Annotated in this window: 59 protein-coding genes, 1 other RNA gene and 1 pseudogene (2 of these 61 only partly in view); 21 read left to right on the top strand and 40 right to left on the bottom strand. The window is 67.4% G+C overall.

The features are described 5' to 3' along the window. From ABD210_RS07475 to ABD210_RS07455, 5 genes are all read right to left on the bottom strand, one after another. Nucleotides 1–1,384, bottom strand: partial view of a sugar ABC transporter ATP-binding protein gene (locus ABD210_RS07475; protein ID WP_344110168.1) — the 5' portion only. It extends 173 nt beyond the left edge of the window; the window shows 1,384 of its 1,557 coding nt (coding positions 1–1,384); the start codon lies at nt 1,382–1,384; its stop codon lies beyond the left edge, outside the window. A 234-nt stretch (nt 1,385–1,618) separates the two neighbouring features. After that, on the bottom strand, nt 1,619–2,785 hold the full coding sequence (locus ABD210_RS07470) for a CaiB/BaiF CoA transferase family protein (RefSeq protein WP_344110166.1): 1,167 nt from the start codon (nt 2,783–2,785) through the stop codon (nt 1,619–1,621). A gap of 9 nt (nt 2,786–2,794) precedes the next feature. Continuing rightward, nucleotides 2,795–3,733, bottom strand: a complete 939-nt coding sequence (locus ABD210_RS07465; RefSeq protein WP_344110164.1) for an alpha/beta fold hydrolase — start codon at nt 3,731–3,733, stop codon at nt 2,795–2,797. After that, on the bottom strand, nt 3,730–4,551 hold the full coding sequence (locus ABD210_RS07460) for an SDR family NAD(P)-dependent oxidoreductase (RefSeq protein WP_344110162.1): 822 nt from the start codon (nt 4,549–4,551) through the stop codon (nt 3,730–3,732). Before ABD210_RS07460 ends, ABD210_RS07465 begins: the two co-directional genes overlap by 4 nt. Next, nucleotides 4,548–6,359, bottom strand: a complete 1,812-nt coding sequence (locus ABD210_RS07455; RefSeq protein ID WP_344110160.1) for a hypothetical protein — start codon at nt 6,357–6,359, stop codon at nt 4,548–4,550. Before ABD210_RS07455 ends, ABD210_RS07460 begins: the two co-directional genes overlap by 4 nt. 104 nt (nt 6,360–6,463) lie before the next feature. Here ABD210_RS07455 and ABD210_RS07450 point away from each other — a divergent pair, with 104 nt between their 5' ends. Then, complete coding sequence (locus tag ABD210_RS07450; protein ID WP_344110158.1) at nt 6,464–7,219, top strand: MerR family transcriptional regulator; 756 nt, start codon at nt 6,464–6,466, stop codon at nt 7,217–7,219. Here the strand turns inward: ABD210_RS07450 and ABD210_RS07445 are convergent. The 3 genes from ABD210_RS07445 to ABD210_RS07435 form a co-directional block, all read right to left on the bottom strand. Beyond that, nucleotides 7,171–7,374: a hypothetical protein gene (locus ABD210_RS07445; RefSeq protein WP_344110156.1), complete on the bottom strand. Its 204-nt coding sequence runs from the start codon at nt 7,372–7,374 to the stop codon at nt 7,171–7,173. The genes ABD210_RS07450 and ABD210_RS07445 overlap by 49 nt on opposite strands. Beyond that, nucleotides 7,371–8,684, bottom strand: coding sequence for a hypothetical protein (locus ABD210_RS07440; RefSeq protein ID WP_344110154.1), 1,314 nt, complete (start codon nt 8,682–8,684; stop codon nt 7,371–7,373). Before ABD210_RS07440 ends, ABD210_RS07445 begins: the two co-directional genes overlap by 4 nt. 86 nt (nt 8,685–8,770) lie before the next feature. Then, nucleotides 8,771–10,255 (bottom strand): flavin-containing monooxygenase, encoded by a 1,485-nt coding sequence (locus tag ABD210_RS07435; protein ID WP_344110152.1) that lies wholly within the window; start codon nt 10,253–10,255, stop codon nt 8,771–8,773. Between the two features lie 70 nt (nt 10,256–10,325). Between ABD210_RS07435 and ABD210_RS07430 the strand changes: the two genes are divergently transcribed. The 5 genes and pseudogenes from ABD210_RS07430 (at nt 10,326) to ABD210_RS07410 (ending at nt 13,905) form a co-directional block, all read left to right on the top strand. Continuing rightward, nucleotides 10,326–10,955, top strand: coding sequence for a TetR/AcrR family transcriptional regulator (locus ABD210_RS07430; RefSeq protein WP_344110150.1), 630 nt, complete (start codon nt 10,326–10,328; stop codon nt 10,953–10,955). A 265-nt stretch (nt 10,956–11,220) separates the two neighbouring features. Continuing rightward, a complete protein-coding gene (locus tag ABD210_RS07425) occupies nt 11,221–12,021 on the top strand; it encodes an EamA family transporter (protein WP_344110148.1) in 801 nt (266 codons plus the stop codon). 33 nt (nt 12,022–12,054) lie between these two features. Continuing rightward, nucleotides 12,055–12,405, top strand: a pseudogene (locus tag ABD210_RS07420) (response regulator); the annotation flags it as partial. A gap of 58 nt (nt 12,406–12,463) precedes the next feature. Then, on the top strand, nt 12,464–13,561 hold the full coding sequence (locus tag ABD210_RS07415; protein WP_344110146.1) for a sulfite oxidase: 1,098 nt from the start codon (nt 12,464–12,466) through the stop codon (nt 13,559–13,561). Between the two features lie 104 nt (nt 13,562–13,665). Next, nucleotides 13,666–13,905: a hypothetical protein gene (locus ABD210_RS07410; protein ID WP_344110144.1), complete on the top strand. Its 240-nt coding sequence runs from the start codon at nt 13,666–13,668 to the stop codon at nt 13,903–13,905. 37 nt (nt 13,906–13,942) lie between these two features. Here the strand turns inward: ABD210_RS07410 and ABD210_RS07405 are convergent, their stop codons facing one another. The 7 genes from ABD210_RS07405 to ABD210_RS07375 all read right to left on the bottom strand — a co-directional run bounded on the left by ABD210_RS07405 (nt 13,943) and on the right by ABD210_RS07375 (nt 21,256). After that, the gene (locus ABD210_RS07405; RefSeq protein WP_425552640.1) at nt 13,943–14,221 is read right to left on the bottom strand and encodes a DUF3592 domain-containing protein; all 279 of its coding nucleotides are present in this window, start codon (nt 14,219–14,221) and stop codon (nt 13,943–13,945) included. Between the two features lie 535 nt (nt 14,222–14,756). Further along, complete coding sequence (locus tag ABD210_RS07400) at nt 14,757–15,236, bottom strand: hypothetical protein (RefSeq protein WP_344110142.1); 480 nt, start codon at nt 15,234–15,236, stop codon at nt 14,757–14,759. Between the two features lie 579 nt (nt 15,237–15,815). Next, entirely contained in the window at nt 15,816–16,511 is a 696-nt protein-coding gene (locus tag ABD210_RS07395; protein ID WP_344110140.1) for a DUF3592 domain-containing protein, read from the bottom strand. Nucleotides 16,512–16,640: 129 nt separating this feature from the next. Then, a complete protein-coding gene (locus ABD210_RS07390; protein ID WP_344110138.1) occupies nt 16,641–18,089 on the bottom strand; it encodes a multicopper oxidase family protein in 1,449 nt (482 codons plus the stop codon). Beyond that, a complete protein-coding gene (locus tag ABD210_RS07385) occupies nt 18,082–18,498 on the bottom strand; it encodes a hypothetical protein (RefSeq protein WP_344110136.1) in 417 nt (138 codons plus the stop codon). The genes ABD210_RS07390 and ABD210_RS07385 overlap by 8 nt, the downstream gene beginning before the upstream one ends. After that, nucleotides 18,495–18,929, bottom strand: coding sequence for a DUF1707 SHOCT-like domain-containing protein (locus tag ABD210_RS07380; RefSeq protein WP_344110134.1), 435 nt, complete (start codon nt 18,927–18,929; stop codon nt 18,495–18,497). Before ABD210_RS07380 ends, ABD210_RS07385 begins: the two co-directional genes overlap by 4 nt. A 203-nt stretch (nt 18,930–19,132) precedes the next feature. Next, nucleotides 19,133–21,256 carry an alpha-galactosidase gene (locus ABD210_RS07375; RefSeq protein ID WP_344110132.1) on the bottom strand — a complete coding sequence of 708 codons (2,124 nt, stop codon included), beginning with the start codon at nt 21,254–21,256 and terminating at the stop codon, nt 19,133–19,135. 220 nt (nt 21,257–21,476) lie between these two features. Here ABD210_RS07375 and ABD210_RS07370 point away from each other — a divergent pair, with 220 nt between their 5' ends. The 3 genes from ABD210_RS07370 (at nt 21,477) to ABD210_RS07360 (ending at nt 24,118) form a co-directional block, all read left to right on the top strand. Next, nucleotides 21,477–22,058, top strand: coding sequence for a helix-turn-helix domain-containing protein (locus ABD210_RS07370; RefSeq protein ID WP_344110130.1), 582 nt, complete (start codon nt 21,477–21,479; stop codon nt 22,056–22,058). Next, nucleotides 22,055–22,777 carry an SRPBCC family protein gene (locus ABD210_RS07365; protein WP_344110128.1) on the top strand — a complete coding sequence of 241 codons (723 nt, stop codon included), beginning with the start codon at nt 22,055–22,057 and terminating at the stop codon, nt 22,775–22,777. Before ABD210_RS07370 ends, ABD210_RS07365 begins: the two co-directional genes overlap by 4 nt. Nucleotides 22,778–22,969: 192 nt before the next feature. Then, on the top strand, nt 22,970–24,118 hold the full coding sequence (locus ABD210_RS07360) for an SGNH/GDSL hydrolase family protein (protein ID WP_344110127.1): 1,149 nt from the start codon (nt 22,970–22,972) through the stop codon (nt 24,116–24,118). Nucleotides 24,119–24,171: 53 nt separating this feature from the next. Here the strand turns inward: ABD210_RS07360 and ABD210_RS07355 are convergent, their stop codons facing one another. The 9 genes from ABD210_RS07355 to ABD210_RS07315 all read right to left on the bottom strand — a co-directional run bounded on the left by ABD210_RS07355 (nt 24,172) and on the right by ABD210_RS07315 (nt 30,635). Further along, nucleotides 24,172–24,858, bottom strand: coding sequence for a YoaK family protein (locus ABD210_RS07355; protein ID WP_344110126.1), 687 nt, complete (start codon nt 24,856–24,858; stop codon nt 24,172–24,174). 338 nt (nt 24,859–25,196) lie between these two features. Further along, nucleotides 25,197–25,577: a transfer-messenger RNA gene (gene ssrA / locus ABD210_RS07350) on the bottom strand. A 108-nt stretch (nt 25,578–25,685) separates the two neighbouring features. Beyond that, on the bottom strand, nt 25,686–26,246 hold the full coding sequence (locus tag ABD210_RS07345; protein WP_344110125.1) for a DUF1707 and DUF4870 domain-containing protein: 561 nt from the start codon (nt 26,244–26,246) through the stop codon (nt 25,686–25,688). Nucleotides 26,247–26,315: 69 nt separating this feature from the next. Next, entirely contained in the window at nt 26,316–26,786 is a 471-nt protein-coding gene (smpB, locus tag ABD210_RS07340) for an SsrA-binding protein SmpB (RefSeq protein WP_344110124.1), read from the bottom strand. Between the two features lie 21 nt (nt 26,787–26,807). Then, nucleotides 26,808–28,088, bottom strand: a complete 1,281-nt coding sequence (locus ABD210_RS07335) for a peptidoglycan DD-metalloendopeptidase family protein (RefSeq protein ID WP_344110123.1) — start codon at nt 28,086–28,088, stop codon at nt 26,808–26,810. A 222-nt stretch (nt 28,089–28,310) separates the two neighbouring features. Continuing rightward, complete coding sequence (gene ftsX / locus ABD210_RS07330) at nt 28,311–29,222, bottom strand: permease-like cell division protein FtsX (RefSeq protein WP_344110122.1); 912 nt, start codon at nt 29,220–29,222, stop codon at nt 28,311–28,313. 18 nt (nt 29,223–29,240) lie between these two features. Continuing rightward, the gene (gene ftsE / locus ABD210_RS07325) at nt 29,241–29,930 is read right to left on the bottom strand and encodes a cell division ATP-binding protein FtsE (protein ID WP_344110121.1); all 690 of its coding nucleotides are present in this window, start codon (nt 29,928–29,930) and stop codon (nt 29,241–29,243) included. A 167-nt stretch (nt 29,931–30,097) separates the two neighbouring features. Then, complete coding sequence (locus ABD210_RS07320) at nt 30,098–30,262, bottom strand: hypothetical protein (RefSeq protein WP_344110119.1); 165 nt, start codon at nt 30,260–30,262, stop codon at nt 30,098–30,100. Beyond that, a complete protein-coding gene (locus tag ABD210_RS07315) occupies nt 30,255–30,635 on the bottom strand; it encodes a hypothetical protein (protein ID WP_344110118.1) in 381 nt (126 codons plus the stop codon). The genes ABD210_RS07320 and ABD210_RS07315 overlap by 8 nt, the downstream gene beginning before the upstream one ends. Nucleotides 30,636–30,776: 141 nt before the next feature. Between ABD210_RS07315 and ABD210_RS07310 the strand changes: the two genes are divergently transcribed. The 5 genes from ABD210_RS07310 to ABD210_RS07290 all read left to right on the top strand — a co-directional run bounded on the left by ABD210_RS07310 (nt 30,777) and on the right by ABD210_RS07290 (nt 35,580). Next, entirely contained in the window at nt 30,777–31,823 is a 1,047-nt protein-coding gene (locus tag ABD210_RS07310; RefSeq protein WP_344110116.1) for a carbohydrate kinase family protein, read from the top strand. Nucleotides 31,824–31,959: 136 nt separating this feature from the next. Further along, nucleotides 31,960–33,246 (top strand): ABC transporter substrate-binding protein, encoded by a 1,287-nt coding sequence (locus ABD210_RS07305; protein ID WP_344110114.1) that lies wholly within the window; start codon nt 31,960–31,962, stop codon nt 33,244–33,246. Then, entirely contained in the window at nt 33,246–34,169 is a 924-nt protein-coding gene (locus tag ABD210_RS07300; RefSeq protein WP_344110113.1) for a carbohydrate ABC transporter permease, read from the top strand. The genes ABD210_RS07305 and ABD210_RS07300 overlap by 1 nt, the downstream gene beginning before the upstream one ends. 1 nt (nt 34,170) lies before the next feature. Next, complete coding sequence (locus ABD210_RS07295) at nt 34,171–35,019, top strand: carbohydrate ABC transporter permease (protein WP_344110112.1); 849 nt, start codon at nt 34,171–34,173, stop codon at nt 35,017–35,019. A 78-nt stretch (nt 35,020–35,097) separates the two neighbouring features. Continuing rightward, nucleotides 35,098–35,580, top strand: coding sequence for a tannase/feruloyl esterase family alpha/beta hydrolase (locus ABD210_RS07290; protein ID WP_425552639.1), 483 nt, complete (start codon nt 35,098–35,100; stop codon nt 35,578–35,580). 55 nt (nt 35,581–35,635) lie between these two features. Here ABD210_RS07290 and ABD210_RS07285 read toward each other — a convergent pair whose 3' ends face one another. From ABD210_RS07285 to ABD210_RS07270, 4 genes are all read right to left on the bottom strand, one after another. Beyond that, nucleotides 35,636–36,628 carry a TIGR03842 family LLM class F420-dependent oxidoreductase gene (locus ABD210_RS07285; RefSeq protein WP_344110111.1) on the bottom strand — a complete coding sequence of 331 codons (993 nt, stop codon included), beginning with the start codon at nt 36,626–36,628 and terminating at the stop codon, nt 35,636–35,638. A 13-nt stretch (nt 36,629–36,641) separates the two neighbouring features. Continuing rightward, a complete protein-coding gene (hydA, locus tag ABD210_RS07280) occupies nt 36,642–38,048 on the bottom strand; it encodes a dihydropyrimidinase (RefSeq protein WP_344110110.1) in 1,407 nt (468 codons plus the stop codon). Between the two features lie 13 nt (nt 38,049–38,061). Then, the gene (locus ABD210_RS07275) at nt 38,062–38,901 is read right to left on the bottom strand and encodes a nitrilase-related carbon-nitrogen hydrolase (RefSeq protein ID WP_344110109.1); all 840 of its coding nucleotides are present in this window, start codon (nt 38,899–38,901) and stop codon (nt 38,062–38,064) included. A 267-nt stretch (nt 38,902–39,168) separates the two neighbouring features. Continuing rightward, a complete protein-coding gene (locus ABD210_RS07270; protein WP_344110107.1) occupies nt 39,169–39,354 on the bottom strand; it encodes a hypothetical protein in 186 nt (61 codons plus the stop codon). Between the two features lie 140 nt (nt 39,355–39,494). Here ABD210_RS07270 and ABD210_RS07265 point away from each other — a divergent pair, with 140 nt between their 5' ends. Then, complete coding sequence (locus ABD210_RS07265; protein ID WP_344110106.1) at nt 39,495–39,914, top strand: SRPBCC family protein; 420 nt, start codon at nt 39,495–39,497, stop codon at nt 39,912–39,914. Continuing rightward, nucleotides 39,911–40,447 (top strand): TetR/AcrR family transcriptional regulator, encoded by a 537-nt coding sequence (locus ABD210_RS07260; protein WP_344110104.1) that lies wholly within the window; start codon nt 39,911–39,913, stop codon nt 40,445–40,447. The genes ABD210_RS07265 and ABD210_RS07260 overlap by 4 nt, the downstream gene beginning before the upstream one ends. A 2-nt stretch (nt 40,448–40,449) precedes the next feature. Here the strand turns inward: ABD210_RS07260 and ABD210_RS07255 are convergent, their stop codons facing one another. After that, entirely contained in the window at nt 40,450–41,622 is a 1,173-nt protein-coding gene (locus tag ABD210_RS07255) for a serpin family protein (protein WP_344110103.1), read from the bottom strand. Nucleotides 41,623–41,775: 153 nt separating this feature from the next. On the opposite strand from ABD210_RS07255, the gene ABD210_RS07250 reads away from it, so the two are divergent. Both ABD210_RS07250 and ABD210_RS07245 read left to right on the top strand, forming a co-directional pair. Further along, a complete protein-coding gene (locus ABD210_RS07250) occupies nt 41,776–42,882 on the top strand; it encodes a permease (RefSeq protein ID WP_344110102.1) in 1,107 nt (368 codons plus the stop codon). Further along, nucleotides 42,879–43,610, top strand: a complete 732-nt coding sequence (locus ABD210_RS07245; RefSeq protein WP_344110101.1) for a TIGR03943 family putative permease subunit — start codon at nt 42,879–42,881, stop codon at nt 43,608–43,610. The genes ABD210_RS07250 and ABD210_RS07245 overlap by 4 nt, the downstream gene beginning before the upstream one ends. Here ABD210_RS07245 and ABD210_RS07240 read toward each other — a convergent pair. Further along, on the bottom strand, nt 43,594–44,502 hold the full coding sequence (locus tag ABD210_RS07240; protein WP_344110100.1) for an EamA family transporter: 909 nt from the start codon (nt 44,500–44,502) through the stop codon (nt 43,594–43,596). The two genes, ABD210_RS07245 and ABD210_RS07240, sit on opposite strands and share 17 nt — an antisense overlap. Nucleotides 44,503–44,576: 74 nt before the next feature. Between ABD210_RS07240 and ABD210_RS07235 the strand changes: the two genes are divergently transcribed. Beyond that, nucleotides 44,577–45,485: a LysR family transcriptional regulator gene (locus ABD210_RS07235; RefSeq protein ID WP_344110098.1), complete on the top strand. Its 909-nt coding sequence runs from the start codon at nt 44,577–44,579 to the stop codon at nt 45,483–45,485. A gap of 76 nt (nt 45,486–45,561) precedes the next feature. Here ABD210_RS07235 and ABD210_RS07230 read toward each other — a convergent pair whose 3' ends face one another. After that, entirely contained in the window at nt 45,562–46,461 is a 900-nt protein-coding gene (locus ABD210_RS07230) for a helix-turn-helix transcriptional regulator (protein WP_344110097.1), read from the bottom strand. Between the two features lie 113 nt (nt 46,462–46,574). Between ABD210_RS07230 and ABD210_RS07225 the strand changes: the two genes are divergently transcribed. Beyond that, nucleotides 46,575–48,029: an MFS transporter gene (locus ABD210_RS07225; RefSeq protein ID WP_344110096.1), complete on the top strand. Its 1,455-nt coding sequence runs from the start codon at nt 46,575–46,577 to the stop codon at nt 48,027–48,029. On the opposite strand, the gene ABD210_RS07220 is transcribed toward ABD210_RS07225, so the two are convergent. The 9 genes from ABD210_RS07220 to ABD210_RS07180 all read right to left on the bottom strand — a co-directional run bounded on the left by ABD210_RS07220 (nt 48,026) and on the right by ABD210_RS07180 (nt 54,773). Beyond that, on the bottom strand, nt 48,026–48,808 hold the full coding sequence (locus ABD210_RS07220; RefSeq protein ID WP_344110095.1) for a pentapeptide repeat-containing protein: 783 nt from the start codon (nt 48,806–48,808) through the stop codon (nt 48,026–48,028). The two genes, ABD210_RS07225 and ABD210_RS07220, sit on opposite strands and share 4 nt — an antisense overlap. After that, complete coding sequence (prfB, locus tag ABD210_RS07215) at nt 48,808–49,929, bottom strand: peptide chain release factor 2 (protein WP_344110094.1); 1,122 nt, start codon at nt 49,927–49,929, stop codon at nt 48,808–48,810. The genes ABD210_RS07220 and prfB overlap by 1 nt, the downstream gene beginning before the upstream one ends. A 215-nt stretch (nt 49,930–50,144) precedes the next feature. Further along, nucleotides 50,145–50,543: a Tad domain-containing protein gene (locus ABD210_RS07210; protein ID WP_344110092.1), complete on the bottom strand. Its 399-nt coding sequence runs from the start codon at nt 50,541–50,543 to the stop codon at nt 50,145–50,147. Nucleotides 50,544–50,626: 83 nt separating this feature from the next. After that, complete coding sequence (locus tag ABD210_RS07205; protein WP_344110090.1) at nt 50,627–51,040, bottom strand: hypothetical protein; 414 nt, start codon at nt 51,038–51,040, stop codon at nt 50,627–50,629. Nucleotides 51,041–51,081: 41 nt separating this feature from the next. Then, on the bottom strand, nt 51,082–51,471 hold the full coding sequence (locus tag ABD210_RS07200; protein WP_344110088.1) for a TadE family protein: 390 nt from the start codon (nt 51,469–51,471) through the stop codon (nt 51,082–51,084). Then, a complete protein-coding gene (locus tag ABD210_RS07195) occupies nt 51,468–51,686 on the bottom strand; it encodes a hypothetical protein (protein WP_344110086.1) in 219 nt (72 codons plus the stop codon). Before ABD210_RS07195 ends, ABD210_RS07200 begins: the two co-directional genes overlap by 4 nt. A 14-nt stretch (nt 51,687–51,700) precedes the next feature. Then, on the bottom strand, nt 51,701–52,639 hold the full coding sequence (locus ABD210_RS07190; protein ID WP_344110084.1) for a type II secretion system F family protein: 939 nt from the start codon (nt 52,637–52,639) through the stop codon (nt 51,701–51,703). Further along, nucleotides 52,636–53,496, bottom strand: coding sequence for a type II secretion system F family protein (locus tag ABD210_RS07185; protein ID WP_344110082.1), 861 nt, complete (start codon nt 53,494–53,496; stop codon nt 52,636–52,638). Before ABD210_RS07185 ends, ABD210_RS07190 begins: the two co-directional genes overlap by 4 nt. After that, complete coding sequence (locus ABD210_RS07180; protein WP_344110080.1) at nt 53,496–54,773, bottom strand: TadA family conjugal transfer-associated ATPase; 1,278 nt, start codon at nt 54,771–54,773, stop codon at nt 53,496–53,498. The genes ABD210_RS07185 and ABD210_RS07180 overlap by 1 nt, the downstream gene beginning before the upstream one ends. Before the next feature lie 288 nt (nt 54,774–55,061). Between ABD210_RS07180 and ABD210_RS07175 the strand changes: the two genes are divergently transcribed. After that, on the top strand, nt 55,062–55,162 hold the 5' portion of the coding sequence (locus ABD210_RS07175) for a SigE family RNA polymerase sigma factor (RefSeq protein ID WP_344110078.1). 400 nt of this gene lie beyond the right edge of the window; the window shows 101 of its 501 coding nt (coding positions 1–101); the start codon lies at nt 55,062–55,064; its stop codon lies beyond the right edge, outside the window.

Raw genomic sequence — 55,162 nt, 5'->3', positions numbered from 1 at the left:
GTACGCCGAGGCCCTGCCCGGCGAGCTCACCAAGCAGCCGGTAGATCTCCGCCTTGGCGCCGACGTCGACACCACGAGTCGGCTCGTCAAGCAAGAGCAACCGCGGCTCGGTCAGCAGCATCCGGCCGAACACGACCTTCTGCTGGTTCCCACCGGACAGCGTGCCGACCTCGTCCTGGAGCCGGCCGAACTTCAGCCTCAACCGGTCCGCCATCTTGACCGACGCAGTCCGCTCCAGCCGGCGCGCGATCACGCCCAGCCGCCCGTACGAAGGGAGGCTGGAGACGACGGTGTTCGCCAGGATCGAGTGGAAGAGAACCAACCCGGACACGCGCCGGTCTTCCGGTACGAACCCGATTCCGCGGCTCAGGGCGTGCCGCGGACTCCGCGGCTGGATCTCCTTGCCCTGCAGCAAGATCCGCCCGGATCTCGCGCCGCCGGGCGCCACGCCGTACAGGGTCTCCACCAGCTCGGTGCGGCCGGCGCCGAGGAGTCCGGCCAGGCCGACGATCTCGCCCGCGCGGACGGTCAAGGAGATCCCGTCGGGATCACGGCGTCCGGGGCGCGGTCGGCGGGCGCGCAGCGCGAGGTCCTCGACCCGGAGCAGCTCGTCGCCTGTCGCTGCGTCGGGGGTTGTGAACATGGTCTGCACGGGTCGGCCGACCATCGCCTCGACGACCTCGGCCGTGCTGAGCGCGCGCGGATCGAAGCTGGTCACGATCTCGCCGTTGCGGAGCACGGTGGCGCGATCCGCGACCTGGGCGATCTCCTCCATCCGGTGCGAGATGTAGACGATGCCGACACCGCCGCGGCGGAGTTCGCGGATCACCACGAAGAGGCGCTCGACCTCGGAAGTAGTCAAGGCGGAGGTCGGCTCGTCCATGATCAGCACCCGCGCGTCGAGTGAGATCGCCTTCGCGATGGTGACGAGCTGCTGCTCGCCGACGCGAAGCTCGCCGACCGGGCGGCGCGGGTCGAGCTTAACGCCACTGCGTTCCAGCAGGGCTCGCGCTTCGCGCTCCATCCTCCGACGGTCGACGGTTCGCCGGCGGGAGCGGAGCTCGCGGCCGAGGAAGATGTTGTCGGCGACCGAGAGACCCGGGACCAGGTCGAGCTCCTGGTGGATCATCGCGATCCCCGCGCCCTGCGCCTCCGTGGGTCCGGCGAAGCGCACAGGCGAACCATTGATCTCGATCTGCCCGTCGTAGTCCGTGATGTCGCCGGACAGGATCTTCATCAGCGTGCTCTTGCCGGCGCCGTTCTCGCCGAGCAGCGCGTGCACCTCGCCGGCGCCCAGGCTGAAGTCGATCTGCCGGCAGGCCTGGACGCCGCCGTACCGCTTGCCGATCCCGGACATCCGGACCAGGGCAGCGACCTCGGCCATGACACCTCCGCGATCGGGCGAGTAATCGATTTCCCGGACGCTAGACCTCTGCCTGGCGACGCGTCAACCCCTCGGAGGGTAGGCCAGCCAGCCGCGTGCCCGGCAGCCCTTCGATCTGGGTCGAAAGGTGCGGACCGCCAGCACTCACCAACCCGCCGAGTCGGCTGCTTCCAGCCGCTCAGCGAGCGTGCGCCGACGCCCGAGGGCCTACTTGATGAGTGTTGGCGGTCCGGACTACTCCGGGTCTTCGTCCAGCCAGGCGCGGACCGACTCGTTGTGTTCTCCGAGTCGCGGGGGCGGCAGGTTGGTCTCCCGGGCGCCGGCGTAGGCCTGGTCGTCGAAGCGGAGCGGCGGACCGGGGAGCTGGATCCGGCCGAGCGTGGGATGGTCCACGTCGATCAGCAGACCCTGCGAGAGCGTCTGCTCCCACTCGTAGACCTGCTGGAAGTCGCGGACCTTGCCGGCCGGGATCCCGGCAACAGCCAGTCGCTCCAACCACACGTCCGCCGGTTCGGCCGCGAACGCCTCCTCGATCGCCGCGGTCAGCTCATCGCGATGCGCAACCCGTTCGGCGTTGACCGCGAACCGCTCGTCGTCCGGGTCCAGCCCGACGACCGGCGCGAACACCCGCCACTGTCCCTCGCTCCCGACCGCCACCTGGATGCTGTCGTCCTGCGTCTTGTACATCCCGTACGGCGCGATCTGCGCGTGGTGGTTCCCCACCCGCTCAGGGAGCTCGCCCGCGACGGTCCACTTCGTCCCGTGGAATGCGTGCACGCCGACAACCGAGGCCAGCAGGCTCGTGCGAACCACCCGTCCCTTGCCGGTGATGCTCCGTTCGTGGAGCGCAGCGAGCGCGCCGTAAGCGCCGTACATGCCGGCCAGGAGATCGGCGATCGGGACCCCGGTCTTGGTGGGTTCGACGGCTCCGGTGATGCTCATCAGGCCGCCTTCGCCCTGCGCGATCTGGTCGTACCCCGCGCGCCCGCCGTCCGGCCCGTCGTGCCCGAAACCGGTGATCGAGAGGATCACCAGCCCCGGGTTGAGTTCGTGCAGCCTCGCTACCGAGAACCCGAGCCGGTCGAGCACACCCGGCCGGAAGTTCTCCACGAGCACGTCCGCCCGCTGGACCAGCTTGGTCAGGAACTCCTTGCCCTCGGCAGATTTGAGGTCGGCGGTGACGGACTCCTTGTTCCGGTTGGCCGACAGGAAGTAGGTCGACTCCCGCGCGTCCTCGGGTCCCACGAAGGGCGGTCCCCAGCCACGGCTGTCGTCACCCCCGGCGGGCGACTCCACCTTGATCACCCGCGCGCCGAGATCCCCCAGCATCATCGCCGCCTGCGGCCCCGCGAGCGCCCGGGTGAGATCGACAACCACCAGATCCGAAAGAAGCCTCTGCACCCCGCAACCTTAGGGAGTCACCTTCCGGACCAGGGAGGCGAGGCGGTGCGTCACGTCGCGCGGGCGCTCCTGCATGAGCATGTGGCCGGCGCCTGGATACATCCAGAGTCGGGCCGACGGCAGGAGTTGCGCCATCCGGTTGCCGTGCCGTGGTGGGAGCAGCCGGTCGCGGGTGCCGTGCATGATCTCGACCGGGATCCCGTCCAGCACCCGCAGCGCGTGCCCGAGATCGTGCCGGCTGATCGCCTCGAAGAACCCGCTGAACGACCTCCCCGGCGTCGCAGCCAGGTCAGCCATCAGGATGTCCACCTCAGCCGGATCCACCTTCTTGCCGAACACCAGCTGCCGTACCGCGGGCCGCCGCAACCATGCGGCCCGTTCCACCCGTACTGCGTTCTGGGTGGCTCGCCGAAGCTCGCGGCGTTCCATCCGCAACCCGGCCAGGTTCATCGCCCGCGGCGCGACCACCGCGGCGGCACCGTCGAACCGCGCCGGCAATCCGAACGCCCGGGACGAGATCTGCCCTGACGAGGTACTGACCAACGCAGCCGCCGCGATCCGGGAGCCGAACAGGTCCGGCCGCTCGTCAGCGAGCGCCATCAAGGTCATCCCACCCATCGAGTGCCCGGCATAAACCACCGGCCCATCCCCGACGACGTTGTCCAGCACTGCGACCAGGTCCTCGGCGAGCTGCGGGATCCGCGTGGTTCCGACCGGGGCCGCGTCGGATCGTCCGTGGCCGCGATGGTCATACGCGACGACCCGCACGGCGGACTCGCCCACCACCTGCGGCAATCCCGAGAGTTGGTGGTGCCAACTGCGCGTCGAGCAGGTCCAGCCGTGCGCGAGCAACACCGTCACCGGCGCGTCCGCGGAACCCGTGGTCTCCACATACAGTCGAACGCCGTCCGGCGTGGTCACCTCGGCTCGTTCGGCCTGAATCGTCATATCTTCCCCAGTCTGACTGTCCACTCGCCTAATCCACCCTTGCGGCGCTGCTGGTTCGTCCGCAACCTGACCAGCCGGTCGGCCACGGACGGCAGATGCCGCGCCACGGCAACGCCGAACCCGGTCGACCGGGTGGACGCCCGGTTCCGTGGCGGTCGCGCGGCTCCGGCAACGTCCATGATTGTCTCAACGACTTGTGCCACGGTCTCCGAAGGCAGGAACAGCCCGAGGTCGACCCCGCGCGACAGAGAGGCGTCGTGGATCGGCGTCGGCACGTAGCCCGGATAGATGACACTCACGTCGATCGCCCGGCCGTTCTCGATCCGCAGCGCATCCGCGTAAGTGTCGATCGCGCGCTTCGAAACCAGGTACGACGCGGCGAGCGGCAGCGTCACATACGCCAGCCCCGAGGACACGAAGATCACCCGGCCCTGCGCTGCCCGGAGTGTCGGCAAGGCTGCCGCGGTGACACCCCAGCCGGCGAAGAGGTTGACCTCGATCACCTTCCGCGCAACGGCGTCCGGCGCATCTCCTGCGAGCGCCGGGAGGCCGATGCCTGCATTGTTGATGAGCAGGTCCAGCCCACCAAGCCTGTCGATCGCCTCGCTCACCGCGGCCGGAATCTGCTCCGGCCGGGTCAGGTCGCACTCGATGATGCCGTCGCTCTTCTGCAGATCCAGCCCGATCACTTCGGCGCCCCGGGACCGCAACTTCTCGACCGTCGCAGATCCGAAGGCGCCGGCCGCACCTGTGACCAGCGCACGCTTCCCGGCCAACTCCCAAGATCGCGACTTCCGCAGCCCCGCCCTGCCCGTCATGCCGTCTCCCGTTCACGCTTGTTTTCCTCGGTCAGAAGATGCGCGGCGCGCAGGCGTCCACCGCGAGCTCCCCTTCCGACCAACCAGGCGATCCCGACGATCTCGAGCGACCCGACCACGGCGAGCAGCCCGTAGCCGCCGTTCCACATCCACCGCGGCACGTCGGTCCGCTCCTCCCGGCGCAGCACCTGCTGCTCGCTGATGAACTCGACCGTCTGCCCGTCCGACACCTGGATCGCGGGCTTCTCGATAGCGAGGTCCTCCGGCGCGTAGACCCAGCTGGCCACCATGTCCCGCTGACCCTGGTGCAGCCGGATCATCGACTTCCACCTGCCATACATCGGCAGCGGCTGAGCAGACCGATAGGTGCCATCGGCAACCTTCTGCATCCGGTGGGTCGTCAGCCCGCCACCCTGCCAGGCCATCGCCTCGAACCAACGCGCTCCCTCTGCCGCATCCGCCGGCCGCAGCTTCACCGTCACGTACGCCGTCGGCTCGGACCCCGTCGCCACCCGGTCCAACGAGACCGTCGCACTGACCCCCGGATCAGCCGACCGGGGCACACAGAAGAACAGAGCCGCCAGTACTGCGACCAGTCCGATCGCGCCGAGCTGATGGGTACGGCGTACCGGCGGGGCGTCTCGTACTTCGCCCGCGACCTCGGCGTACCGGGTGGCAAGCCAGGCCCCCGCCAATCCCGCACCGGTGCCGGCGACAACGCCGAAGCCAAGAGCCGAGGGGATCATCGACGAAGGCCAAGGGATCGGCATCCACACCTGGCTCCAGGCGTATTCGGCCAGCACGCCGACGGTGCCGATCAGCGCACCGGCCACCGCCCCCAGCCGGAAGCGGTTCTTGTTGCCGAGGGCAAGGGCAACGACCTCGACGATCACCGCCTCCACGATCAGCAGCGGGAAGTGCCCGAGGATCTCCCCGAGCGGCTTGTCCACCGCCCAGGCGATCGAACCCCTGATGATCAGGTAGACCGCCAGCGCGCCGAGGGTAGTCCCCGGGCCGCGGCGGGCCCGCAGTACGGCGAAAGCGAGCGCAGCCCCGAAGGCGATCAGGATCGGCTGCAGGATCAGCGGGAACTGCGGCACGCCGTAGTTGAACTCGGTGCTGAACAGGTCCCATGCGATCAGCAGCGCGCCGACGCACACGATCTCCTGGAACCGCCGGCGCACGTTGATCCCGACCAGTTGCTCGACCTCAGCGGACGCCAGCAGTCGCGCGAAGATCGAAAACACCACACCGCCGATCATCAGCAGATGCGTCGGTCCCCAGAGGGTGACGTCCTCGCCGAACAGCCGGTGCCACATGTCGTCCATCGGAAAGCCCACGAGCGCGAACGTGCCGCAGACCGTGACCAGCGCGGCGCTGCACGGAATCCGCCAGCCCTTGGTCAGCCTGATCGTCCGGGCCGGCAGCGGCTTCCGCGCGAGCGCGATCGGCAGCACGCCGGAGATGATCACGCCGAGGATGCCGAAGAAGATCGGGTAGTGCGCGGGAGTCCCGAACGGGCCGGTGTCGCGGCCGCGGTCGATGTGCACGGCGATGTCCCACCAGACCCCGAAGGCGCAGGCGAGCAGCGAGACGGCGTGCAGGTACGGCGTCAGTGCGGCCCATCGAGGGACTCCATCGAGTCGCCCGACGGTGTCCGCGAGCCGACCTACCAGCGTTGCCCGGCCGGTACGTTCGCGCCACAGCAGCACGGCGAGTGCGAGGTACATCAGCGAGACCAGACCGGTCACGATCGCGATCTGGTCGAAGGACGCGGTTCCGGTCGACGCCGCCAGCGGGACGGTCATTCGGCTCTCCCTCGGTTGGTGGCATCGCCCAGCATACGCCATGAACGATGTTACATAGGCTATGTAACGTGTAGTCTGGAACACTGTCAAGGGTGGGAGGACAGATGACGGCCGACGCCGCGACCGAAGAGTTCACGGTTGATCAACTCGCCGCGAAGGTGGGCATGACCGTGCGCAACGTCCGCGCGTACGCCGGCCGCGGGTTGATCCCGCCACCCCGCCTGGTCGGCCGCACCGGCTATTACGGCGCCGACCACGTGGCCCGCCTCACCCTGGTCCGCGAACTGCTCGACAAGGGCTACACGCTCGCTGCGGTCGAGCGGATGATGAGTGAACTCCCGGACGGCGCCCTCGCACTCGGCGTGTTCGAAACCCTGGTCAGCCCGTGGACGCAGACCGAGCCCGAGGTCATCACCGAGCAGCAACTGTCCGAGCGTGCCGGGATCCCGCACAACGAAGCCACGATCGCCAAGCTGGTCGAGCTGGGCATCGCCGAACGCCAGGACGACGGCAAGCTCCGCATCCCGAACCCGGACCTGCTCCGCACCGGCCTCGAGGTGATCAAGCTCGGCGTACCGCTGGACGCGATCTTCGAGATGCTGCCGAAGCTGTTCACCCAGGCCGACGCGGTCGCCAAGATCTACGTCGAACTCTTCCGCAGCACGGTGTGGCGTCAGTTCGCCGATGCCGGCCTGCCCGCGGACGGCTGGCCCGAGATCCAGCGCACCCTGGAGAACATCATCCCGCTGGCCGGCCAGGCCCTGGTCGCCGCCTTCCGCGAGGCGATGGGCCGGGAGATCGAGATCGCCGCCTACGAAGAACTAGGCCTGGACCCCGCCACCCTTCCCTCGACCGGCTGATCCGGCAGGTCTCCCAGGTCGGCGTTCCAGTCGTCCTCGTCGTCGGGGGCGGATGCGTCGTTGCGGCGGGCGATGCGGAGGAAGGCGATGATCAGCAGGATCGGTCCGAGGAACATGGCCAGCTCAGGGATCCCACCCAGATGCAGGGCGATCACGAGGCTGTCACCAACGCAATGCCGCCGGCTGTGAATGCGACCATCGCGGCGAGCAGCGGGTACTGCGCCCGCCGCAACTGCCGGCGGCGGAAGAGGTGAGCGGCGCGATCGTGAGCGGCCACCACCCCGAGAACGTGTCCGAGCACGATCGCGCCGACCTGGACGGCGGCGATCAGGCCAGTACCCAGGAACGTGTAGTCGATGCGGGTGCCACTGGTCCCGAGCAGATCCCAGCCGCGGCCGAACGGATCCGTTGCCAGTAGCAACCCTTCCTGACCCTGAAACATCGCGAACGAGAAGTAGTGCGCCACCGCATACCCGATCGCGATCGGCACCAGCGAGTGCACGAACGCCCCGGGCAGCCCGGCGCGACCGATGGCACCCGGTCTGGTCCTGGCAGAACCAGTTGTCCTTGCCGCCAGGAGGAACAACGCCGATACCACCGCGACCGCCGCCAAGAGACCAGCGGTGTGTACGACGATGTGGCCGGTGCGACCGAGATCCCCGGTCAGGCTCATCCAGACGGACCACCTGCTGATGCCGTCGAAGGCGGTCGACCCGAGCAGGAGGCAGAGCAATCCGACGATGCCCGGCTCCTGGGGGATCGTGGCCAGCCCTGCGAGCGGGTTCCGTAGTACCAGTTGGTGTTGTTCGTCTCGGCCGACAGGGCTCAGCTTGGCGAGCACCTCGGCGTACACCTCGAAGCTGTCGCCTACCGTGAACCAACGCGGCCCGTAGACGACGCCGGCGGCAACGTTCACGAGCGTATAGACCGTGACGAAGAGCGCGACCACCACGGGTTCGGAGCCCTCGGGGTAGGCCAGCTCCAGCCAAAGGAATGCAGCCAGGGCGGCGACCGCGGGCCAGCAGGCGATACTCCGCGGGAGTTCGCGGTAGGACCTGCGCGGGATTGCTGCGGCGAGGGTGCGGAGCGGGTTGGCGAGCCGCCAGATCGGGCCGAAGATCAGCGACAGCGGGATGATGCCGACCCAGATCCAGACGTACAACCAGGTGGGCGCCGGGTTCAGCGAGGGGGAACTGCTGCCGAACCACGCGGCGCCGAGCAACGACGCGAGTGCCACCAAGCCCACAGTTTTGAGCAGCCACCGGACTGGCCGTGCGTCGACGATCTTGGACAAGCCCGCGAGCGGCGTCCCGGCGGCTGCCTCGAACCGTGGTCGCGACCAGAACGCCGCGAGCGCGAAGAACGACACCGCCACGGCGGCAGCCGCCGAGTAGACCGCCAGCCACACCGGAACCGGCAGATCCCCGCGTCCCCCGATGCCATGCAGCGGAATCAAGAGCGCCACGAACCCTCCGATCGGTATATGACCAATCGAATGTAACACGCTCGATGTCACATAGCGAGCGTCAATCACAGCTCGCCAAGCCGGACTCAGCGCGTCAAGTACTGCGTGCTGTCGAAGCGCCTGGTCAGCTGACGGAAACGGAAGGTGAACGACGGCCAGAGGGTGGTGTTGCGGCCCTCGGAGTCGAGATACCAGCTGGTGCAGCCGCCGCGGGTCCAGATGGTGTTGCGCATCGAGGTACGGACGCCGTCGACGAAGGCCCGCTGCACCTCGGGGCGGACCTCAACCTCCGCTAGGCCGTCGGCGTCCATCGTCTTGATCGCGTCCAGGATGTAGGCGATCTGCGACTCGATCATGAAGACCATCGAGCTGTGACCGAGCCCGGTGTTCGGGCCGATCAGCAGGAAGAAGTTCGGGAAACCTGCGACCGCGGTACCGAGGTGCGCCTCCATCCCGTCGGCCCAGGCCTCGCGCAGGCTCTTGCCGTCGCGTCCGTGCACCAGGTCCATCACCGGCAGATCGGTGACCCGGAAACCGGTGCCGTAGATGATCGTGTCGACCTCGTGCTTGACGCCGTCCTCGGTGACGATCCCGGTCGGGGTTACCTCCAGGATCGCGTCCGTGACCACCTCGACGTTGGGCTGCGCGATCGCCGGGTAGTAGTCGTCGGAGATCAGCACCCGCTTGCAGCCAAGGGTGAAGTCCGGCGTCAGCTTGGTGCGCAGCTCGGGATTGCGGACCTGCTGCGCGAGGTGCTTCTCGGCGATCTTCTGTGCCTGCTTCATGATCGCGGGCAACTTGGCGAACCCGAGCACGAGCGACTCCCGCCCCCAGTAGATCCCGGCCCGAACCGCCTTTTGCGCCAGGGGGAAACGCCGATAGACGGCCTTCTCGACCTTGCTGATCCTGCGATCCGGCCGCGGCATCACCCACGGCGGCGTCCGCTGGAACAGGTGCAACTCCTCGACCTCCGGCTGGATCGCCGGCACGAACTGGATCGCCGAAGCCCCGGTGCCGATCACCGCGACCTTGCGGCCACTCAGGTCGAGCCCGTGGTTCCACTGCGCCGAGTGGAAGACGTCACCCTCGAAGGACTCGATCCCCTGCAGTTTCGGGTACGACGGCTCGGCCAGCGGGCCCATCCCCGAGAGCAGCAGGTCGGCAGTGAAGTCATCCTGGCTGGTGTGAATCCGCCACTGGTCGCCCTCCCAGTGCGCGGACTCGACGGAGTGCCCGAACCTGACGTGCGGCCGGACCCGGAACCCGTCGGTCACCTTCCGCAGGTACGCCTCGATCTCCGGCTGCGGCGAGAACGTGCTCGACCAGTCGGGATTCGGCGCGAACGAGAAGGAGTACAGGTGTGACGGCACGTCACACCGGCACCCCGGATACGTGTTGTCGCGCCAGGTCCCACCGACATCCTGTGCCCGCTCCAGGACTACGAAGTCGTGGTACCCGGCCTGCTTCAGCCGGACGGCCATCCCGATCCCGGCGAACCCGGTGCCGACCACGACGATCCGGTGGTGCACGGCGTCTCGCTGCGACTGAGCTTCGTCCTGCACGGCTGCCATCGGGACCTCCGGGGGCGGGTCGGGTGAACTTACTCGCAGTAAGTTACTGGGAGTCAGTTAAACTGCGCAAGTGACCTCCACCACTGAGCCCGCCGTACCGGTCAAGCGGCGGCGGGACCGGGCGGCGCGGGAGCGGGAGATCCTGGACGCGGCCGAGCGGATCTTCGGCGACCGCGGCTACCAGGGCACGTCGATGGACGACATCGCCGCCCAGGTCGGCGTCTCGAAACCGCTGATCTACCAGTACTACGGCTCCAAGGACGGCTTGTTCCTCGCCTGCCTGTCCCGCCTCCGCGCCCAACTCCTGGACGCCGTGTCCGACGCGGTGCTCACCGCGGCCGACGCCGAGCAGGCGATGTATGCCGGGTTCGTCGCGTGGTTCGAGTTCCTCGACGAGCACCCGCGGGCGTGGTCCGTGATCGTCGACGAGGGCATGCTCGCCGCCGGCCCCGCGGCCCAGGCGGCCGACGAGGTACGCGCCGACTTCGTCGAACTGATCGCGACGATGGTCCGCCTCAACCTGCCGCCGAACCGCGAGACGGACGAGGAGGAGATCCAGATCGTCGCCCAGTCGATCTCCGGCGCCACCGAACGCCTCGCGATCTGGCGAAGCCGCAACGACAACGCTCCCAGCCCCGCCAAAATCGCCGAAACCCTGCAAAGGATCCTCTGGCAAGGCCTCCACACCCTCCAGGACTAGCCCCCACCGGACCGCCAACACTCACCTTCGAGCACCCGCGCCCCCGCCCAAGCCCCCTTCCACGCTCAGGAACCGCTCGACCTGCCCCGCCGCCCGCGCTTGGTGAGTGCTGGCGGTCCGCTTTGATCGCGGCCGCTGAGCTTCCGAGGGGCGGTGGTCCGCCCCCTGGGCAGTTGGTCGTAGGCGCCGGGCCTCGTGATGTGATCGACCTGTGCGTGCGCCGCGACTTCCTCCGACTGCCCTGGTCCTGGGCGGGGTTGTGTCGGTGCAGTTCGGTGGGGCGCTGGCCGCCAAGCTGATCCGGGACTTGGGGGCCGTCGGCACCGTTTCGCTCCGGCTCGCGCTCGCGGTCCCGATCCTGCTCCTGATCGCCCGACCGTCGCTGCGCAAGCGCCACCCGCGCGACCTGCTCTCGGTGGTTGCCTTCGGCATCGTCCTCGGGATGATGAACCTCTCCTTCTACCTCTCGCTCGAACGCCTGCCGCTCGGTGTCGCCGTCACGATCGAGTTCATCGGTCCGCTCGGCCTCGCCGCCGCCATGTCGCGGCGGCGCCGTGACGTATTCGCCGTCGGGGCGGCCGCGCTCGGCGTAGTACTGGTGAACGGGCGCGAACTGTCGGCGGTCAACTGGCTCGGCGTGGGCTTCGCGGCGTTGGCGGGTGTGCTCTGGGCCTGCTACATCCTGCTCAGCGCCGAGACCGGTCGCCGGTTCGCCCAGCTCGACGGCCTCGCGCTGGCGATGGTCGTCAGCACGCTTGTCACCGCGCCGTTCGGGTTCATTTCCGCGGGCAGCGAGCTCCTCCACTGGCATTCGCTCACGCTCGGTCTCGCCATCGCGGTGCTCTCGTCCGTGCTCCCCTACTCGCTGGAGACCCTCGCGCTCCGGCGGATGAGTCCGGCCGTGTTCGGCATCCTGATGAGCCTCGAACCGGCCGTCGGCGCAACCGCCGGCTTCCTGATCCTGAGCCAGCGCCTGGGGATCATCCAGCTTGTCGGCATGGCGTGCGTGGTCGGCGCCTCCATCGCGATCACCCGCACACCGCGGTCCGAGGCTCCCGACATCTGACGAATGTCATGGGTCGGTCGTGACGCTCGAACCGCCGCGCTGCGAACCGCAGTACCGGGAGTTCGGGTACTGGTGGTGAGCACTTTCGGCCGGCCGGGCTACCTGCGCCGCGCGATGGAGGCCGGAGCTGCGGGATTCGTCGTGAAGGACACCCCCGCGGCGCAGCTGGCCGACGCCGTCCGCCGGGTCCACCAGGGACTGCGGGTGGTCGACCCGTCCCTGGCCGCGGAGACGCTCGTCGCCGGTAGGAGCCCGCTGACCGCCCGGGAGCTCCACCTGTCGGAGGGGACCGTGCGCAACCATCTCTCCGCTGCGATCGGCAAGACCGGCGCCCGGACCCGCGCCGAGGCGGTGCGAATCTCCCTGGACAGCGGCTGGCTTTGACTGGCACCTGCCGCGCGGTCCACATAGGCTGGCGGCCGGGGTGGAAAGGGGTGCCGACATGTCGGTGGAGCAATTCAGTACCAAGGGGCGGTTGGCGGATGTCGGGGAAGGGATCACGGGCGATGAGCTGCAACTGGCGGCTCGGAACCACGGGATGCCACTGGAGGCGCTGCGCTACGACCTGACGCCGCCGGGCTTGCACTACGTTCTGGTGCACTACGACATCCCGATGACGAGCGCGTCGAACTGGCGGCTCACGGTTGACGGTTGCGTGGAGCAACCTCTGTCGTTCGGCCAGACCGAGCTGCGGGCGATGGGCCGGCAGACCGTGCGGGTGACGCTGGAATGCGCCGGCAACGGACGCGCGAACCTCCACCCGCGGCCGATCAGCCAGCCCTGGTTGACGGAAGCTGTCGGCACCGCGGAATGGACCGGCGTACCGCTCGCCGATCTTCTACAGGCGGCCGTGTTGCGTGAGGACGCCGTGGATGTGGTGTTCACCGGCGCGGACCACGGCTACGAGCGCGGGGTCGAGCAGGACTACCAGCGCGGCTTGAGCGTCGCGGAGGCCATCGACAGCGGCGCGCTGATCGCGTGGGAGATGAACGGCCATCCGCTGCCGCCGCAGCACGGGTATCCGCTGCGGCTCGTGGTCCCGGGTTGGTATGGCATGGCCAGCGTCAAGTGGCTGCGCTCGATCGAAGTGATCGACCACGAGTTCACCGGCTACCAGAACGCCGTCGCCTACCGGTTCCGCACCGAGGCCCACGACGCCGGCGAGCCGGTCACCCGCATCGAGCCGCGTGCCCTGCTGATCCCACCGGGGAGCCCCGACTTCATGAGCCGGCACCGGTTCGTTGCCGCAGGCACCATCACCCTGCGCGGCCGCGCCTGGTCCGGCTGGGCGCCGATCGAGCGGGTCGAGGTCAGCGTCGACGCCGGAGCCACCTGGCAGGACGCGAAACTCGATGCCGGGAGCAACGATGACCTTGCCTGGCGTTCGTTCGAGTACGACTGGGATGCCGGCCCGGGTGAGCACGTGCTGACGGTCCGCGCGTACGACGAGAGTGGTCGCGTGCAGCCGGTCGAAGCCCCGTGGAACCGCGGCGGCTTCGCTAACAACAGCGCCCAGCGAATCACCGTGCTCGTTCAGTAGAAAGGCGTGTCGCAGCTGGTTTCCGAGCCGCCCGGTTCCATCATGGAAGTGTCCAATCACAGAAGCGGGCAACGCACGATTTCCTACTCAACGGGATCCGGGCGATGAACGACTTGGGAACCGAGATCCACCTGCACGCACGCGTGTTCCGGGCCGGCTGCGAGTGGTACGCCGACCTCGACGACCAGGGCGACCCCCAGCCGGACGATCCGTACTGGTACGGCTACTACGAGTCCCAGAGAGCCGCCATCGAGGCGGCCTGCGCACGTCTCGCGGCCTTCAACCTGGCCCGGGCGACCCGTATCAGCGAACAACTCTTGCTAAGGGCAACAACCCCCGCTTGAGCTCGGACGACTGAGCTGTCGTCAGGGGAAACCGGGCTCAGGGCAGCAGTATGGCGAGGCCGATGCCGAAGATGATGACGGTGATGATGGCTCCGAGCAGGTATCCCCACCATGGCGTCGACCAGTCCACCGTTGCGGCGATGATGATGGCCGGGTCCTGCGGGTCTACCACCACGTCGATCCGGTCGCCCTCCCTCGGGCGCGGGCGCAGGTCGTTGCCGCCGTCCAGCTCGATCGCCTTGCCGTCGGACGGACGGGCCACCTTGACTACCACGTCGTCGTACTTGGACCACTTGTCTTCCTCGACCGTGACCACCGCGGCTCAGCACCCGGCTTCCGCAACCTCACCAACTACATCGCCAGATCACTACTCGCAACCGGCGGCTTCAGACCACAACTACACCCTCGATCGTGAAGAGTCATCTTGGGGCACTCGCTCACGGTGATCACCGTGAAGGCCGAGCTCGCGGGTCGGCTGATGGCCCAACCCGACGCGGGCAGCGGCGGAGGTGGCTGACGTGGAACACCTGACGAGGTGACTGAGCCCATCGGCCCCGACCACATACCGTGACCGGGAGCCCAGTTGATTCAACTTTCTTCACGAGATCAAGGCTAGGCCGCTGCCCGGCGGGGCGGGCCCGCGCGCAATCGCTACGGCCCTCGCACCAGACTGGCACACGAAAAGCAGACAGCCCCGCCACCCGCACCAGTCGCTCATCACGATCACCGTCCATGATGGACGGACCTGACGACAACGATGACGGCAACGTGGGCGCACTGCAGTTGCGGGTCGGCCACCACGTCAACCGTCGTGACGTAGCGGTGCCACTACGGCTCCACTATCAAGCCATTCAGTCAATCAACGGATGCAGCCAGATTGAACACAATTTGCCTCGCCGTTCCCCCAGAACGACCCCGCTCGCGACTTCTACTGTCAGGTCATCATCCTGGCTTTCATCCTCCGCTACTCGAATCCAGCCGGTCGTTGGATCGAAAACGGTCGTCCAGCCGCCGACTGGAGCACGTGAAATAGAGACACCCGCGTCAAAATTCGCATCGAGTCGAACAACGCCAGGCTTCGCCTCGGGCGCGGAGACATTTCCATTCTTCCATTGCGTCCGAGGGTGAAGTCCCCATGCGTACAGCACGACACCGCTGCCCGAGGCGACCTCCAGCTGGAGCGTGCCTATCGACACGCTGGACTGACCAGTGCCACCTACCCGAGCTGCAAGTTCAGCGACCGAATCTACATTGAAGCGGAAGCTATATTCCTCCTCCGAATACATGAGCACGCCTTTCAAGGCTTGGCCAGGATAATTGGAGAGATGCATCCGGCTACCTCGTAACAAAATTGTAGTGGAGAACAGTATTTGTCCTCGTGTCAATGACAAGTTCCCAAGTACCCGGCTTGCTGCCTAATGCGCCGGGCGTATCCCAACGGAGTCCACCTGGAACTCCGCCTGGATCGGGTCTCGGCGTGCTACCCCTAATGATTTCCTGCATCGTCAGCCGCGCGCTGGGGCCCCCCGACCCCTCCAGTGGCGCCGCGTAACCTACCAACTGCATACGGTCGGCAGCCATCAAATTGCATCAACCTGCAATTTCGGAGCACACCTGTCACATTCGAGAGCCACAGCGTCGCGCGCTGTGACCGGAATCGGCGGTGAAGATCGCATCGGACCTTCATGGCAGCGCCAAGCCCGTCCCCAGCTCATCCTCGGACGACACCAATGCCCACGGGCCCCTGTCCCTCCAGGGGCATCGGACCGCCAAGCTACGCGGGTAGGCAGATCGAACTCGCGTCCGCGAGATCGATGACGACGACGGCCGGATACCGCGGATAGTCCGCCGAGGCGCGCCAGTTCAGGTCGCCTGAAGCGGCCCGGCGGCACCGCTCACCCCTGATGAGGTCAGGCGAATGCGATTGCGACGCCTATGGCGAAGAGGATCGCTGTGATGATGAGCGCTAGCGGGTAGGCCCACCAAGGGGTGGACCAGTCGAGGGTGGCTGAGATGATGGTGCTCGGGTCCTTGGGGTCGACCACTACGTCGAGGTGATCGCCCTTCTTCGGTCTTGGGTCGAGGTCGTTTCCGCCGTCCAGTTCGATCGGCTTGCCGTCGCCCGGGCGGGCTACCATGACGGTCACGTCGTCGTACTTCGACCACTTGTCTTCCTCGACCGATACCACCACGGCCTGCTGGATCGGTCCGTTCTTGACGAGGTTCTCGTTCTCGTGGCCGGCCGAGATACCGAGCGGCAGAATCGCGAGTGACCCGAGGCTGATCGGTACGCCGACGACGATCCGCAGAACCCGCGCAATCACCGACCATCGGCGTCGCCCGCGATCCGAAGAAGCCCTCTCGCGGCGCAAGTGCCGTCCTTCGCGGCGCTCCTCCAACCTCTTCCACCACGAGAACCGCTCAACCAGAAAACGCGCCGGGTAGCAGGCCGCTCCTGCGATCGCTGCACAGAGCAGCGGCGCATCCCACAGAAAGCTCGGCCGCGTCAGCCAGCCGATCAGATACAGCCCGCCGCCGACCGCGCAGAAGAAGACCAGCAGGAGGACGACCTGCCAGCCCTCCAGGTCGTCGTTGCTATCACTCATCGATCGCTCACAGAGAGGTAGACGGCGCAGGCCAGGTGTGGGGTTCCAGTCACCGCCGACGACCTCCGCATTGCTGCCCGGAGTATCCCCCACCCGAGCCGCCTGACCGTGCACCTACGTGGGCGCCGGCTATTCGGGCTTGTTTGAGGTGGGGCCACCAATTTTGTACGGGGCGGTGTAGCCCTCGTAGGCGAGGTGGGTCATTAGGCCCTCGGACGCATGAGGCAGATTGTGGCAGTGGTCCATCCAGATGCCGGGGTTGTCGGCGACGAAGGCGATCTCGTAGGTTTCGCCGTCGGCGACCTCGAGGGTGTCCACCCACCAGGGTGAGCCGGTGGCACCGACTCCGTTGCGGGACAGGACGACCGCGTGGTGGCCGTGCAGGTGCATCGGATGGGACTGGCCGCTGGAGTTGCTGATCTTCATCCGGACGACATCACCTTCGGCGACCATGAACATCGGTACGTCGGGGAACTTGTGCCCGTTGATCGTCCACCAGAGCCCGGGAACACCATCCAGGAAGCCAGGCCGACGCCCGATCCGATACTCGAAACTTCGGTCAACGTGAGCCGGATCCAACCCGAGCGCCGCCGGCGTCCCGTAGCTCAGCAGGTCGACGGTCTCCCCCGATAACGCGCCACCAGGCGCCTCCGAGCCGCCCGGCCCAAGGATCATGCTCGCCGAACCGGCATCCAGCCGCAGCGCCCCCGAAGCAGGCACGGTCGCCTCCAGATCGACCCGAGCCCCGGCGGCCAGCGGGAACGCCGCAGTCACCGGTGTCGGCCCGTGGATGTCTCGGCCGTCCACCGCGACCACCTCGTACGGCGTACCGACCAACCCCACCCGCAAGATCGCGTTGTCCGTGTTGATCACCCGCAGCCGGAACCGCGACCCCGCGGGCAGTTCCACCTGCTGCTCGCCAGTCCGCCCGTTGAGCGTGCGTTTCCCGTCGTACGTGTGGATCGCGGCGATGACCTCGTTCGCAGTACCGCCCGAGGAGATCACGATCGTGCCGAACAGCCCGTCGCGGACCTCCTCACTCGACACCTGGTGCGAGTGATACCAATACGTTCCGGCCTGCTCCGCCTTGAACCGGTAGACATGCTTGCCACCAACCCGTACTGCGTCCTGGGTGACTCCGGCGACGCCGTCCTCGGCATTCGGTACGTCGATCCCGTGCCAGTGCAAGGTGGCTCCAGCCGGCACGGACTCGTTGACCAGGGTCACCTGGACGAGTTCGCCGACCCGGGCCCGGATGAGCGGGCCGGGTGACGACCCGTTGAGGGTGTACCCGTCGACCGACTCCCCGCTGGCCAGGGTGAACTTCTGCTCCCGTGCCGTCAGCGTCACGGCGACGTCGGGAGTGCCGGTAGTCGGACCGGTCAGGTCGGCGACGCTCTTGCCGCCGTGGTGCATCGCATGATCAGACGAAGCAGGCCCGCCACCGTAGTCGGCGTACCCCATGTCCATGGCCGAGTAGTTGCCCGGGACCAGGCTGGTCGCCCAGAGGTACGCCAGCGGTACGAGTACCGCCAGCGCCACCCCGAGGGCGATCAGTCGTCCCTTCCACCTACCCACTGGTCGCAGGCTGTGCCGCCGGGATCGAAGCCCGTCGGGCTGCCGTCCCGGCCACACCTGCGATCGCGAGCCCGTTGATGCCGTGCAGTACGCCGAGCGCCGGGATCCCGAAGGACACCACTGCCAGCAGGAACTGCAGCACCACCAGACCGACGACGATCCCGGCCAGCATCCGGCCGCGCGGTACGTCGGTCAGGAAGGACACGATCAGGAACACGAGCGCGAGCAGGCCGATCACCGAACCGGCGATGCTGTGCCAGCTCTGCCCGAAGTTGCTGTAGTCCGCGCCGATCGTGACACCGTCGTCGGCATCGTTGGCGATGATGAACCCGGCCAGCGCGATCGACGCGACCTGGAGCACCACGGCCAGACCGATCAGGGACGCGATCGCACGGTACGCCGCCCTCATGCCCGACGCTCCTGCCTGCGCTTCTTCACGATGAAGATGCCCGCCACGATCAGCAGCAGCGGCAGCACCGGCGGATGCCCGCCTCCGACCACACAACCGATCGACGCCAGCACCCCGATCACGGCCAGGGCGATCAGCAGCGGGAACGGGATCTTGCCGAACGGACCCCGCGCCGCCCACGGCGGCCGCCCCGGACCGGCCCACGGCTCACCCTGCTGCTCACCGGCCCGCTGCTCACCGGGAAGGTCGGCGAACAGCGCCGCAAGCTCCGCCGCCGTCTTCGCCTGTAGCGCCTCGCCGACCCGCTCCTGGTGCTCCTCCGCACTGAGCCGACCGGCCTCGTAGTGAGCGCCCAGACGCGTGACCGCGTCCTCACGCTCGTGATCGCCGATGCGGATCGACCCGCCCGGCCTTTCCTCGTTGCCGCTCATGACACTCCTCGATGCTCGCGGTTTCCGACTGCACCGATCGTGTCTTCCGAACCCCCTCGCCCGCGTCGCCTCGGCGGCTACACCTGTCCTACTCCCGGCGGCGCACCCTGCGCCGCCGGGAGCAGTACGACGTACTCCCCCGGGCGTAGCCGCTCCCAGGGGAAACCCTCAGGACATTCGTCGTCGTCAAGGACGGTGTCCTCCTAGTCGATGGCGTGGACTTCCAGCAAGATCGCGCTCTCGGGCCACTGCGCCGGAACCTGAACGCCGACGGCCGCCAGGGCAGCACCGTTCAGTTCAACCTGACCACCGTCGACCCACCAGGGCGCTGTTCGCGACTGCTGTCCGGGTGTCGCCGGCTTGGACACCCGATACGTCCGCTTCGCGTCCAAGCCGGGCAGCCGGACCCGGCCGAGGTCGGACGTGATCGACTGAGTCAGCTGTACGGCGGAGTAGACCGCGCGCGAACCGTCCTGCGCGACGACACCGTGCAGCAGGAAGTCCTCTGAACCGCGATCGGCGCGAACCACCCGGCCGGTGTGCAGCAGCGGTCGCAGTTCCTTGTGCAGTGCGACCCAACCTGCGAGTTCCTTGCGCTCCTCCGCCGAGGCCGCGCTGATGTCCCACTCGATGCCGAAGTGACCGAACAACGCGGTCGTCGCGCGGAACGCCAGGCTCTGGGTCCGGCCGGTGGTGTGGGCCTTCGGTGGGCCGACGTGGCAGCCGATCAGCTCCGGCGGGAGCAGCAGTTGGGTGTAGCGCTGGATCTTCTGGCGCTCCAGCGCGTCGTTGCTGTCGCTGCCCCAGACCCGGTCGGTCCGCTCCAGGATGCCGAGGTCGACCCGGGCACCGCCGGACGAGCAGGACTCGATCTCCAGCCCGGGGTGGCGCCGCTTGAGCTCGTTCAGCAGCCGGTAGACGCCCAGCGTCTGCTCGTGGATGCCGGCGGTCCCGGTGATCTGGTTGCCGCCGTCAACGAAGTCGCGGTTGTGATCCCACTTCAGGTAGCTGATGTCGTACTCGTTCAGCAGGCTGTCGAGCCGCTCGAGCAGGTAGTCGTAGGCCGCGGGGATGCCCAGGTTGAGGCCCTGCTGGTGCCGGGCGGTCGGGGGCATCCGGTTGCCGGTGGCAAGGATCCATTCGGGGTGCTCGCGGGCCAGGTCGGAGTCGGGGTTCACCATCTCCGGCTCCACCCACAGGCCGAACTGCAGGCCGAGCCCGGTGACGTGGTCGACCAGCGGGTGCAGGCCCTTCGGCCAGATCCCCTCGTCGACGTACCAGTCGCCCAGGCCGGCGTGGTCGTCGCGGCGGCCGCGGAACCAGCCATCGTCAAGAACGAATCGCTCGGCCCCCACCTCGGCGGCCGCGTCCGCGAGCGCCTTCAGCTTCTCCAGGTCGAGGTCGAAGTACACCGCCTCCCAGGTGTTCAGGACCACCGGACGGTCGGTCTTGGGGTGCGTGTCGCGGGCGCGCAGGTACTCGTGGAACCGCGCGGACAGTTGGTCCAGGCCCACGCCGTACGAGCCGTAGATCCAGGGGGTGCTGTAACTCCCGGCAGGCTCCAGCCGACCCTCGCCCGGCAGCAGCAGTTCGCCGCCGCCGATCACGGCGAACCCGCTCATGCCGCGTTCGGCGTACGAGCGGTGGTTGCCGCTCCAGGCGGTGTGCACGGCCCAGATCTCGCCGTCGCCGAAATCGAAGCCGCGGGTGCCGGCGATCAGCAGCAAGGTGGCGTCGGCGCCGGTGCGGCCGCGGCGGTTGTCGCGGATGTGCGCGCCCTGGGTGAACGCGTGCCGCTGCGGGTGCCGCTCACCGATGTGCCGGCCGGTCATGTCGAGCAGCTCGGTCGCCTCGGTCGGCACCGGCAGCGCGAGGACCAGCCCGTCGACCGTGTACGCCGAGTCGCCGGTGTTCGTGAGGTCCGCCTTGGCCTTCACCAGGCCGGAGTCGGTCAGAAGGATGGTCAGGTGGAGCTTCAGACCGGCTCCGGGATCCGCCGCCTCGACCTCAACGGAGTTGCCGGTCTGGACCGCGCTGATGAGCTGGAACGACGCGGAGAAGTCGTGTCCGTCGCGGTGCCCGTTCAGGCCCGGCAGGCCGAACCAGCCCGCGGAGTACTCGGGGATGATCGCCACCGGCAGGTTGTCGTCCAGCCCGTTGCCGGCCTGCACCGCGCCCGCGCCACGCCTGAGATCAAGCAGAGCTGATTCGGTCAGTTCACCAAGGTCCGCGCCCCAGTGCACGACCGACGGCAGGGCCGGACCGGAGCAGTCCAGCACGAGACTCACGCCCGCGGCGCGGAGCTGCAGCACACTGATGTTCGACACTGTTGAATCACTCTGCCTTCTGATTGATTGCAGGACGGAACTATTTACCCTGAGTCCAGGGATGTCAATAGCTTCACTCGGTTAAGTAAGTACCTTAGTTGCCCGCGTCCGCCCTGCACAGTGGCCAAAGGCCCCACGCCCGGCCAGGACCTTGGTCGCCCGCTATCCGGTCGCCTCCGAGTTATTGACAAAATAAACTGTCAATACGAGTCTGGTCCGTGTGAAGCTCCTCGAAGAACCGGACAAGGTGCGGGCGGCGTTGTCCCCGCTCCGGCGGCAACTGCTGAGCCTGCTGCAGGAGCCGGCATCCGGGACGCAACTCGCGGCAACGCTCGATGTCCCCAGGCAGCGCGTCAACTACCACTTGCGCGAGCTGGAGAAGGCCGGGCTTGTGGAGCTGGTCGAGGAGCGGCAGCGACGAGGCTTCGTCGAGCGGATCCTGCGTGCGACCGCCGAAGCGTTCGTGGTGGATCCCGCGCTGATGGGCGCGCGCGCCTTCACCCAGCTTCACGACCAGTACGCCGCCGAGCACCTGGTCGAGGTTGCCGCGGGAACAGTTCGGGACGTCGCCCGGATGCAGAGCAAGGCGGACACGTCCGGCAAGCGACTGCTGACGTTCACCCTCGAGACGGAGGTGCGGTTCGCCGAGCCCGGCGACGTGCACCGCTTCACCGACGCCCTGACCGAAGCAGTACGACGAACCGTCGAGGCCTTCGACAGCGAAGGCGGTCGGCCCTATCGCCTGATCGCCGGCGGCCACCCCGCGCCCCGCAGTACGGGAGTTCAAGGAGAGCCGACATGACCGAGGACCAGGGACCGCGGATCGAGGTGACCGTGGCGGCGCCGGTCGAGGTGGTGTGGGACGCCTTGCGGGACAAGGAGAAGATCCGGCACTGGCACGGCTGGGAGTACGAAGGCACCGAGGGCGGCCTGGACCAGGAGATCGACCAGATCTACTTCACCGGGTTCACCGAGGACGCGGCGGCGCGAACGCTGGAGCTTGAGGGCGGCGACCGGTTCGTGGTGGAGCCTGTCGAGGGCGGCTCGAGGGTCACCCTGACTCGGGCAGCGTACGGCGACAACCCGGAGTGGGACGCGTACTACCACGACATCACCGAGGGCTGGATCACCTTCATCCACCAACTCCGGTTCTCGCTCGAGCATCACCCGAGCGAGCCGCGCAGAACCCTGTTCTACTCGGGCCAGGGTGACCCCGGCCCTGCTCAGGTGCTGGGAATCCCCGAGCTGCCGAGCGGAACGCAGTACGAGGTCGAGCTTGTCGGGGAGCCCGCGAGCGGTCGCGTCTGGTTCCGCTCGGAGCACCAGGTGGGACTGACGGTCGACGGCTGGGGCGACGGCCTGCTCGTGCTCAGCCACGTCGCCCCCTCGGAGCAGAAGCCGAACGGCGCCGCGATGGCGGTCCTCACCTTGTACGACGTGGACGACGCCGCCCGCGCAGCGATCGACAAGCGCTGGCGTGACTGGTGGTCGCCACGCTTCGAGTCGGCCGACGCAAGCTGACACCGTGGTGACAGGGCGCAAACGTGTCAGTACTCTCGGTCTATCTTCTCGGGTTACCCGGGAGTACATTCTCGCTGCACGGTGACCAGCACGGGGTCCTAGTGGTCACCGACCTTCGGCGAGAGAGGCCTTCCGGTGCAGATTCCGCGAAGTCGTCGTTTGTCCGTACCGCTCCTCCTACTGACGGCCGCCGTGAGCCTGGTCGTCGCCTCCCCATCAGCCCACGCCGACGGCCCAGGCGCCGGTACGCCGTACGTCGTGACGGTCGGGGATTCCTACATCTCGGGCGAGGCCGGTCGCTGGGCCGGCAGCTCGAACAACTCCGAAGCACCCGCTGACGCGCTCGGTGCGCACGCGTACCACGACAACGCCAGCGGGACCGCCGAGACGATCCCGAGGTGTCACCGCAGCAAATCGGCGGAGGCCTACATCGGCGGCGGAGTCAGCGGACTCGACCTCGCCTGCTCCGGCGCAAGGACGAACACCACGACCGGCGACTACTTCAAGCCGGGGATCGACTTCTACGACGACGGCGCCGGAAACCTCGGCCAGGCGAAGCTGCTCCAGCAGTTCGCCACGAACCACAACGTGAAGCTCGTCGTCGCCTCCATCGGCGGCAACGACTTCAACTTCGCGTCGATCGTGCAGTCCTGCGTCTCGGACTTCCTGCTGTCGCCGTCGTGGAACCCGGATTACTGCAAGGACGACTCATCGGTGGTCGCGAACTTCACCTCCGCCAACGTCACCGCAGTACGGGGCCGGATCGCGACGTCCTTCCAGAACGTCCGGACGGCGATGCGCAACGCCGGGTACGCCGACGGCGCGTGGACGCTGCTGGTGCAGACGTACCCCTCACCCATCCCGGCAGGCAGCGGGTTCCGCTACAGCCAGACCGGCTACACCCGCCAGGACACCGGGGGTTGCGGTTTCTGGAACGCGGACGCCGACTGGGCCAACGCAACCGCCCTGGGAACCATCAACAGCACGGTCCGCGCCGCGATCGGCCAATCCGGCCTGACGAACACGCGCCTCCTCGAACTGCAGTCGACCTTCAACGGCAGGCGCCTCTGCGAGAAGACCGTCGGCCTCTACGAGGAGGTCGGCCTGTCGTCCTGGACCCAGCCGACCGCGGTCGACAAGACCGAGTGGATCAACCAGATCCGTACCGTCACCACCGTCGGCTCGAACTACTACATCCAGGAATCCATTCACCCCAACTACTGGGGCCAACTAGCCCTCCGGTCCTGTGTCCGCCAGTCCTACACCCTCAACCGAGGCGGCACCTGCACCATCTCGGGTACCGGATTGCTGAGTGGCGAACCCCGGATGACCCTGAACTGACAAGGCGCTTGCGTCCGAAGAACAGCGGGTCCTGCCCCGCGGTTCTTCGGACGCTACGGCTTTGGAGCCTCTGCTGGAGCTGGGCCGAAGACGAAGATGCCGGCGGCGACGGCGACTGCGGCGGCAGCCAACAGGATCACGCCCGAGATAGTTGCCTGGAGCAGCAATGCGCCGACAGCCGCGCCGGCGAGCATCGCGGCGACGGACCCGAGCCGGCGGTAGGGGCTGGCGGACCGGCCGCCTCCGAGGACGCTGTCGGCTGCAAGACCGGTCAATGTGAGTGTCAGCACGGTGGTGGTCATGTCTTTTGGCCCCGCGTGCCTGACCGTCGCGTTCTGCACGCCGAAACACCCCGCCAGCAAGAAGATCAGCCCGTACGACGTACCGCCCGTACGCTGCAGCACATCCGTCGCGACCAACAGCGCCGCGATCGCAAGCAGCAGCGCCTGCGCCCCGAACACGATCCCCAACCACCGGCGCGGCCGATCCTCCAGCACCGCCGCGGCGCGACCCCCGACCAGCGAGCCGAGCAAGAACCCCGCCAGCGAGAACAACGGCGCCACCACCGTGAACCCCGACTCCGGCGACACTGCGAATCCCAGGAACACCACGTTCCCGGTCATGTTGGCGACGAACGTACGCCCCAACGCCAAGTAGCTGACCGCGTCGATCAACCCCGTCGCCGCGGTCAACGACAAGAACGCCGCCACCTCCCACCGCCCCCGCACAGGCACCACCATGCCAACCAAGCTAGAGCTAGCCCGGCGAACGGCGAATCCCCGGCAGCGGGGGTCCACGGGGACCGCTCCCAGGCATGCCTAAGCCGCCAGTCCCCTCCGCGAAGCCCGCGCCGAGATCTCACCACCGTTGGGAACGCCGACTGTGCCGACCGTGTCGCCGGTAAGCGCTTGCCAGCGACACGGTCGGCACACTCGACCGGAGCGAGCTGGGGAGGACGACTGGGCGAACTATCCGGATCTCGGCAGCTATACGAGTCCCGCATCGTAGAGCTCGCGAGGGCCGGGCATGAAGAAGCCCCGGCAGCGGGTGGCTGCCGGGGCTGTGTTCGACTTCAAAGGGGTGGAGGTGGCGGGAATCGAACCCGCGTCCTTCAGCGTCGCTCCAAGACTTCTCCGGGCGCAGTCTGTTAGTCGCTTTTCTCAGCCCCAGCACTCTCACAGACAAAGTTGCTGACAGGCTCAGTCACTGTAGATGTCCCGCGTCAACCCCGTGACCGGGTTGACGAAGCAAGCTTCCTAGCTGAGGCCAGGAACCGGGTCGGAAGCATCCCCGGGCTGACCGCTTCTTAGGTGCTCAGGCCGTCAGGCGGCGAGAGCGAAGCTACTGCGCGAATTAACGTTGGCAGTTATTGGTTTCCAGAGATCGTTTACGAGATAACCCTGGATCCTCGGCCCGCTTCCCTTGGAACGTACGTCCAAAGTCGAAACCGTTCACCCCCTCTTGAGTTGTCAAACCCCACGGTCGAGAAGCAAGCTCCTTCACCGCAGGATCATCACACTATCAACTCCAACAACCCGGCCGCACCAGAGATTCCCGTCACCCGGTGTCAGCGGACGAGGCGAAGGGTGAAGGGGTAGCGGAAGTCGGAGCCGAGCAGGGCAGCCAGGCCGCCGATGCCGGTGAGGACGAACCAGACCACGCCGACCAGGGGGAAGAGGAAGCCCGTGAAGCCGTGGGTGACGCCCGTGACCACGCCCAGCAGAGCGAAGACGGCGAGGGTGCTCAGCTGGAAGTTCAGCGCCTCCACCGCGTGCCTGCGCACGACCGGGTTCTCCTTGCCGGCGGTCGCGACGATCAGCGCCGGGCCGACGAAGGAGGTGGGATAGCCGAGCCAGTGGGCCACCATGCCCATCCCACGGCCCTTTCCGCCATACGGCTTGACCGGTCCGGGCCGGGTGAAGGCCGCCGGCGCGTACGTCGGGACCGGGCGCGAGACCAGTCCGTTGAAGGTGCCGTTCAGCTCGGCGCGGGTCCGGGCCTTGAGGGCCAGCTCGAGCCGGGTGTCGAACTCGAGGTGGTCCAGCCGGCCGTCGGCATACATCTCTTGCAGGATCTCGACTGCACGGTCCCGTTGGGCCGGCGTCACCAGGAGGTCTGAAGTGGACATGCACCCACTGTGCGCGCGGCCGGCCGACGAACCCATAGGGTTCCGCCCGGACCGGTCCCTGAGCGACCCCTAGCGGCGGCTGCGCTCGGAGAGGGCGCGCTGGGCCTCGCGGCCGGCCTGGCGCTCGGCCAGGGCGTGCCGCTTGTCGTAGTCCCTCTTGCCTCGCCCGGTCGCGAGCTCGACCTTCGCGTAGCCGTCCTTGAAGTACAGAGACAGCGGGATCAGAGAGACGCCCTGCTGCTCGACGGCCTTGATCAGCTTCTGCAGCTCGTCCTTGTGCAGCAGCAGCTTGCGGGTCCGCCTTGGTTCGTGGTTGGTCCAGGTGCCGTGCGTGTACTCCGGGATGTGCATCCCCTGTAGCCACAGCTCGTTACCTCGCACGGAGGCATAAGCGTCGACGAGGGAGGCCCGACCCAGCCGCAGGGACTTCACCTCGGTCCCGGTCAGCACGAGTCCGGCCTCCACCACGTCGTCGATGTGGTAGTCGTGTCGCGCCTTACGATTCTGCGCGATCGGTTTGTGGCCGGTCTGTTTCACCATCCGACCAGTATCTCAGACCTGTCAGAGCCACTTCATCGGATTAACGACGACGCCGTCCTGGTAGACCATGAAGTGCAGGTGGCAGCCGGTCGAGTAGCCGGTGGTGCCGACGTAGCCGATCACTTGGCCCTTCACCACGTGCTGCCCGACCCGGACCTTGTAGCGCGACAGGTGGTTGTAGACCGTCGTGATGGAGTCGCCCCGGATCACCCCGTGCGAGATGAACAGCCGGTTGCCGTAGCCGCCGTTGTAGTAGCGGTCCGTGACAACCCCGCTCGCCGCGGCGTGGATCGGCGTACCGCAGCCGGCGCCGAAGTCGGTGCCGTCGTGCAGCTTCCAGTAATGCAGGATCGGATGGAACCGCATGCCGTACGGCGAAGTGATGTACGTGTTGATCGGGTAGCTGAGCCCGGACGAACTGCCCGGGTCGTTCGGTACGGTGCGTGGCGGCCGGTGTTCCTTCTTCGCCTTCGCGCGCTCGGCTGCCTCCGCGGCGGCCTTCCGGCGGGCGGCGGCGGCCTTCTCGGCCCGGGCACGAGCGACCAGGATCTGCTGGACCCTGTTCCGCTCGGACACCAGCGCGTTGTACTGCGCGAGCTCGGAGTTCTTGTCTTTCTCGGCGGCCTGTTGCGTGGTCAGTCGAGTTGCCGCGACCGCGGCTGCCTCCGCCTTGTCCGCGGCAACCTGCTGAGTCAGCGCGGTGACCTCCTGGACCGTGCGAGCGGCCTCGGCACGCTGGGCCGCGACGATCTTCTCAGCCTCGGCGACCTTCACCCGCTGGTTCGCGAGCTGCGCCTGGGCGTCGTTGAGCCTGGTGATCGCGTTGCCCTGGATGCCGAACACGTTGCGCTGGACCTGCATCCCGGTGGCGAGGTCGGCAGGCGACGCGCCGCGCAGCACGATCGACAGCCCGACCAGGCTGTTCTGCTGCTGGTACGCCGAACGCACGGCGCGGCCCGCGATCTGCTTCTGCTGCAGGATGACCTGCTCGCCGGCGTCGACGGCGTTCATCGCGGTCTGCAGAGCGGCTTCCGCCTGCTTCAGCTTGCCCGCGGCAACCACATCGGCTGCTTTCGCGGCAGCCAGCTTGCCTTGGGCCGCGGCGTACTTGACCTGGACAGCCTTGTACTGCGTCTCGGCCTGGTTGTACGCGGCAACGGACTTGGCCAGCTGGTCGTACGACTGGTTCAGATCAGCCTTCTGCGAATTGATCTGCGAGTCGAGCTGCTTCTTCTTGGCGGCTGGATCCGGTGGGTCCGCCGCCTGGGCAGACGGAACCACCGCCAGGACTCCGGCGGACATGGACAGGACAAGGCAGCAAGCGGCGATAGCCGTCTGCCGACCGGTCGAGCCGCCCAGGCGCTGCCTGAGGGACCGTCCGCTCGGTGTGGCGGTGGCGCCGATGCTGTCGTCTCGCTGGATGCTCCCCCGCTTGCGCGGGTTCGCACCGGGGAAGTGCGGGACCACAGTCGACCCCTTGCTATGGGTTGAGTTGTCGTGCTACTGCACGATAAGTCACCCAGCTCAGACTTTGAGGTATTTCCGCGTTGTCAGGAATGTCGGGACCACGGCCAGGATCAGACCGACGACCACCATGATGAGTGTCGCCTGGAAGGTCTCGGACGCCCCGACCCACTGCCAGACCCGGAAAGTCTCCTGCGCGCGCTGCATCACCACGAAGTACACGCCGACCCAAAGGGTGCCGCAGGCAAGGACCGCGCCGATCAGGGCGGCCAGCACCGCTTCCAGCAGGAACGGCAGCTGGATATAGAAGTTCGAGGCGCCCACCAGGCGCATGATGCCTATCTCTCGCCGTCGCGCGTAGGCCGCCAACCGGATCGTGTTGGAGATCTGCATCAACGCCGCGACCAGCAGCAGGCCGGCCGCAACCAGCGCTCCCACTTGCAATCCGTTCAGCGCCTTGAACAGTGGATCCAGATACTGTCTGAGGTCCTGAACTGTGTCGACGCCAGGCAGGCCCGCCACGGCGCTGACCAGGTTCTGGTAGCGCTGAGGATCCTTCAGCTTGACCCGGAAGGACTCCTGCATCTGGTCCTCGGTGACCGTGCTGACGATCGGCGAGTCCTTGTACAGCTTCCGGAACTGGTCGAACGCTTCCTTCTTGGTCTCGCCGAAGACCCCCTCCGGCGCGGTGTCCGGGCTGGACTCGATCACCTGCTTGATCCGGTTCTTCTGCTCCGTGGTCACCTCGGCGCCCGAGCAACCGCGGCCGCCGGAGTCCTTGGTGCAGAGGAAGACCGAGATCTGGATCTTGTCGTACCAGTTCCCCTTCATCAGGTCGACCTGCTCGCGGGCGAGCAGCGCACTGCCGAACAGCGACAGCGACACCCAGATGGTGACGACGACCGCGATCGTCATCGAGAGGTTCCGCTTCAGCCCGATACCGAGGTCCGAGAGGATGTAGTTCAAGCGCATAACTGGTTAGTCCCTGTCCTAGTGCTGGTAGCCGTAGACGCCACGCGACTCGTCGCGGACGACCTGGCCGTTCTCCAGCTCGATGACGCGCTTGCGCATCTGGTCCACGATCGACACGTCATGGGTCGCCATCACCACGGTCGTGCCGGTCCGGTTGATCCGGTCCAGCAGCTTCATGATGCCGACCGAGGTACCGGGGTCGAGGTTTCCGGTCGGCTCGTCGGCGATCAGGATCATCGGCCGGTTCACGAACGCGCGAGCGATCGCGACCCGCTGCTGCTCACCACCGGACAGCTCGTCGGGGAGCCGGTCCTCCTTGCCGTCCAGACCGACCAGCTCGAGCACCTCGGGCACCGTCTTGCGGATGTGCTGGCGTGGCTTGCCGATCACCTGCAGCGCGAAGGCGACGTTCTCCGCGACGGTCTTGTTCGGCAGCAGCCGGAAGTCCTGGAAGACCGTGCCGATCTGGCGCCGCATCTGCGGGATCCGCCAGCTCGCGAGCCGGTTCAGGTCCTTGCCGGCGACCATGATGTGGCCCTTGGAGGTCCGGTGCTCGCGCAGCACCAGGCGAAGGAACGTCGACTTGCCGGACCCGGAGGTGCCGACCAGGAAGACGAACTCGCCCTTCTCGATCTCGACGTTCACGTTCAGCAGGGCAGCCTTGGACTGCCCCTCGTACGTCTTGGAAACATTCTCGAAGCGGATCACGGGAGATTCCGGCCGTGGTCGGGAACAGGGAGCAACGTAATGGTCACCACGAGGGCACCGTACGCCACCGGAGCGGCCGTCGATCAGTGTAGGTGCTCCGACACCCCGGGTCCGATCAGGCCTGCCGTCCCGGCCTACCGTCCGATACCCGGTACTGCGGGTCGCGGTCAGGCGGGAGCGGGCGCGGTGCCGTTGCCGTTCTCGGGGCGGGCGTCCGCGATCCGCGCGACTCCCGGCTCGGGCTTGCGGCCGGCCCTGCGTGCTGCCTCGACGTGCAGCCGGGCCAGCTCGACGGCCTGGCGGGAGACTCTGACGGTCTTCTTCTCAGCCATCGGCGCTGTCTCCCTCGACTACTTCGGTTTCTTCGTCCGCTAGTTCAGCGTACGCGGCCGGACCTACCCGGTCGATCGCAACAGCGGCCGTCAGCGCGGCGACCAGGTCGTAGTCCTCCGGCTGCAACAGCTCCGATCTCATCAGTGAACGCAGCGTCACCACCCCGGCGTCCGTGCCGACCTCCTCGCCCTCCATGATCTGCTCGACCGCCCACCGGACCATCCGCATCGTCTCCTCGCGGTGCCGCCAGGTATCCAGCTCGCGATCGGACTTGCGGGTCAGGTAGGCCCCCAGCGCGACGCCGCCGAGCGCCAGGAACGGGCTCAGCACGGTCACGATCACCGCTACGACCGAGATCCACGTCGGGATCACGAACACACCCCGGATGTCATCCGCGTCCTCCCAAATCCATGGTGATGGCCGGTCGATGATGCTACGAAGGAGAGCGTTGCACCAGCCACCGACAATCAGGCATCACAATCAGCCACCGGCAGAGGGAGCACTGTCACCGTGATGGACGAGCCGGACCGCTACGACGTGTTCGTACAGGGGACCGTGTTCCTCGACATCGTGCTGACCGGCCTGGAGTCCGCCCCGACCACCGGTACCGAGATCTTCGCCGAGGGCATGGGGTCCTGCCCGGGCGGCGTCGCCAACTTCGCCATTGCCGCGAGCCGGCTCGGCCTGAACAGCGGCCTGGCCGCGGTCTTCGGCGACGACGTCTACGCCGATTTCTGCTGGCGCACGCTGGCCGACCAGGAAGGCGTCGACCTGTCCCACTCGCGCCGGATCGGTCACTGGCACTCCCCCGTCACCGTGTCCATGTCGATCGACCGCGACCGCGCGATGGTCACCCACGCGCACGAGGCACCGGGCGACCCGAGCAAGCTGGTCGGCCCCGGGCTGCGGACTCGCTCCGCGATCGTGCCCGTCGCCGAGGAGCTGCCCAGCTGGACCGCCGAGGCTCGCGAGTCCGGCGCGCTGCTGTTCGGCGACGTCGGCTGGGATCCGACGGATACCTGGTCGCCCGCGGTGCTCGACGTACTCGAAGGCTTCCATGCGTTCACACCGAACGCGGGCGAGGCGATGGCCTACACACGCACCGACACGCCGAAGGCCGCGCTGCACAAGCTGGCCGAGCGGGTCCCGCTGGCCGTCGTGACGAACGGCTCCGACGGCGTGCTGGCGATCGACTCGACCACCGGCGAGGAGGAGCAGGTCCCCGCGCTGCCGGTCCGCTCGTACGACCCCACCGGAGCGGGTGATGTCTTCCTGGCGTCGCTCGTGCTCGGCACGCTCCGCGGCTGGCCGCTGGCGCATCGACTGGCCTTCGGCAACCTGTGCGCCGGCCTGTCGGTCCAGCAGTTCGGCGGCTCGCTCGCCGCGCCCGGCTGGGGCGACATCATCGACTGGGTCCGCGACCACACCCGCCATCGCCCCGGCGGCGTCGACCCCGAGGTCCTGCGCCACTACGCCTTCATCGGCGACGTCCTGCCCGAAGGCCCCGTCCCCATCGTCCGCCGCGCCAGCGCCACCATCGGCCGCCTCTCCGACGCCTAGGACGAGATTCCTCCGAGTTCTGGACCTGTGTTTTCCCGCCCCTCGGAAATGGGCACCTCGGAGATCGGATCGGTCGTAGGGTCGGTCCCTGGAGCGCGGGCTGTGGGACCGTGCCGGACTTTGGAGGTACGGCGAGATGTCAGGTGCCGGTGGCAACGGGTTCAGTCGGCGGCGATTGCTGGCGGTGGGCGGCGGGCTGGCCGCGATGGCGGTCGCGGGATGTGGTTCCAACACGGGTCGCAGCTCCTCCGGCAGTTCGAGCGGCGGCAAGCCGACCTTGTCGCAGTGGTACCACCAGTACGGCGAGCCCGGCACCCAGCAGGCGGTCGAGCGGTATGCCAAGGAGTACCCCGATGCCACGGTGACGGTGCAGTGGACGCCTGGCGACTACGACAAGAAGGTGGCCTCGGCACTGCTGACCGACGGCGGGCCGGACGTCTTCGAGTACGGCAACGGCCCGAGCATCGACATGATCAAGGCGGGTCAGGTCGTCGACCTGAGCGACCTGCTCGGAGACGCCAAGTCCGACTTCACCCCGTCGTTGATCTCGCGGATGACCTACCAGGACAAGCTGTACGCGATCCCGCAGGTCACGGACATGCAACTACTGGTCTACCGCAAGAGCCTGCTCTCGGCCGCCGGAGTCCAGCCGCCCCAGACCGTGGACGAGCTGATCGCGGCGGCCAAGAAGCTCACCACCGACAAGGTGAAGGGCCTGTTCGTCGGCAACGACGGCGGCGTCGGGATCCTCGGTGGTCCGGCGCTCTGGTCTGCCGGGCTCGACTACCTGACGCCGGACAACCAGTTCGGTTTCGACGACCCGGCCGCGGTCGAGTCACTGCGCAAGTTGCGCGAGCTGTTCACCTCGAAGGCATTGTTGCTCGGGGCACCGACCGACTGGTCCGACCCGTCGGCGTTCACCCAGGGCCTGACCGCGATGCAGTTCACCGGTCTGTGGACGTTGCCCCAGATCCAGAAGGCGCTGCAGGCCGACTTCGGCGTCCTCCCCTGGCCGAAGCTGAACGCGAGCACCGGCAACGCGAGCGTTCCGGTCGGCGCCTACGGCTCGGCGGTGAACTCGAAGTCGAAGAACGTCGACGCGGCGAAGAAGTTCGTCAAGTGGTTGTGGGTGGACCAGACCGACAAGCAGCTCGACTGGGCCCAGTCGTACGGCTTCCACATCCCGGCCCGCAAGAGCCTGGCCGGGAAGGCCGACAAGCTGAAGTCCGGCCCGGCCGCGGACGCGGTGAAGTTCGTGAACGAGGTCGGGCACGCCCAGACGCCACTGCTGTGGACGCCGAAGTCCGGTACTGCCTACTCCGACGCGCTGAACCGGATCATCAAGAACGGCTCCGACCCGGCGACCGAGATCAAGGCGGTCAAGGCCGTCGTGGAGGCAGAACTCAAGCGCATCGCCGGCTGATGGCAACATCTGTCGCGACCAGGCTGCGGGGCCGCTACGACCGCAACCTGTGGTTCCTGATCTTCGTCGGCCCGTTCGTCCTCGGGTTGCTGATCTTCGTCTACATCCCGATCATCTGGTCGGTGGTGCTGAGCTTCTTCGACGCGCGCAACACCGTCACGCCGACCGATTTCGTTGGCCTGGGCAACTACCTGGACATGTTGCGGGACTCGGCGTTCCGGTCCAGCCTGCTCACGTTCATCGTGTTCGCGCTGTTCATCGTGCCGACCACCTTCGTGGTCTCGATCGGTCTGGCGTTGCTGGTGAACCGCGCCCGGTTCGCCCGGACGTTCTTCCGCTCGGTGTTCTTCCTGCCGACCGCGTGTTCCTACGTGGTGGCGGCCCTCATCTGGAAGTTGTCGATCTTCTCCGGAGTGCGGTTCGGGCTGATGAACACCGTGCTCGGCTGGTTCGGGATCGAGCCGATCGCGTGGTTGTCGGTGACGCAGCCACCCTGGTACTGGCTGGTGATCGTCACCGCGCGCATGTGGTTGCAGGCCGGCTTCTACATGATCTTGTTCCTGGCCGGCCTGCAACGGATCTCGCCGTCGCTCTATGAAGCCGCCGCGATCGACGGCGCCACCGGGTGGAAGGTGCTGCGCTTCATCACCCTGCCGCAGCTGCGGGCCACCTCGACCGCAGTACTGCTATTGCTGCTGATCAACGCGTTCCAGGCCTTCGACGAGTTCTACAACCTGCTCTCCAGTTCCGGGCAGTACCCGCCCTATGCACGACCGCCGTTGGTCTACTTGTACTACGCGGCGCTAGGGCAGGGGCAGGACTTCGGGCACGGGAGTGCGGGGGCCGTCATTCTCACCCTGCTGATCGCTCTCGTCGCGCTCGGGCAGGGGCGGTTCCTCGGTCTCGGCCGGAGGGAGGACTGAAGTGGCCAACATCCAGCGAGCGGGCGTCGACAAGGCCGGCTCGGTGATCCGGTACGTCATCCTCGCGGTCGGTGCGATCCTCTTCCTGCTGCCGTTCTACCTGCTGGTCCGCAACGGGTTGTCGACCGAGGCGGACATCACCTCGCCCTCGTGGAAGTTGTTCCCCTCCTCGCTGCAGTGGAGCAACATCACCGACCTGTTCAACGACCCGGCCGTGCCGATGCTGCGCAGTCTGGTGAACTCCCTGGTGATCGCGGTCGTGCAGACCGTCGGCGTGCTGGTGATCTCGGGACTCGCCGGCTACGGATTGGCCAGGATCCCTTTCAGGTATGCGAATGCGGTGTTCCACTTCATCGTCGCGACCCTGCTGATCCCGGCGGCCGTGACGTTCGTGCCCAGCTTCGTCCTGGTCTCGTCGCTCGGCTGGGTGAGCACCTTGCGCGGACTGATCATCCCGGGGTTGTTCCAGGCCTTCGCCACGTTCCTGTTCCGCCAGTACTTCCTGAACTTCCCGCGCGAGCTCGAGGAAGCCGCTCAGCTCGACGGTACGGCGTACTGGGGAACGTTCTGGCGGATCGTCGTACCGAACTCGAAGGGGTTCATCGCCGCCATCGGCACGATCACCTTCATCGGTTCCTGGAACGCCTTCCTCTGGCCGCTCGTGATCGCGCAGGGGCAGGAATCCTGGACCGTCCAGATCGCCCTGTCCACCTTCCTCACCGCCCAGACCATCAACCTCCCCCAGTTGTTCATCGCCGCCTGTATCGCGATCCTCCCGCTGGTCGTGATGTTCGTCCTCCTCCAACGCTGGATCGTCGAGGGCGTGGAACGCTCCGGCATCAGCGAGTAGACGGCAGTTCCATGACCCCGCGGCGGTGGACACTGCGGCAATGATCGACAAGCTGCGTTCCCAGACAAGGGCAATGCGATGGGCCTCGACCTGTCCGCGTTCCGCCGGGCCGGCGGAAAGCTGATCATCTGGCACGGCTGGGACGACCAGACCGTCCCGGCGGTCGGAACCGTCGACTACTACGACCGGTTGACCCGGGCCAACGGGGGCCGGGTCGCGACCCAGCAGTGGGCCCGGTTGTTCATGGTGCCGACCAAGTACCACTGCGGGCTCGGCGGCTACAAGCTGACCGACCTCGACCCGGTGCCCGCGCTGATCGACTGGGTCGAGCGCGGCGACGCGCCGGACCGGATCATCGCCACCGCCGTCGACCCGAACGCCCACCAGGTGGTCAGGTCCCGGCCGGTCTTCCCGTACCCGCTGCGGGCCGCGTACGACGGAAGCGGAAGCATCGACGACGCAACCAACTTCGTCCCGGCCGCACCTCTGAGGGCCTCACAAGACACCATCCCTTGGGCGGGAACGGATCTCTACTACCGCCCCGGCCCGATCGCCCGCTGACCTTGTGGCAAGGCCGGCCTCCGAGCGGGGGCCGGCCTTCCGCGGGCGAACGTGCTCAGAAGGCCGGAATGATGTCCTTGCCGTACGCCGCGAGGGTGTCTTCCTTCGCGTCGTGCTGCAGATAGAGAGCGAACTGGTCGACCCCGATCGCCTTCAGCTCCTCCAGCCGCGCGAGATGGTTCTCGGCCGGGCCGAGAAGGCAGAACCGGTCGACCACCTCGTCCGGCACGAAGTCCGTGTGGGTGTTGCCGGCCCGCCCGTGCTCGGCGTAGTCGTAGCCCTTGCGTCCGGCGATGTAGTCCGTCAGCGCCCGCGGGATCTCGCCGGAGCTTCCGTACCGCTCGACGATGTCGGCGACGTGGTTCCCGACCATCCCGCCGAACCAGCGGGTCTGGTCGCGCTGGTGCCCGAGATCATCCCCGACGTATGCCGGGGCGGCCACGCAGAACTTGATCGTCGCGGGATCACGCCCGGCCTGTTCGGCGGACCGGCGTACGGCTGCGATCATCCACGCCGCGATGTCGGGATCGGCGAGCTGGAGGATGTACCCGTCGCCCACCTCGCCGGTCGCCGCCAGCGCCTTCGGGCCGTACGCCGCGACCCAGACCTCGAGCGCGCCGTTCTCGACCCAGGCGAACTTCAGCTGCCGGCCGCGATACTCGACCGTCCGGCCCGCCGCCAGCTCGCGCACCACCTCGACGCACTGCTTCAGCTCGTCGATCGTGCCCGGCTTCGCGCCGAGTGTGCGCAGCGCGGAGTCGCCACGGCCGATGCCGCAGATCGTGCGATTGCCGAACATCTCGTTCAGCGTGGCGAACTGGGACGCGATCACGGTCCAGTCGCGGGTGCCGGGGTTCGTCACCATCGGCCCGACGATCACCCGCTCGGTGGTCGCCAGGATCTGGCTGTAGATGACGAACGGCTCCTCCCAGAGCAGGTGCGAGTCGAACGTCCAGACGTGACTGAAGCCGGCCTCCTCGGCCTTGCGTGCGAGCTCAACCACCGCCGACGCGGGCGGATCGCACTGGAACACCACTCCGAAGTCCACCGGCTTGCCCCCTTCAGACCAGGTACGTGGACAACCCGCGGCGCAGGTAGCGCCCATGACCCTTGCGGCCATGGTAGTTGCCATCAGCCACGATCACGCTGCCGCGCGAGATCACCGTGCCCACCCGGCCCGCGATCTCCACTCCTTCGTACGCCGAGTGGTCCATGTTCATGTGGTGTGTCTCGACGCTGATCCGGGTGGTCCCGTGCGGGTCGTAGATCACCAGGTCGCCGTCCGAGCCGGGCTGGATCACGCCCTTCTGCGGATAGAGCCCGAACATTCTGGCCGGGGTCGTCGAGATCGTCTCCACCCAGCGCTCGAGCGAGATCTGCCCGTCCACGACGCCTTGGTAGATCAGGTCCACCCGGTGCTCGACACCGCCGATGCCGTTCGGGATCTTGGAGAAGTCGCCGCGCCCGAGTTCCTTCTGGTCCTTCATGCAGAACGGGCAGTGGTCGGTCGACACGATCGCCAGATCGTTGCTCCGCAGCCCCTTCCACAGATCCTTCGCGTGCGGCTCGTGCTTGCTGCGCAACGGCGTCGAGCAGACCCACTTCGCGCCCTCGAACCCGGGCGCGCCGAGCTGGTCCTCCAGCGTCAGATACAGGTACTGCGGGCAGGTCTCCGCAAACACGTTCCGCCCTTGGTCCCGAGCCGCGGCGACATGTTCCAGGGCCTGGCTCGCGGACAGGTGCACGATGTAGAGCGGGCAGTCCTGGGCCACCTCGGCCAGCGCGATCGCCCGGTTGGTCGCCTCGGCCTCCAACGCGGCCGGCCGGGTGATCCCGTGGTAGATCGGATCCGTCTCGCCGCGCGCGAGCGCCTGCTGGACGAGCACGTCGATCGCGATGCCGTTCTCCGCGTGCATCATGATCATCGCGCCGTTCTCCCGCGCGGACTGCATCGCCCGCAGGATCTGGCCGTCGTCGGAGTAGAAGACGCCCGGATACGCCATGAACAGCTTGAAACTGGTGATCCCCTCGTCGGAGACCAACTGGTCCATCGCCTTGAGCGCGTCGTCGTCGACCCCGCCGAGAATCATGTGGAACGCGTAGTCGATGTGACAGTTGCCGTCGGCCTTGGCGTGCCAGGCGGCCAACCCGTCCTGCACGACCTCACCGGTCCGCTGTACTGCGAAGTCGATGATCGTGGTGGTCCCGCCCCAGGCAGCCGCCCTGGTCCCGGTCTCGAAGGTGTCACTGGCCGCCGTCCCACCGAACGGCAACTCCATATGCGTATGCGCGTCGATACCGCCCGGGATCACATACTTGCCGGTGGCATCGATCACCTCGTCCGCCTGGACCGTGGGGCTGTACGCCGGATCCAGTACGGCGACGATCTTCTCGCCCTCGATCAGGACATCGGCGAGCTGCGTGCCGGTCGCCCCGACGACGATTCCACCCTTGACCAGCAACGACATCTCGCGACTCCTCCTAGGGTTTGGTCAGGTCTCCGTATGAGTCAGGTCGACGGTCGCGGTAGAACTGCCAGCGATCGCGGACCGTGTCGAGCAGACTCAGGTCGAGGTCGCGCACGATCAGCTCGGGGTCGTGGTCATGCCCGACCTCCCCGACGAACTTGCCTTCGGGGTCGACGAAGTACGACGTACCGTAGAAGTCGTTGTCGCCGAACTCCTCCACGCCGACCCGGTTGATCGCGCCGATGAAGTACTCGTTCGCCACGGCCGAGGCCGGCTGCTCGAGCTTCCACAGGTACGACGAGAGGCCGCGGCTGGTCGCCGACGGGTTGAACACGATCTTGGCTCCGGCCAGGCCGAGCGCGCGCCATCCTTCGGGGAAGTGCCGGTCGTAGCAGATGTACACGCCGATCCGCCCGACCGCGGTGTCGAACACCGGGTAGCCGAGGTTGCCGGGGCGGAAGTAGAACTTCTCCCAGAACCCCTTCACCTGCGGGATGTGGTTCTTCCGGTACTTGCCGAGATACTTGCCGTCAGCATCGATCACGGCGGCCGTGTTGTAGAGCACGCCGGGCTGCTCCTGCTCGTACACCGGCAACACCATCACCAACCCGAGCTCCGCGGCCAACGCCTGGAACCGCTCCACGGTTGGCCCCGGCACCGACTCGGCGTACTCGTAGAACTTGGGATCCTGCAGCTGGCAGAAGTACGGCCCGTAGAACAGCTCCTGGAAACAGATCACCTGAGCCCCGGCCGCCGCCGCCTGCCGCGCATAGTCCTCGTGCGCCTTCGTCATGGACTCCTGATCCCCGGTCCAAGCCGCCTGCACCAACGCCGCCCGCACAACCTCCGCCATACCAACCTCCCTAGCCGAGCCCTCATGCTCCATCCCCTCCCCCAGCCCCGTCAACGATTGCCGAAAAGACAACCCGGAAGCACCGCGGGGAGCGGCTAGCTGGACGCGGCCGCCGACTGCTGCTCGGTTGTCGGGGAGCTGGGTGGTATGGAGGTGGGAGCCGGCGCCTTGGCTTAGGTGGAGGGTGCGGGAGTCGGGCCGGAGGGGTCGACGAAAACCCGCACGACGTCTGCCTCGACGTTGGTCATGCGGCGGTCTACCGGAGGGTCAGAAGACGAGGATCGCGGCGATGACGGCGATCAGGACGATGACGCCGCCCACGATGGCCAGGGTGCGACCGTTCACCTTCGGCTCTTCGGTGGCTTCGGCCTGGCCCTCGTTGACGAAGGCGCGGAACATCTGCGTGCTCGCACCCGGGTCCTGCTCGTTCTCCGTGGCGTTCTGGTCAGTCATACCGCAGACCCTACCGGTGCCCCCGGACCGCCAGCACTCACCATCTGCGGTTCTGACCTGCCTCTTACGCTCCGTACGCCGCCCTTGCACGCTCACCTGACCCCTTGGTGAGTGCCGCAAGTCCGTGTACCATTTGGTACATGCGCTTCGATCGCTCCATCACCGTCCAGGCCCCGGCGGAACGCGTCTGGGAGGTGTTCAGCGATGTCGCCAAGTGGCCCGAGTGGACACCGACGGTCGACGCGGTCGAGCGGCTCGACGAGGGCAGGATCCACATCGGCGCCCGGACCCGCGTCCGCCAGCCCAAGCTCCCCGTGGCGATCTGGGAGGTGACCGAACTGGTCGAGGGCGAGTACTTCGAATGGGTGTCCCGCGCGCCCGGCATCAAGACCACCGGCGGCCACCGGGTCGTCACCACGCCCGAGGGCACGGTGGCCACGGCGACGATCATCCAGGAGGGGCCACTCGGCTGGCTGTTCGGCAAGCTCTACGCGGGCCTCACCAAGCGGTACATCGCGCTCGAGACCGAGAGCCTGAAGAAGGTCAGCGAGCAGGCGTGAGCCGCGACAGCCTGCTCGCGGACGCCGTCGAGCACTTCGCGAAGAACGGCATCGGCGACGCCAGCCTGCGAACCATCGCGGCCGCGATCGGTACCAGCCACCGGATGCTGATCTACCACTTCGGCTCCCGCGAAGGCCTGCTCGCCGAGGTGGTCCGGACGGTTGAGCAGCAACAACGTGACCTCCTCGCGTCCCTCGGCACGGGATCGGTCGCAGAGCAAGCCGAGGAATTCTGGCGAAGAGTCACCGAGGCCGCGCTCATCTACGGCCCGCTGTTCTTCGAGTTGTCAGCGCACGCCATGCAGGACAAGCCGCACACCGAGGCACTCAAAGCGGACCTCATCAACGTCTGGCTCCCGCCGCTGACCGACCTCTGCATCCGAGCGGGGATCCCCCGGGACCAAGCCCCGGCGTACGCGCGTCTGGGCCTCGCCGCATCGCGTGGCCTACTCTTCGACCTGCTCCTCACCGGCGACCATCAAGGCGTCGACGAGGCCTCAGCTCTGCTCAACCGGCTCTTCGCCCTGCCCTAGACCTACTCCGGCTCTGTCGGTTGGTCGATCCAGCCGGCGACAACAGGCAGGCGGGATTCGCGGAGGACGGCGACGAAGCCGAACGGCCGGTCAAGCTCCACGTCCAGCCGGCGTTCCTGGTTGGTCGGCATGGAGGCGCGCATCAGACCCATGGCGGTCACGGCCGCCGCCTCGAACCCGGTCGCGAAGAACCGCGCGAGCACGGTCTGCTTGGCCTGACCGACGACCAGCGGCTCGGGGCTGATGGCGCTGAAATGGCCACTCGGACCGGGGTCGGTCGTCACTGTGGTGAGTCCGAAGAGCTCCCGCTGGGCGAGCAGATCGTGTTCCACCTTCACGCTGAACGACGGCAGCGACAACTTCAACTCCGGTCCGGACGAGGTCGTCAGGCCGATCTTGATCGCCGGCGCGACCTCGTGCCCCGGTTGGCCTTGCTGGATCAACGCCCCGCCCGGCTGCCCGTCTTCCGGCTTCGCCGATGCTTCGAGCAGCCCAGCCAGTACTTCGGGTTGCGCCGCGCCGGATGCCCCGATTCCCAGCAGGACGTCCACATCGGCATCACCCTGCACGGTGATCACGGTCAACCCGTTCTCGTGCAGGCGAACCGCGTCGAGGTCCTGGTCGCTGCGCTCGAGCCAGTGCCACGAACCCCCTGACCACGGCCCGTCGTACACGCGCTTGATCTGCTCCTTGAACGGCCGCGTCCAGGTGGTCCGCAGCGAGAGGGCCGACGCGAGGACGACCGCGAGGTCCGGCGTGACCTCGATCGGCATCTCCCGGATCAGCCCGTCGGTGTGCTCCGCGGCCCACGCGTCGAGCTTGGCCTTGTCGGCGCTGAGATCCCCGGTGAGTGCGCCGGTCAGAGCAGCAGGTACGACGCTGTCGAACGACTCGCTCAGCTTCAACTGCTGATGAACCCACACGCCGAGCGCCGCATGGAGATCGGCTGACTCCTCGATCGCGCTCACCAACTCGAGCGCCTTCGCGGCGGCCCCGTCCGGCTCGACGCCGGCTGCGTCGGCGAGCTCAGTTCGACCCGGCTCATCCGCAGCAGTCGCCAGCAGCGCCAGCAACGGCCACAGCCCAAGGCCGGACACCACGGTGTTCCCAGGCTCCAGAGTCTTCGCCCAGCGAGTAGTGAGCGCGTTGACCGCTTCCACGACGTCAGCATCCATACCGTCCACCCTGCCACGCCGCTCGGTCACCACCACCTCGAACGCCGCAGCCGCCACGCGCCGGATGACTATTCGGCGAAATGACGGCGATTTCCCTTCGCGGGCACTTTGTGTGCTCGTGCCGATGCATTCCGCTGTGTCAGGATGCCGCCCATGAGCACGCCAGCCGACTCCGCCGAGGCGACGGAGGATCGGGAATCTGCCGCCACGACAGTGGATCCCGGACCACCGATCGGTCCTCCCCCGGTCCCGTCCGCGCCCTCCGCCGAGCCTGCTCACGACGAGTCTTCAGCGAAGGAGCCGGCGGGGTCCTCGATCGCGTTCACCGCGACCCTGATCGTGCTCGTCGGGCTGGCGTTGTTCGGGCGGAGGATCTTCGCCGGGCTGTTCACCGATGACGGCGTCCGGACCTGGGCGACGATGTTCGTAGGCGTCACCGTCCAGGCGATGCCGTTCCTCGTCCTCGGCGTCCTGCTGTCAGCCGCGCTCACCGCGTTCGTGCCCGCCTCGTTCTTCGCGAAGGCACTCCCCAAGCACCCGGCGCTCGCAGTACCGGTGGCCAGTGCGTCCGGCGTGATCCTGCCGGGCTGCGAGTGCGCGTCCGTGCCCGTCTCGGCCGCGTTGATGAATCGTGGCGTCACCCCGGCGGCGGCGATCGCGTTCTTGTTGTCGGCGCCGGCGATCAACCCGGTCGTGCTGGCGTCGACCGCGGTCGCGTTCCCCGGGCAACCCAAGGTCGTCGTCGCCCGGGCGCTCACGTCGCTGGCCGTGTCGATGATCCTTGGCTGGCTGTGGTTGCTGACCGGCAAGGGTTCCTCCTGGCTGAAGATGCCGAAGAACCGGCACGCCGAGGGCACCGCGAAGCTCGAGGTTTTCCGTTCGTCGATGCTGCACGACTTCCTGCACGCCGGCGGGTTCCTGGTCGTCGGTGCGGCAGCCGCAGCCACGCTGAACGTCGTCGTACCGCGGCAGTGGCTCGACCAGGTGGCAAGCAACCTGCTGATCTCGGTCGTCGTACTCGGGCTCCTCGCAGTGCTGCTGGCGATCTGCTCCGAGGCGGACGCCTTCGTGGCTGCGAGCCTGACCCAGTTCTCGTTGACCGCCCGGCTCGCGTTCATGGTGGTCGGGCCGATCGTGGACGTGAAGCTGATCGCCCTGCAGACGGGGACGTTCGGGCCGAGGTTCGCGGTCAGATTCGCGCCGGCCACCTTCGTGGTGGCGATCCTGTCCAGTCTTCTCGTCGGGTGGTGGCTGCTGTGAGGCGCAACGTCGCAGGACTGGTCGTCGTGTTCGTCGGCGCCGCCGTCGTCCAGCTCGCGACCTCCAACACCTACCTCCGCTACGTGAAGCCCGGCATGCGCTGGATGCTGCTCGCGGCCGGCGCGATCCTCATCGTTCTCGCCGTCGCCGACGTCCTCGCCGACACGCGCAAGACGCCCGCCACACAAGACGACGACGGGCCCGGACATGGACATGGACATGGGCATGGACACCTGTTGCCGCGCGCTGCCTGGCTGCTCGTGATCCCGATCTTCGCGCTCCTCGTCGTCGATCCACCAGCGCTGGGCGCCGACGCAGCCCAACGACAGTCCCCCGTCGCGGCGAAGCCGATCGCGCCAAAGGGCCAACCCTGGCTCGCGGACAGTGCGCAGGGCGACACCCCCGTACCGCTGGCCGTGCGCGACTACGCGGTCTACGCCGTCTGGGAGAGGGACAGCATGAAGGGCCGGAATTTCCAGCTGACCGGGTTCGTCACGCCGGGCAAGAACGGCACCTGGTACGTGTCGCGGATCGGCCTGACCTGCTGCGTGGCCGACGGCACCGCGTTCATGGTCGAGGCCCGCGGCCAGGCGGCGCCGCCGAAGAACCAGTGGGTCACCGTCACCGGCCAGTGGGCCGAGCCGACCAAGCGAGCCGACGGCGACGTCGCTGCCCTGACCGTCACCGGCGTGCGGAACGTGACGCCGCCCGCTAATCAGTACGAGTGAACGCCGGCATCAACTCGGCAGAGTCTGCCTTGCGCGGGGTTCGCCGGCGGATCACCGTGCAGGCCATGCCGCCGATGATCAGTGCCGCCGCGATTGCCTGTTGCGGGCCGACTGCCTCACCTCGCAGTACCCAGGCCGCGGCCATCCCGACCACCGGGACCAACAAGGAGAACGGCGCGACGGTGCTCGCGTCGTACTGGCGAAGCAGGAAGCCCCAAGCGCCGAACCCGAAGAGCGTGGCGACGAACGAGAGGTAGCCGATCGCGCCGATGCCGGTCAGGTCGATGTTGCCCAGAGCATCCAGATCGTCGTGCGCACCTTCGGTGAGGAGTGAGAGAAGAAGCAGCGGTACGACGGCGACGGCGCTGACCCAGACCATGAAGCGCAAGGTGTCCTGCGGCTTGGCATGTCGGGTGACGATGTTCGAGACGCCCCAGCAGGCGGCCGCCGCGATGACCAGGGCGACCGCGCCGAGCGGCGCGGCCAGTCCGTGGTCAATCACGATCAGCACCATGCCCGCGCAGGCGATCCCAATGCCCAGCAATTGCGTCTTCCGCGGCCGTTCCCGTAGCACCAGTACTGCGAACAGCAATGTGAAGATGACCTGGCTCTGCAGCACCAGCGAGGACAATCCGGCCGGTGCGCCGTGATCCATGCCGACGAAGAGCAGGCCGAACTTCGCCACCCCCAGCACCAAGCCGACCGCGATCACGTAACGCCAGGCGACCCGGGGCTTGCCGAGGATGAAGACAGCCGGGACCGCGGCGAAGAAGAAGCGCAGCGCGGAGAACAGCAGTGGCGGGAAGTCCTGCAGGCCGACCTCGATGACGACGAAGTTGACGCCCCAGACGATCGCGACGGCGACCGCCAGGAGGACGTGACGAGGGTTCATGGTCACCAAGTCTGGCCTGATCTACTGTTAAGGACTAGCGAATCCTGCTACCGCTGACACTGTAGGAGTGCTAAATGATCGACCTCGGCCGACTCCGAGCACTGCACGCCGTGGCGATCTACGGATCGGTCGGCAGCGCGGCCGACGCACTCGGCTATACCCCGTCGGCTGTCTCGCAACAACTGGCGAAGCTGGAACGCGAGACCCGCACGGTCCTGGTCGAGCGGCGTGGGCGCGGGATCGTCCTGACCGACGCGGCACTGCAACTCGCAGCGACCGCATCGCAGGTCCTGCAACTGGTGGAGAATGCAGAGCTGACCCTCGAGGAACAACGCGGCCAGGCGGTCGGCTCGCTGATCATCGCCGCCTTCCCCACCGCGGCCCGCGGCCTACTCCCCGCCGTGCTGCCCCAGCTGATCGGCCAGAACCCCGCCCTCGACGTACGGGTGACCGAGACCGATCCATTCGAGGCCGTCGCCGCGGTCAGCCGAGGCGAGGTACATGTGGCCGTAGTGCACGACTGGCACAACACCCCACTGACTCTGCCGGATGAGCTGTCCCGGGTAAAACTCGGCTCGGACCCCGCGGACATCCTGGTGCCTGCCACGCATCGCCTGGCAGGCAAGGAGTTCGTGCGTGCTGACGACTTGGTCCGTGAGCGGTGGATCTGCCAGCCGGTCGGGTCGATCTGCCACGACTGGCTGATCCGGACGATGCGCAGGGCCGGGGTCGAGCCGGAGGTCGCGTACTCCGTCGCCGAGTACCAGACCCAGCTGGCGATGCTTGCCCAAGGCATCGGGATCGGGTTGCTCCCACGGCTCGGCCGAGGACCCCTGCCGGACGGCGTGGTCGCAGTACCGTTGCAGCCGGCTCCGAGCCGGCGGCTGTACGCGGTCTGGCGCACAGCTACAGCGCGACGCCCAGCCGTCGCGGTCACCCTCGCCGCGCTCAAAGCCGGCTGGCGATTCCGCGACACCGCCTGATGGTGTGCGCTGGCGTCCAGCGTGCTGTTGGCCGCGACCGCCCGCCACGACCCCTGGCGCTTTAGGCAAGAGCCCTCTAACCGTTCACGAGTCTGTGCACCTTGGCTTCGGTTTCTTCGTCAGCGGGGGTGTAGATGGTGGCGCGGACGTGGCCGAGCTGGGAGAGCCACATGTTGACCGGCTCGATCTGGAGGACGCCGGCCTCCGGGTGTTCCAGGACCTTGATCTTGTTGCTTGGCGCCGCGACCTCGTAGCGGTCCCACAGTTCCGCGAACTCCGGTGAACTCGCCAGCAGCCTGTCGGTGAAGTCGTGCCAGATCGGCTCCCCGAGGTGGTCGGCCAAGGCGGCTCGATAACCCGCCACCAGGTGCAGCTTGATCGACTCGGAATCGACGAACGAGCACCGCCACTCCTGCGATACGAAGGTGAGCCAGAGCATGTTGCGCTCCTCGATCGGGATCGGTTCCAGATCGAGGATCACCTTGTTGTAGGCGTCGTTGAATGCGAGGACGTCGTAGCGGGCGTTGATGACCAGAGCCGGGTAAGGCTCGATCTGGTCGAGCATCCGCTGGATCGAGCCGGGCAGTGCGGCGCAATCACCCCTGCTCGGGCCGATCGCCATCCCGGCCAAGGTGTAGAGGTGGTTCCGCTCGAGCCTGTCGAGGCGGAGTGTGCGGGCGATGGCCTCGACCACCTGGGCCGAGACGTTGATGTCCCGGCCCTGCTCGAGCCAGGTGTACCAGGTGACACCGACCCCGGCGAGCTGCGCGACCTCCTCGCGCCGCAGGCCCGGCGTACGGCGTCTGCCGCCGGGGGCGAACCCGACTTCCTCCGGCTGGATCCGCTCGCGTCGACTCCGCAGGAACGCCGACAGCTCCCGGCGCCGCTCATGCTTGTCGAACTGCTTCGCGCCGCCGGCGGTGTCGAGGCGGTCGGCTCTGTCGGTGCTGACTGGCATGCTGGTCAGGAGACTCACCTCTTCATCGTCGCCCGTCTGCGGCGTTGATCATAGCCTGGTTCCAGGTGGTGTCGATACCAGGATAAGCAGGCTCTCACCACCAGGCTCCGAGCGGCCGCAGGCTGGTCGACATGACAGACCAGCTCGCCTCAGTCCGAGCGGCCGGCCCCGCTGCCGAGCCGCGCCCCACCGAACCGCCGGCCACGTCGCCGCTGGGGCCGGTGGCACTGACCACGCTTCTCTTCGGCGCCTTCCTGCCGATGCTCTCCTTCTTCATCATCAACGTCGCACTGCCCGCGATCGGGTCCGACCTGCACGCCTCGTCCGGCGAGCTCCAACTCGTCGTCGGCAGCTACGGCATCGCCAACGCCACTCTCCTGGTGGTCGGCGGCCGCCTCGGCGACGGGTTCGGCCGCAAGCGGTTGTTCCTGATCGGCCTGACCGGTTTCACCGTGATGTCGCTGATCTGCGCGATCGCCCCGACCATCGGCGTACTGCTGGCTGCCCGGGTCGTCCAGGGCGCGGCCGCTGCGGCCATGACTCCGCAGGTGCTCGCCTCCATCAGCAGTCTGCTCACCGGCGAACACCGCGCTCGCGCGATGGCGATGTTCGGTGTCGTCGGTGGTGCCGCGGCCGCGCTCGGCCAGATCCTGGGCGGTGTCCTGGTTGAGGCCAACGTTTTCGGCCTCGACTGGCGTGCTGTGTTCCTGGTGAACGTGCCAGTGGGCCTGGTCGCCGTTGGCGCGGCAATCAAGCTGCTGCCGGAGACCCGTGCGGACAAGGCGCCGCGAGTCGACCTCGTCGGAGCGGGTCTGCTCGCGCTGACGCTGGTGCTGCTGCTCCTGCCACTGACCGAAGGCCGTACGCTCGGCTGGCCACTGTGGACCTGGGTCTCCCTTGCGGCGACCATCCCGGCGGTTGTCCTGCTCGGCTTGCACCAGCACCGGTCTGAGAAGGCCGGCCAGGCTCCGCTGATCCCGCCAAGCGTGCTGCGGCTGAGGGCCATGCGCATCGGCCTGCTGCTGGCGGTCGGGTTCTTCACCACCTTCGGCGGCTTCATGTTCGTGTTCGCCCTGGCGACTCAGGGCGAGGCCGGGATGTCCCCGCTGGAAGGTGGCCTGAGCCTGCTGCCGATGGCTGTCGGCTTCCTCATCACGTCGGTCTACGGTCCCCGCTTGCAGCAGAAGTACGGCGCTGGGCTGATCCTCCGCGGCTGGATCGTGCAGTCCGTCGGGTACGCCGTACTGGCCGTGGTGGCCCTGACCGTGTGGCCTGACGTGACTCCGTGGACCCTGGCGGTGCCGATGTTGATCGCCGGATTCGGCAGCGGCCTGGTGATGGTCCCACTGATGGGCGTGGTCGTCGGCCAGGTCCCGCCGGCGCAGGCCGGGCTCGGCAGCGGGATCCTGCTAACCAGCCAGCAGACGTGTCTCGCGCTGGGCGCGGCAACCGTCGGTACGGCGTACCTGTCGCTGGCAGGAACGTCATGGGGCCAGGGCGGGGCGCTCGCTGCAGTAGCACTGGCGATCACCGCGATCTCCCTGCTGATGACCCCAGTCACGCAGCAGCTCAGGTCTTCCCGCTAGTCATTCCAGTGGCTCGGGCGGATCAGGGCCGGAGGGAGTTTGGTGCTGGAGTCGCCCCGGGCCGCATTGACCTGGGACTGAGTGAGGAACAAGGCGCCGGTGAGGTCGGCCCCGCGAAGATCGGCGTCCCGGAGGTCGGCGCCGATCAGGTCGGCCTTCCGAAGATCGGCGGCACGGAGATCGGCGGCGATCAGGTAGGCGCCGCGCAGATTGGCAGAGTGGAGATCCGCGCCGCGGAGCTTGGCCCCGAACAGGTCGGCTCCGCGGCGCTCCTTCTTCTTACTCTGCTTGCCGCGGACGAACTGGCTGGTCTTCAGCAACAACTCGTTGACCGATTGCCGCTCGGCCGCGAGATCGACAGTGGACAGATCCTGAAACGTGAGCTTCTCGACCTGAGCCAGCCGGTGATCGATCTCAGCGTGAATCGGCTGCGTCTGCTCGAGCTCGCGGGCTTCGGTCAGGTACCAGAGGAGTTCGTGCAGCTGCCGCATGATCGGCAAAGCCTCGAACATCTTCTGCCCTGGCTGATCCCGCCAGCTCGTCCCTGCGAGCCTGGAGATCTTCTGCCCCGCACCGAAGCAGTCATAAACCGTGCAGCCGCTGAAGCCCTTCGGCCGAAGCTGCTGGTGAATCCCGCAGCGGAAGTCTTCCTGCAGATTCGGGCAGGGATCGCCGGCGTCCTTGTCGATCGCGAAGTCCGCCGACTTCGAGAAGGTCAGCGCGACACAACAGAGCCCGAAGCAACTGCCGCAGTCCGCGCGGAGCTGTTCCCGGGACACTAGTTCTGTTCGGCGGCCGTCTGACCTGTACGGCGCCAACGGATGCCGGCCTCGATGAAGTCGTCGATCTCGCCGTCGAACACACCGCTGGTGTTACCCGACTCGTAGAGGGTCCGCAGATCCTTGACCATCTGGTACGGGTGCAGCACGTAGGACCGCATCTGGTCGCCCCACGAGCCCTGCACGTCACCGCGCAGCGCGTCGATCTGGGCCCGCTCCTCGGCCTTCTTCAGCGCGAGCAGCTTCGCCTTCAGGATCACCATCGCGCTGGCCTTGTTCTGCAGCTGCGACTTCTCGTTCTGGCAGGACACCACCGTGCCGGTCGGGATGTGGGTGATCCGGACCGCCGAGTCAGTGGTGTTGACGCTCTGACCACCCGGGCCGGACGACCGGTACACGTCGATCCGCAGTTCTTCCTCGGGCACGTCGATCTCGTCGGTCTGCTCGAGCACGGGGACCACTTCGACCGCGGCGAACGAGGTCTGCCGGCGCCCCTGATTGTCGAACGGCGAGATCCGGACCAGCCGGTGGGTGCCCGACTCGACGCTCAAGGTGCCATACGCGTACGGCGCCTTGATGCCGAACGTGGTCGACTTGAGCCCTGCCTCCTCGGCGTACGACGTGTCGTAGACCTCGCTCGGGTAGCCGTGCCGTTCGGCCCAGCGCAGGTACATCCGCTGCAGCATCTCGGCGAAGTCGGCGGCGTCGACACCACCCGCGCCGGACCTGATGGTCACCAGCGCCTCGCGTTCGTCGTACTCGCCGGACAAGAGCGTGCGGACCTCGAGCGACTGGATCGACTTGGTCAGCGACGCGATCTCACGCTCGGCCTCGGCCAGCGTGTCGGAGTCGTTCTCGTCCCGGGCCAGCTCCATCAGCACGCTCAGGTCGTCGATCCGGCTGCGCAGGCCCGTGACCCGGTCCAGGTCGGCCTCCAGCCTGGACAGCCGCGAGGTGACCTTCTGCGCGTTGGCCTGGTCGTTCCACAGGTCCGGTGCGGCAACCTGCTCGCCGAGGTCGGCAACCTCCCGGCGCATGCTGTCCAGATCGAGAACTTTCTCGATCGAGGTCAGGGTTGCGTCGAGTGCCTTCAGGTCAGCGTCGAAATCAGGTCCAGCCACAACCAAGCAGCCTACCCGTTAGCTGGTCACGGGGGTAAAAGCAGAGGCCACGGACAGCCTCGCCCCTCACGCTGAGCTGGTCCCCCTCCCCGCGCTGACCAGTTCATCGAGTGTGACCACCATGTCGCTGGGAAGCGCTTACCGGCTGACCCCGCCCTCCCGACGGGCTGCCCCGACTCCGCACATGGCCTGTCCTCGCCCGCCGACACACGCGCTCAACGAATCGGTACTACGGCCGCCGCGTCCGCGCCGATGTCCGCACTGCCCTCCCAACCGGGTGGTTCGAACGGCAGTTCGACCGACGAGGTGAGACGAACGGTGACGGTGGTCCCGGCGACGTCGGCCGACCAGTCGAACCCGTCGAACCGGTTGCTCGCAGCAACCGAGTCGAGGTACTCCGCGGTCAACCTGCGCGCCTGCTCCGGATCGATCTCCGCGTTGTCACCCTCGCCTGGCTGTGCGTAGATCGCGGCAAGACCGTTGGCTGCGGCAAGCACCGCACCATCGGCAGTCGCGTCCAGGTCTCGCCGGACCAGGAACACCTTGGAGATGTCTGTAACCACCACGATCATCAGCAACACGATCGCGGTGAACCCGATGATCAACACCGTCATCTGCCCACGCTCATCCCGCCCGTTCTCACCCGGGCAGCAGGGCATCACGCCTCTGCCCGCCTGCCCCCATGCTCTGAGGCGTTTCATCCGTCACCTTTGGCTTCGCGGTAGTCGCCGTAGGGCTCGGTGTGGACGGAACTGATGTGGATCGCCGGGCGCTCGCCTCCGAGTGCGTCGGGGATCAACGGCAGCGGCAGCTCCGTGTTCAGCTCGATGGTGACGGTCGAGCCAGGCTCCAAGCACGCCGGATCGCAGGTGATGCGCAGCTGATCCGGGTTCAGCTCGACGCCCTGGTCCTTCATCGCCAGCCGAGCGGCCTCAAAGGCTCGCGCCCGGGCATCGTCCTCCGAAAGACCCGCCGGGACGATGATGAACGCTCGACCAGCCGCACGGGCAGCAGCAGTCGCGCCGTACGAGGCTCGTTGCACGTCGAAAACCCCGAGCATCACGTAGATCAACGGAACCATCAACAGCAACGCAAGCCAAGAGAACTCCACCACCGCACTCCCACGCTGATCACGTCGATGCCCGGCGGGCCTCATTCACCGGTCTCCTTGATCGCGTGGCCCTCCACGGTGAAGCCGATCCCCGGGCCCCACAGACCGAGTGGCGGCATGTGCGCCTTCACCACGACACGGACACCCGGCTGCCCCTCGACATCAATCGGCTCGGCCGCGACCGACTCGATCAGCTCGGTGCGGACCACACCGTCGACGAGTTCCCGCGTCCGCGCCTCGCCGTCGCCAGGCTCGCGATTCAGCACGGCCGCGTAGTGCGCGCCCTCAGACGCCGCAGCAGTCACCGTGTTCCGCACATAGAGGAACAGCCCAACCTGCAGGATCCCCAGAAACAAAGGCACCACGAGCATCGACACCAGTACGAAGTCGACTACCGCCGCTCCGTGCTCACCCCGCCGCCGGGTGCTCACTTGTTGGTGACGGAGTCCAGGGCGTTCTGGAGCATGTCCTTCAACTGGGGCCCGGCCACTGCCCAGATCGCGACCACGAGGCCGGCAGTCATCACGGTGATCAGCACCCAGCCGGGGACGTCGCCGCGTTCCTTCCGCGCCGGTTGCGCCTTCATCAGCTGGGTCCGCAACAGCACCGCCAGCTTCAGGAACAGTCTGGTCAACAGCAGTGACATGGCATCTCCTCAGTTCATCCGGCGATCAGCCGGATTCCGACAGCGCCCGGATAGAAGGCGAAGGCGATCGCCACCGGAAGCACGAGAAACACCACCGGGACCATCATGGCAACTTCCCGGCGCGCGCCGGATTCGATCAGTTCACGTCGGCTCGCCTCGCGGATATCCCCCGCCTGGGCGCGCAGTACGTCGGCCAGCGGCGTCCCTCGCTCGAGGGCGACCGCCAGGCCGTCGGCGAATCGCGTCAGCGCCAGCAGGCCGCTTCGATCGGCCAACGCGTCGAGAGCGCGCACCAGCGGGTCACCCGCGCGGGTCTCGGCGAGCACCCGCTGCAACTCGTCGGCCAGTTCCCCGCGACACGATCGAGCCACCCGGTCGAGCGCAGCCGCAGGCCCCTCGCCCGCAGCCACGGATAACGCCAGAAGCTCTGCGACCGTTGGCAGTTCCGCGAGCAACCGAGCCTCGCGCCGCCGCACCTGCGCGGACAGATAGGTATCCCGCGACAACACCCCCAGTACTGCGAGCAGTCCGCTCAGCACGAGGAGTCCCACCGGGTTCCCGAGGCCGAGGGACAACGCGACCAAGGCGATCAGTAGGCCCACACCGAAGCCGCCCGCGCCCCACAGCACCTGCTCGATCCGGAATTCCTCGACTGTGCGGTCGATCCCGGCGCGCGACAGCCGCCGCCTGATCGAGGTCGCCCCACCGAGAATCCGTTCCAGCCGCACCGCACCGGCTCGCAGCGACGGACCGAACAATCGCACGATCGCGGAGAACGGTGAGCTCGAGTCGACCACGCCGAGGAACACGTCGGAGCCGCCGAGATCCCGCAGGTACGGCGCGATCCGGTCATCCACGGAAGGTTTCCGCAGGAACGGCAACCGGCGGACCACCAGCAGCAGACTTGCTCCGAAGAGTCCGCCCAGCAGGGCACCGAGCACGACCGGGTTCATCGCAACACCCGCTCAGGCTCAGGCAGTCGGCCTATCCGCAGCATCAGCCGGTAGGCGAGGACACAAACCACGGCACCGACACCGATGATCAACGCCCCGACCGGCGAGTTGTAGCGCTGGATCACGTCGCCCTGGAACGACAACATCCCGAGCACCAGCCAGGGAGCCGCCACCGCGACCCGGGCGCCGTTCACCGACCAGGATTGGCGCGACTCCAGCTCCGATCTGGTCCGCGCATCGTCTCGCAGGAAGCTCGACAGCGAACGCAGCAACCGCCCGAGGTCGCCGCCACCGACCTCGCGGGCGATCCGCAGCGCCTCGATCACGCGATCCCCGACCGGATCGGCGAGCCTTGCTTTCAACCGGTCCAGCGAATCCGCGAACCGTCCGGTCGAGGCATAGTCCGCCCCGAACCGGCGGAACGGCTCCCGCAACGGCAACGGTCCCCGCTCGCCGACCTGGGCCAACGCCTCCGATAAAGACAGCCCGGCCCGCACCGCGGAAGCGATGTTGTCAACCACGTCGGGCCACAGCTCGCGGAACTCGGCCAGCCGTTTTCGCGCCCGACTCTTCAGCAGCGCAACCGGAATCCCACCGGCCATCAGACCGAACACCAGCCCGATCGGTAGCGCGGCCGACACCACGAACATCAGCACGAAGCCGACCACCCCGGTCAGCAGGCAGGCGCCGATGAACGCGGCCGGTGTCACGCCTTCCACACCGGACCTGGCCAGCAACTCCCGACTACGCCTGATCAACCGTCCGTCGCCACGCGGCTTGGCGTCCGGCGGAACAACGAAGGACCAGCTGATCAGCAGCAAGCCGATCCCGAAGAACAGCCCGAGGAGGAGTCCCATCAGCTCACCCCACGCGGCAACTCGGTGAGCAGCCCGGCCGGCGAGTACCCCGCCTGCTGGAAGCGCTCCGGATGCGGCAGCTGCCCCTCGGCCCGCCGCAGATCCCCCTCGACGGTGCCGAACAACGTCTCGGTCTCGATCGTGTGCTCCTCGATCCGTCCGCTGACCGCGACGATCTCGCGCACCCGACGCTGCCCGTCCGCGCCGATCCCGAGATGAATCACCAGATCCACACAGCCGGCAACTGTGGGCAGGACGAAGCGGCTGCCGATGTTCTCGCCCGCCAGCAGGGGCAACGTGCACATCTTCGTCAACGCCTCACGTGCCGAGTTCGCATGGATCGTGCACATCCCAGGCAAACCACTGTTCAGCGCCAAGAGCAGGTCGAGGCACTCCTCGCCGCGGACCTCGCCGACGATCACGCGGGACGGACGCATCCGCAGGGATTCCTTGACCAGATCCCGCAACCGCACCTCGCCGGTGCCTTCGAGACCGGCCTGCCGGGTCTGCATCGAGACCCAGTCGGGAATCGGCAGCTTGATCTCGAAGACTTCCTCGCAGCTGATCACCCGCTCGCTGCCGGGGATCGAACCCGCCAGCGCATTCAGCATGGTCGTCTTGCCCGCCTGGGTGCCGCCGGAGACGAGAATGTTGAGACCGCAGGCGACTGCGGCGTCAAGCACCGCGGCGGCGTGCGGCGTGAGCGAGCCCAGCGAAACCAGATCGGCCAGCCTGGTCGCCCGGACGGTGAACTTGCGGATGTTGATCGCCGCATAGCGCTGGGTGATGCCGCCCAGCACGATGTGCACGCGGCTGCCGTCGGGTAGGCGCGCGTCCGTGAACGGCTGGGACACGTCGATCCGCCGCCCGGTCGTCTTCAGCATCCGCTCGACCAGCTCGGCGACCTCCTCCTCGGTCAGCACGGTGGTGGTCAGCTCGTGCCGCCCGTCGCGAGCGATGAACACCCGGCTCGGCTCGTTGATCCAGATCTCCTCGACCGCCGCATCATCGAGGTAGCGCTGCAGCGGCCCGAACCCGGCCACCCGGTCATGCACCTCGCGGCTGACCGCCTCCAGATCGCCGATTGGCGGCACGATCCCGGTCAGGCTGCGTTCGTCGTACTCCCGGACGACGGTGGCGACGATCGCGGTCACGGCGCCGGGATTGCGCAGCGGGTCGATGCCCTCGCGGCGGACCACGTCGCGCACCTGGGCGTCGATCAGCTCCAGCGCGCCGTCCCAGCCGGACCGGCGCGCGGCGAGTCTGTCGGCTGTCATGCGTCTCCCGTGTCCGTCCCGGCCGGCGACCACCTGATCACCGTGCGCGACCATCCTTTCAAGCCGGACCCATCCGCGCCAAGCCGCTTCCGAGAACCTGTGGATAACCCTCACACGGCAGAGGTTCACAGACGGTGTCCAGTCGCTCACCCCGGGATCCAGTGACGTCCAGTACTGCGCGCCTCGGTCACCCGGGCGCCGGCGGAACCATCGCGCCCGCAGTACGGGTGTGACACCAGCGGTGGCCCGATGCGTCGTACAGGGTGTGACCACGACGGAAAGGCAGCGATGAGACCGACCACGGACGACTTCGAGGAGTTCGCCAGAGCGCGAACGCCTCACTTGTACCGGACGGCCTGGCTGCTGGCGGGCGATCGGCACCACGCCGA

The sequence above is a fragment of the Kribbella alba genome, assembly GCF_039529635.1.
Taxonomy (GTDB): Bacteria; Actinomycetota; Actinomycetes; order Propionibacteriales; family Kribbellaceae; genus Kribbella; species Kribbella alba.
This window is presented reverse-complemented; position numbering and strand designations above follow the sequence as displayed.

Bases quoted from the DNA above. Each gene is read 5' to 3' on its own strand.
- ABD210_RS07465 (WP_344110164.1), bottom strand. From the start codon at position 3,733: ATGACGATTCAGGCCGAACGAGCCGAGGTGACCACGCCGGACGGCGTT.
- ABD210_RS07460 (WP_344110162.1), bottom strand. From the start codon at position 4,551: ATGACGGGCAGGGCGGGGCTGCGGAAGTCGCGATCTTGGGAGTTGGCC.
- ABD210_RS07455 (WP_344110160.1), bottom strand. From the start codon at position 6,359: ATGACCGTCCCGCTGGCGGCGTCGACCGGAACCGCGTCCTTCGACCAG.
- ABD210_RS07450 (WP_344110158.1), top strand. From the start codon at position 6,464: ATGACGGCCGACGCCGCGACCGAAGAGTTCACGGTTGATCAACTCGCC.
- ABD210_RS07435 (WP_344110152.1), bottom strand. From the start codon at position 10,255: ATGGCAGCCGTGCAGGACGAAGCTCAGTCGCAGCGAGACGCCGTGCAC.
- ABD210_RS07415 (WP_344110146.1), top strand. From the start codon at position 12,464: ATGTCGGTGGAGCAATTCAGTACCAAGGGGCGGTTGGCGGATGTCGGG.
- ABD210_RS07410 (WP_344110144.1), top strand. From the start codon at position 13,666: ATGAACGACTTGGGAACCGAGATCCACCTGCACGCACGCGTGTTCCGG.
- ABD210_RS07400 (WP_344110142.1), bottom strand. From the start codon at position 15,236: ATGCATCTCTCCAATTATCCTGGCCAAGCCTTGAAAGGCGTGCTCATG.
- ABD210_RS07395 (WP_344110140.1), bottom strand. From the start codon at position 16,511: ATGAGTGATAGCAACGACGACCTGGAGGGCTGGCAGGTCGTCCTCCTG.
- ABD210_RS07385 (WP_344110136.1), bottom strand. From the start codon at position 18,498: ATGAGGGCGGCGTACCGTGCGATCGCGTCCCTGATCGGTCTGGCCGTG.
- ABD210_RS07380 (WP_344110134.1), bottom strand. From the start codon at position 18,929: ATGAGCGGCAACGAGGAAAGGCCGGGCGGGTCGATCCGCATCGGCGAT.
- ABD210_RS07365 (WP_344110128.1), top strand. From the start codon at position 22,055: ATGACCGAGGACCAGGGACCGCGGATCGAGGTGACCGTGGCGGCGCCG.
- ABD210_RS07355 (WP_344110126.1), bottom strand. From the start codon at position 24,858: ATGGTGGTGCCTGTGCGGGGGCGGTGGGAGGTGGCGGCGTTCTTGTCG.
- ABD210_RS07345 (WP_344110125.1), bottom strand. From the start codon at position 26,246: ATGTCCACTTCAGACCTCCTGGTGACGCCGGCCCAACGGGACCGTGCA.
- smpB (WP_344110124.1), bottom strand. From the start codon at position 26,786: ATGGTGAAACAGACCGGCCACAAACCGATCGCGCAGAATCGTAAGGCG.
- ABD210_RS07335 (WP_344110123.1), bottom strand. From the start codon at position 28,088: ATGTCCGCCGGAGTCCTGGCGGTGGTTCCGTCTGCCCAGGCGGCGGAC.
- ftsX (WP_344110122.1), bottom strand. From the start codon at position 29,222: ATGCGCTTGAACTACATCCTCTCGGACCTCGGTATCGGGCTGAAGCGG.
- ABD210_RS07320 (WP_344110119.1), bottom strand. From the start codon at position 30,262: ATGGCTGAGAAGAAGACCGTCAGAGTCTCCCGCCAGGCCGTCGAGCTG.
- ABD210_RS07310 (WP_344110116.1), top strand. From the start codon at position 30,777: ATGGACGAGCCGGACCGCTACGACGTGTTCGTACAGGGGACCGTGTTC.
- ABD210_RS07305 (WP_344110114.1), top strand. From the start codon at position 31,960: ATGTCAGGTGCCGGTGGCAACGGGTTCAGTCGGCGGCGATTGCTGGCG.
- ABD210_RS07300 (WP_344110113.1), top strand. From the start codon at position 33,246: ATGGCAACATCTGTCGCGACCAGGCTGCGGGGCCGCTACGACCGCAAC.
- ABD210_RS07290 (WP_425552639.1), top strand. From the start codon at position 35,098: ATGGGCCTCGACCTGTCCGCGTTCCGCCGGGCCGGCGGAAAGCTGATC.
- hydA (WP_344110110.1), bottom strand. From the start codon at position 38,048: ATGTCGTTGCTGGTCAAGGGTGGAATCGTCGTCGGGGCGACCGGCACG.
- ABD210_RS07275 (WP_344110109.1), bottom strand. From the start codon at position 38,901: ATGGCGGAGGTTGTGCGGGCGGCGTTGGTGCAGGCGGCTTGGACCGGG.
- ABD210_RS07270 (WP_344110107.1), bottom strand. From the start codon at position 39,354: ATGACTGACCAGAACGCCACGGAGAACGAGCAGGACCCGGGTGCGAGC.
- ABD210_RS07265 (WP_344110106.1), top strand. From the start codon at position 39,495: ATGCGCTTCGATCGCTCCATCACCGTCCAGGCCCCGGCGGAACGCGTC.
- ABD210_RS07255 (WP_344110103.1), bottom strand. From the start codon at position 41,622: ATGGATGCTGACGTCGTGGAAGCGGTCAACGCGCTCACTACTCGCTGG.
- ABD210_RS07250 (WP_344110102.1), top strand. From the start codon at position 41,776: ATGAGCACGCCAGCCGACTCCGCCGAGGCGACGGAGGATCGGGAATCT.
- ABD210_RS07240 (WP_344110100.1), bottom strand. From the start codon at position 44,502: ATGAACCCTCGTCACGTCCTCCTGGCGGTCGCCGTCGCGATCGTCTGG.
- ABD210_RS07235 (WP_344110098.1), top strand. From the start codon at position 44,577: ATGATCGACCTCGGCCGACTCCGAGCACTGCACGCCGTGGCGATCTAC.
- ABD210_RS07225 (WP_344110096.1), top strand. From the start codon at position 46,575: ATGACAGACCAGCTCGCCTCAGTCCGAGCGGCCGGCCCCGCTGCCGAG.
- ABD210_RS07210 (WP_344110092.1), bottom strand. From the start codon at position 50,543: ATGACGGTGTTGATCATCGGGTTCACCGCGATCGTGTTGCTGATGATC.
- ABD210_RS07195 (WP_344110086.1), bottom strand. From the start codon at position 51,686: ATGTCACTGCTGTTGACCAGACTGTTCCTGAAGCTGGCGGTGCTGTTG.
- ABD210_RS07190 (WP_344110084.1), bottom strand. From the start codon at position 52,639: ATGAACCCGGTCGTGCTCGGTGCCCTGCTGGGCGGACTCTTCGGAGCA.
- ABD210_RS07185 (WP_344110082.1), bottom strand. From the start codon at position 53,496: ATGGGACTCCTCCTCGGGCTGTTCTTCGGGATCGGCTTGCTGCTGATC.
- ABD210_RS07180 (WP_344110080.1), bottom strand. From the start codon at position 54,773: ATGACAGCCGACAGACTCGCCGCGCGCCGGTCCGGCTGGGACGGCGCG.